This is a genomic window from Streptomyces sp. NPDC007856, from assembly GCF_042868225.1.
Taxonomy (GTDB): Bacteria; Actinomycetota; Actinomycetes; order Streptomycetales; family Streptomycetaceae; genus Streptomyces.
The window spans coordinates 670,793-727,769 of the sequence record NZ_JBIAEC010000002.1 but is presented as its reverse complement, the minus strand read 5'-3'; the positions used below and the strand labels follow the sequence as shown (position 1 = coordinate 727,769).

Annotated in this window: 51 protein-coding genes (2 of these 51 cut by a window edge); 39 read left to right on the top strand and 12 right to left on the bottom strand. The window is 71.8% G+C overall.

Going from position 1 to position 56,977, the window contains the following annotated elements; all coding sequences use genetic code 11:
• The 4 genes from ACFYOH_RS07805 to holA all read left to right on the top strand — a co-directional run.
• On the top strand, positions 1-1,033 hold the final stretch of the coding sequence (locus ACFYOH_RS07805; RefSeq protein WP_388622243.1) for a ComEC/Rec2 family competence protein. Its footprint begins 1,712 nt before the window's first position; only the last 1,033 of its 2,745 coding nucleotides appear in the window; the start codon falls outside the window, past its left edge; the stop codon is at positions 1,031-1,033.
• A 28-nt stretch (positions 1,034-1,061) separates the two neighbouring features.
• Entirely contained in the window at positions 1,062-1,904 is an 843-nt protein-coding gene (locus ACFYOH_RS07800) for an arylamine N-acetyltransferase (RefSeq protein WP_388622241.1), read from the top strand.
• Positions 1,905-2,024: 120 nt separating this feature from the next.
• Positions 2,025-2,270 (top strand): hypothetical protein, encoded by a 246-nt coding sequence (locus tag ACFYOH_RS07795; protein ID WP_388622239.1) that lies wholly within the window; start codon positions 2,025-2,027, stop codon positions 2,268-2,270.
• A gap of 87 nt (positions 2,271-2,357) precedes the next feature.
• Positions 2,358-3,347: a DNA polymerase III subunit delta gene (gene holA / locus ACFYOH_RS07790; protein WP_388622237.1), complete on the top strand. Its 990-nt coding sequence runs from the start codon at positions 2,358-2,360 to the stop codon at positions 3,345-3,347.
• A gap of 438 nt (positions 3,348-3,785) precedes the next feature.
• Here the strand turns inward: holA and rpsT are convergent, their stop codons facing one another.
• Positions 3,786-4,052 carry a 30S ribosomal protein S20 gene (rpsT, locus tag ACFYOH_RS07785; RefSeq protein ID WP_067006864.1) on the bottom strand — a complete coding sequence of 89 codons (267 nt, stop codon included), beginning with the start codon at positions 4,050-4,052 and terminating at the stop codon, positions 3,786-3,788.
• A gap of 226 nt (positions 4,053-4,278) precedes the next feature.
• On the opposite strand from rpsT, the gene lepA reads away from it, so the two are divergent.
• The 5 genes from lepA to ACFYOH_RS07760 all read left to right on the top strand — a co-directional run bounded on the left by lepA (position 4,279) and on the right by ACFYOH_RS07760 (position 12,254).
• A complete protein-coding gene (gene lepA, locus ACFYOH_RS07780; protein WP_388622234.1) occupies positions 4,279-6,153 on the top strand; it encodes a translation elongation factor 4 in 1,875 nt (624 codons plus the stop codon).
• A gap of 272 nt (positions 6,154-6,425) precedes the next feature.
• Positions 6,426-8,300 (top strand): AMP-dependent synthetase/ligase, encoded by a 1,875-nt coding sequence (locus ACFYOH_RS07775; protein WP_388622232.1) that lies wholly within the window; start codon positions 6,426-6,428, stop codon positions 8,298-8,300.
• A 181-nt stretch (positions 8,301-8,481) separates the two neighbouring features.
• Positions 8,482-10,299, top strand: a complete 1,818-nt coding sequence (locus ACFYOH_RS07770; RefSeq protein WP_388622343.1) for a SpoIIE family protein phosphatase — start codon at positions 8,482-8,484, stop codon at positions 10,297-10,299.
• A gap of 27 nt (positions 10,300-10,326) precedes the next feature.
• Positions 10,327-11,559 (top strand): radical SAM family heme chaperone HemW, encoded by a 1,233-nt coding sequence (gene hemW, locus ACFYOH_RS07765; protein ID WP_388622230.1) that lies wholly within the window; start codon positions 10,327-10,329, stop codon positions 11,557-11,559.
• A gap of 104 nt (positions 11,560-11,663) precedes the next feature.
• On the top strand, positions 11,664-12,254 hold the full coding sequence (locus ACFYOH_RS07760; RefSeq protein WP_388622228.1) for a Uma2 family endonuclease: 591 nt from the start codon (positions 11,664-11,666) through the stop codon (positions 12,252-12,254).
• Here the strand turns inward: ACFYOH_RS07760 and ACFYOH_RS07755 are convergent.
• Together ACFYOH_RS07755 and ACFYOH_RS07750 are read right to left on the bottom strand one after the other, a co-directional pair.
• Entirely contained in the window at positions 12,232-13,050 is an 819-nt protein-coding gene (locus ACFYOH_RS07755) for a DUF3097 domain-containing protein (protein ID WP_388622226.1), read from the bottom strand. The genes ACFYOH_RS07760 and ACFYOH_RS07755 overlap by 23 nt on opposite strands.
• Before the next feature lie 34 nt (positions 13,051-13,084).
• Complete coding sequence (locus ACFYOH_RS07750) at positions 13,085-13,807, bottom strand: MBL fold metallo-hydrolase (protein WP_388622224.1); 723 nt, start codon at positions 13,805-13,807, stop codon at positions 13,085-13,087.
• Between the two features lie 172 nt (positions 13,808-13,979).
• Between ACFYOH_RS07750 and hrcA the strand changes: the two genes are divergently transcribed.
• The 10 genes from hrcA to ACFYOH_RS07700 all read left to right on the top strand — a co-directional run bounded on the left by hrcA (position 13,980) and on the right by ACFYOH_RS07700 (position 25,185).
• Positions 13,980-14,996: a heat-inducible transcriptional repressor HrcA gene (gene hrcA / locus ACFYOH_RS07745; protein WP_388622222.1), complete on the top strand. Its 1,017-nt coding sequence runs from the start codon at positions 13,980-13,982 to the stop codon at positions 14,994-14,996.
• A complete protein-coding gene (gene dnaJ, locus ACFYOH_RS07740) occupies positions 14,997-16,133 on the top strand; it encodes a molecular chaperone DnaJ (RefSeq protein WP_388622220.1) in 1,137 nt (378 codons plus the stop codon). It begins immediately after the preceding gene.
• Positions 16,134-16,356: 223 nt separating this feature from the next.
• A complete protein-coding gene (locus tag ACFYOH_RS07735) occupies positions 16,357-17,475 on the top strand; it encodes a nitronate monooxygenase (RefSeq protein WP_388622218.1) in 1,119 nt (372 codons plus the stop codon).
• A complete protein-coding gene (locus tag ACFYOH_RS07730) occupies positions 17,472-18,224 on the top strand; it encodes a 16S rRNA (uracil(1498)-N(3))-methyltransferase (RefSeq protein WP_388622216.1) in 753 nt (250 codons plus the stop codon). The genes ACFYOH_RS07735 and ACFYOH_RS07730 overlap by 4 nt, the downstream gene beginning before the upstream one ends.
• A 15-nt stretch (positions 18,225-18,239) precedes the next feature.
• Entirely contained in the window at positions 18,240-18,632 is a 393-nt protein-coding gene (locus ACFYOH_RS07725) for a VOC family protein (RefSeq protein WP_388622214.1), read from the top strand.
• Positions 18,633-19,091: 459 nt separating this feature from the next.
• Positions 19,092-19,604: a hypothetical protein gene (locus ACFYOH_RS07720; protein ID WP_388622212.1), complete on the top strand. Its 513-nt coding sequence runs from the start codon at positions 19,092-19,094 to the stop codon at positions 19,602-19,604.
• 97 nt (positions 19,605-19,701) lie between these two features.
• Positions 19,702-22,845: a S41 family peptidase gene (locus ACFYOH_RS07715; RefSeq protein ID WP_388622210.1), complete on the top strand. Its 3,144-nt coding sequence runs from the start codon at positions 19,702-19,704 to the stop codon at positions 22,843-22,845.
• A 49-nt stretch (positions 22,846-22,894) separates the two neighbouring features.
• Positions 22,895-23,248, top strand: coding sequence for a histidine triad nucleotide-binding protein (locus ACFYOH_RS07710; RefSeq protein WP_388622208.1), 354 nt, complete (start codon positions 22,895-22,897; stop codon positions 23,246-23,248).
• A 6-nt stretch (positions 23,249-23,254) separates the two neighbouring features.
• Positions 23,255-24,160 carry a ribonuclease Z gene (locus ACFYOH_RS07705; protein WP_388622206.1) on the top strand — a complete coding sequence of 302 codons (906 nt, stop codon included), beginning with the start codon at positions 23,255-23,257 and terminating at the stop codon, positions 24,158-24,160.
• Positions 24,161-24,180: 20 nt separating this feature from the next.
• On the top strand, positions 24,181-25,185 hold the full coding sequence (locus ACFYOH_RS07700; protein WP_388622204.1) for an adenosine deaminase: 1,005 nt from the start codon (positions 24,181-24,183) through the stop codon (positions 25,183-25,185).
• Here ACFYOH_RS07700 and ACFYOH_RS07695 read toward each other — a convergent pair.
• Positions 25,137-26,399 carry an MFS transporter gene (locus ACFYOH_RS07695; RefSeq protein ID WP_388622202.1) on the bottom strand — a complete coding sequence of 421 codons (1,263 nt, stop codon included), beginning with the start codon at positions 26,397-26,399 and terminating at the stop codon, positions 25,137-25,139. The two genes, ACFYOH_RS07700 and ACFYOH_RS07695, sit on opposite strands and share 49 nt — an antisense overlap.
• Positions 26,400-26,614: 215 nt before the next feature.
• Between ACFYOH_RS07695 and ACFYOH_RS07690 the strand changes: the two genes are divergently transcribed.
• The 8 genes from ACFYOH_RS07690 (at position 26,615) to ACFYOH_RS07655 (ending at position 34,555) form a co-directional block, all read left to right on the top strand.
• Entirely contained in the window at positions 26,615-27,571 is a 957-nt protein-coding gene (locus ACFYOH_RS07690; protein WP_388622200.1) for a 5-dehydro-4-deoxyglucarate dehydratase, read from the top strand.
• Positions 27,568-28,857: a glucarate dehydratase family protein gene (locus ACFYOH_RS07685; protein WP_388622198.1), complete on the top strand. Its 1,290-nt coding sequence runs from the start codon at positions 27,568-27,570 to the stop codon at positions 28,855-28,857. Before ACFYOH_RS07690 ends, ACFYOH_RS07685 begins: the two co-directional genes overlap by 4 nt.
• Positions 28,858-28,921: 64 nt before the next feature.
• The gene (locus ACFYOH_RS07680) at positions 28,922-30,079 is read left to right on the top strand and encodes a carbohydrate kinase family protein (protein ID WP_388622196.1); all 1,158 of its coding nucleotides are present in this window, start codon (positions 28,922-28,924) and stop codon (positions 30,077-30,079) included.
• 139 nt (positions 30,080-30,218) lie between these two features.
• Entirely contained in the window at positions 30,219-31,301 is a 1,083-nt protein-coding gene (locus ACFYOH_RS07675; protein ID WP_388622194.1) for a PhoH family protein, read from the top strand.
• A 12-nt stretch (positions 31,302-31,313) separates the two neighbouring features.
• The gene (gene ybeY / locus ACFYOH_RS07670) at positions 31,314-31,811 is read left to right on the top strand and encodes an rRNA maturation RNase YbeY (RefSeq protein ID WP_388622192.1); all 498 of its coding nucleotides are present in this window, start codon (positions 31,314-31,316) and stop codon (positions 31,809-31,811) included.
• Positions 31,812-31,819: 8 nt separating this feature from the next.
• On the top strand, positions 31,820-33,121 hold the full coding sequence (locus tag ACFYOH_RS07665) for a hemolysin family protein (protein WP_388622190.1): 1,302 nt from the start codon (positions 31,820-31,822) through the stop codon (positions 33,119-33,121).
• On the top strand, positions 33,118-33,477 hold the full coding sequence (locus tag ACFYOH_RS07660) for an MmcQ/YjbR family DNA-binding protein (protein WP_388622188.1): 360 nt from the start codon (positions 33,118-33,120) through the stop codon (positions 33,475-33,477). Before ACFYOH_RS07665 ends, ACFYOH_RS07660 begins: the two co-directional genes overlap by 4 nt.
• A 52-nt stretch (positions 33,478-33,529) precedes the next feature.
• Complete coding sequence (locus ACFYOH_RS07655; RefSeq protein ID WP_388622186.1) at positions 33,530-34,555, top strand: S66 peptidase family protein; 1,026 nt, start codon at positions 33,530-33,532, stop codon at positions 34,553-34,555.
• Here ACFYOH_RS07655 and ACFYOH_RS07650 read toward each other — a convergent pair.
• Positions 34,540-35,982, bottom strand: coding sequence for an MFS transporter (locus ACFYOH_RS07650; RefSeq protein ID WP_388622184.1), 1,443 nt, complete (start codon positions 35,980-35,982; stop codon positions 34,540-34,542). The genes ACFYOH_RS07655 and ACFYOH_RS07650 overlap by 16 nt on opposite strands.
• A 109-nt stretch (positions 35,983-36,091) precedes the next feature.
• On the opposite strand from ACFYOH_RS07650, the gene ACFYOH_RS07645 reads away from it, so the two are divergent.
• The 5 genes from ACFYOH_RS07645 (at position 36,092) to ACFYOH_RS07625 (ending at position 40,590) form a co-directional block, all read left to right on the top strand.
• Positions 36,092-36,952: a helix-turn-helix transcriptional regulator gene (locus ACFYOH_RS07645; protein WP_388622341.1), complete on the top strand. Its 861-nt coding sequence runs from the start codon at positions 36,092-36,094 to the stop codon at positions 36,950-36,952.
• A 51-nt stretch (positions 36,953-37,003) separates the two neighbouring features.
• Positions 37,004-37,357, top strand: a complete 354-nt coding sequence (locus ACFYOH_RS07640) for a cytidine deaminase (RefSeq protein ID WP_388622182.1) — start codon at positions 37,004-37,006, stop codon at positions 37,355-37,357.
• A 163-nt stretch (positions 37,358-37,520) separates the two neighbouring features.
• On the top strand, positions 37,521-37,997 hold the full coding sequence (locus tag ACFYOH_RS07635) for a hypothetical protein (protein ID WP_388622180.1): 477 nt from the start codon (positions 37,521-37,523) through the stop codon (positions 37,995-37,997).
• 173 nt (positions 37,998-38,170) lie between these two features.
• The gene (locus tag ACFYOH_RS07630) at positions 38,171-39,508 is read left to right on the top strand and encodes a beta-xylosidase (RefSeq protein WP_388622178.1); all 1,338 of its coding nucleotides are present in this window, start codon (positions 38,171-38,173) and stop codon (positions 39,506-39,508) included.
• Positions 39,509-39,579: 71 nt separating this feature from the next.
• Positions 39,580-40,590: a WxL protein peptidoglycan domain-containing protein gene (locus ACFYOH_RS07625; RefSeq protein WP_388622176.1), complete on the top strand. Its 1,011-nt coding sequence runs from the start codon at positions 39,580-39,582 to the stop codon at positions 40,588-40,590.
• Here the strand turns inward: ACFYOH_RS07625 and ACFYOH_RS07620 are convergent.
• Together ACFYOH_RS07620 and ACFYOH_RS07615 are read right to left on the bottom strand one after the other, a co-directional pair.
• The gene (locus ACFYOH_RS07620; RefSeq protein ID WP_361244217.1) at positions 40,484-40,822 is read right to left on the bottom strand and encodes a P-II family nitrogen regulator; all 339 of its coding nucleotides are present in this window, start codon (positions 40,820-40,822) and stop codon (positions 40,484-40,486) included. The genes ACFYOH_RS07625 and ACFYOH_RS07620 overlap by 107 nt on opposite strands.
• Positions 40,819-42,135, bottom strand: coding sequence for an ammonium transporter (locus ACFYOH_RS07615; protein WP_388622173.1), 1,317 nt, complete (start codon positions 42,133-42,135; stop codon positions 40,819-40,821). Before ACFYOH_RS07615 ends, ACFYOH_RS07620 begins: the two co-directional genes overlap by 4 nt.
• Positions 42,136-42,286: 151 nt before the next feature.
• On the opposite strand from ACFYOH_RS07615, the gene era reads away from it, so the two are divergent.
• Positions 42,287-43,240, top strand: coding sequence for a GTPase Era (gene era, locus ACFYOH_RS07610; RefSeq protein WP_388622171.1), 954 nt, complete (start codon positions 42,287-42,289; stop codon positions 43,238-43,240).
• Here era and ACFYOH_RS07605 read toward each other — a convergent pair.
• On the bottom strand, positions 43,237-44,091 hold the full coding sequence (locus tag ACFYOH_RS07605; RefSeq protein WP_388622169.1) for a helix-turn-helix transcriptional regulator: 855 nt from the start codon (positions 44,089-44,091) through the stop codon (positions 43,237-43,239). The genes era and ACFYOH_RS07605 overlap by 4 nt on opposite strands.
• Before the next feature lie 123 nt (positions 44,092-44,214).
• On the opposite strand from ACFYOH_RS07605, the gene ACFYOH_RS07600 reads away from it, so the two are divergent.
• Complete coding sequence (locus ACFYOH_RS07600) at positions 44,215-45,069, top strand: NAD-dependent epimerase/dehydratase family protein (protein ID WP_388622167.1); 855 nt, start codon at positions 44,215-44,217, stop codon at positions 45,067-45,069.
• A 24-nt stretch (positions 45,070-45,093) separates the two neighbouring features.
• Here ACFYOH_RS07600 and ACFYOH_RS07595 read toward each other — a convergent pair whose 3' ends face one another.
• Positions 45,094-46,374 (bottom strand): MFS transporter, encoded by a 1,281-nt coding sequence (locus ACFYOH_RS07595; protein ID WP_388622165.1) that lies wholly within the window; start codon positions 46,372-46,374, stop codon positions 45,094-45,096.
• 9 nt (positions 46,375-46,383) lie between these two features.
• Entirely contained in the window at positions 46,384-47,697 is a 1,314-nt protein-coding gene (locus ACFYOH_RS07590) for a GH1 family beta-glucosidase (RefSeq protein WP_388622163.1), read from the bottom strand.
• Positions 47,698-47,962: 265 nt separating this feature from the next.
• Between ACFYOH_RS07590 and ACFYOH_RS07585 the strand changes: the two genes are divergently transcribed.
• The 4 genes from ACFYOH_RS07585 to ACFYOH_RS07570 all read left to right on the top strand — a co-directional run bounded on the left by ACFYOH_RS07585 (position 47,963) and on the right by ACFYOH_RS07570 (position 54,186).
• The gene (locus ACFYOH_RS07585; protein WP_388622161.1) at positions 47,963-49,285 is read left to right on the top strand and encodes a nucleotide sugar dehydrogenase; all 1,323 of its coding nucleotides are present in this window, start codon (positions 47,963-47,965) and stop codon (positions 49,283-49,285) included.
• On the top strand, positions 49,282-51,129 hold the full coding sequence (locus tag ACFYOH_RS07580; protein WP_388622159.1) for a glycosyltransferase: 1,848 nt from the start codon (positions 49,282-49,284) through the stop codon (positions 51,127-51,129). The genes ACFYOH_RS07585 and ACFYOH_RS07580 overlap by 4 nt, the downstream gene beginning before the upstream one ends.
• Before the next feature lie 103 nt (positions 51,130-51,232).
• A complete protein-coding gene (locus ACFYOH_RS07575) occupies positions 51,233-53,350 on the top strand; it encodes a polysaccharide deacetylase family protein (protein ID WP_388622157.1) in 2,118 nt (705 codons plus the stop codon).
• Positions 53,347-54,186: a hypothetical protein gene (locus tag ACFYOH_RS07570; protein ID WP_388622155.1), complete on the top strand. Its 840-nt coding sequence runs from the start codon at positions 53,347-53,349 to the stop codon at positions 54,184-54,186. The genes ACFYOH_RS07575 and ACFYOH_RS07570 overlap by 4 nt, the downstream gene beginning before the upstream one ends.
• On the opposite strand, the gene ACFYOH_RS07565 is transcribed toward ACFYOH_RS07570, so the two are convergent.
• Positions 54,183-54,449, bottom strand: a complete 267-nt coding sequence (locus ACFYOH_RS07565) for a protealysin inhibitor emfourin (RefSeq protein WP_388622153.1) — start codon at positions 54,447-54,449, stop codon at positions 54,183-54,185. The genes ACFYOH_RS07570 and ACFYOH_RS07565 overlap by 4 nt on opposite strands.
• 18 nt (positions 54,450-54,467) lie before the next feature.
• Positions 54,468-55,538 carry a M4 family metallopeptidase gene (locus ACFYOH_RS07560; protein WP_388622151.1) on the bottom strand — a complete coding sequence of 357 codons (1,071 nt, stop codon included), beginning with the start codon at positions 55,536-55,538 and terminating at the stop codon, positions 54,468-54,470.
• Between the two features lie 348 nt (positions 55,539-55,886).
• Here ACFYOH_RS07560 and leuA point away from each other — a divergent pair, with 348 nt between their 5' ends.
• On the top strand, positions 55,887-56,977 hold the 5' portion of the coding sequence (leuA, locus tag ACFYOH_RS07555; RefSeq protein WP_388622149.1) for a 2-isopropylmalate synthase. The gene runs 631 nt beyond the window's last position; 1,091 of the gene's 1,722 nt are visible here — the first part of the coding sequence; it begins with the start codon at positions 55,887-55,889; its stop codon lies beyond the right edge, outside the window.

Here is a 56,977-nt window from a genome sequence, read left to right as displayed (position 1 = left end):
TGTGGCCCGGACGGGGGCGGCGCTGCCCGGCGCGGGAGTGGACTGGCCGGGGAGCTGGGCGGGAGCGCTGCTGCTCGCGGCGGTCACTGTCGGCGTCGTCCTGGCCGGGCGGCGGCTCACGCGGCATCCGTGGTGGTGCGGGCTGCTCGGGGTGCTGCTCCTGCTGGCGGTGGTCCGGCCGGCGCCGCTGACCCGGGTGATCACGGGCTGGCCGCCGCCGGGCTGGCGGTTCGCGATGTGCGATGTAGGTCAGGGCGACGCGACCGTACTGGCGGCGGGCGAGGGCGCCGGGGTGGTAGTGGACGCCGGCCCCGATCCGGCGCTGGTCGACCGCTGTCTGCGGCACCTGGGCATCACGCGCATCCCGCTTCTCGTACTGACCCACTTCCATGCCGACCATGTGGCGGGACTGCCCGGGGTGCTGCGGGGCCGTTCGGTGGCCGCTGTCGAGACCACTGGTTTCGAGGAGCCCGCCGACGAGGCGGAGTTCGTCAGAAGGGAGGCGGCGGCGCGGCACATCCCGGTCACACGGGCCGTAGCGGGAGAGGAACGGCGTGCCGGAGCGCTGTCCTGGCGGGTCCTGTGGCCGCCACCGAGCACCCGGCCGCCCGGGGACACCCGGACCCCGGCCTGGCCGGGCCCGGTGCCCGAGCCGGACGGTCCGAACGACGCCAGCGTAGCGATGCTGGTGCGCTCGGGCGGTCTGCGGCTGCTGTTGCTGGGCGACCTCGAACCGCCGGCCCAACAGGCGTTGGTGCGGTCACCGGCGGCGGCCGAGCTGGCCGGTGTGGACGTCCTGAAGGTGGCCCATCATGGCTCGGCCTATCAGGACCCGGAGCTGATACGGCTCGCGGCTCCCCGGGTGGCGCTCATTTCATGCGGCGCCGACAACCCCTATGGCCATCCGGCACCGGCGACCGTGGCAGCGCTGCGGGAGGGCGGGGCGCTGGTGCTGCGCACCGACCGGGACGGGGAGCTCGCGGTCGGCGGGACGGGAGGGAAGGGTGGGGAGCTGAGGGTGGCCAGAGACTGAGGACCGGGTGTTCGCCCAGACTGGGGCCATGAACTCAAGCCAGGTCGAGGCCTATCTCCGCCGGATCCGGGCCGAGCACCCGCAGGAGCCCACCGGCCGGGCGCTGCGCGAGCTGCAACTGCGCCATCTGCTGACCGTCCCCTTCGAGAACCTGTCGATCCACCTCGGCGAGGAGATCGTGCTGGAGGAGGGGCGGCTGCTGGACAAAGTGATCGGACGCGGGCGGGGTGGCTTCTGCTACGAATTGAACGGCGCGTTCGGTGCATTGCTCGCCGCGCTCGGCTACGAGGTCGAACTGCTCGCGGCACGTGTGTACGGCGACGAGGGACGGCTCGGCATCCCGTACGACCATCTCGCCCTGCGGGTGCGGACGGTGGAGGGGGACACCTGGCTCGCGGACGTCGGGTTCGGCGCGCACAGTCACTACCCGCTGAGTTACGCGGAACGCGAGGAGCAGGTGGACCCGGGCGGCGTGTTCCGGGTGGTGGCGGCCGGGCCGGAAGCGGCCGGGGTGAGCGGCGGCGGCTCGGCCGGTCCCGGGGACCTGGACGTCATACGGGACGGCAGGCCGCAGTACCGGCTCGAGACGCGGCCCCGCGTGCTCCGGGACTTCGCGGCCGGGGCCTGGTGGCACAGCACCTCGCCGCTGTCGCACTTCACCCGGTCACTCGTCTGCTCACGGGTCACCGAGGACGGGGGGAGGGTCACGCTCAGCGGGCGGGAACTGAAGACGACCGCGGTCGACGGGACGCGTGGGACACGGGAGTTGGAGACGGACGAGGAGGTGCTGACCGCGTACCGGGAGCGGTTCGGGATCGAGCTGGGCTGTGTGCCGACGGTGCGAAACCGGAACGGGAACCAGAAACCGTGATCCGGGCCGGTTCCGGCGCTTGTGTCGGATTCCCGCGATGCGTGCCTGCCGCGCCGTAGGCCTGGCCTGGGCGTACGGGTGCCGCCCCGGGGCCTCCGCACGGTGCCGGAGAATGGGCCCGTGAGCGATGTGAGACACGTGCTGGTGCTGCCCGACCGGGATGCCGCCGAGGAGGTGGCCGAGGCGCTCGGGCAGCGGTTCGGGCTGGACGAGGAGCCTCGGCTCGTCCGGGAGGCGCTGGCCGGCGAGGACGACGCCGAGGACGCACAGTGGCTGGTGGTCCTGCGGGACGAGAACGAGCGGCTGGACCCGGCGGAGCTGGACGAGTTCGCCGCGGAGTGGGACGGCTGGCGCGAGGAGCCGTGACCCCGAGGCGGACTCCGGGTCCGCTCCGGGACCGGTCAGGGTGCCGGGGCCGGTTCGTTGTCAGTGCCGCGTGGGATGCTGTCAGTGATGGCCAGGAAGACTGCAAATGACGACCCTCTCGCCCCGGTGACGCTCGCCGTGGGCCAGGAGGACCTCCTGCTCGACCGTGCCGTGCGGGAGGTGGTGGCCGCCGCCAAGGCCGCCGACGCCGACACGGACGTACGCGACCTCACCCCGGACCAGTTGCAGCCCGGCACGCTCGTCGAGCTCACCAGTCCTTCGCTCTTCGCCGAGCGGAAAGTCGTGGTCGTACGCAATGCGCAGGACCTGTCCGCCGACACGGTCAAGGACGTGAAGGCATATCTCGGGGCGCCCGCCGAGGAGATCACGCTGGTGCTGCTGCACGCGGGCGGGGTCAAGGGCAAGGGGCTGCTCGATGCCGCGCGCAAGGCGGGAGCGCGGGAGGTGGCCTGCCCGAAGATGACCAAGCCCGCGGACCGGCTGGCCTTCGTGCGGGGGGAGTTCCGCTCCTTCGGGCGGTCGGCCACGCCCGAGGCGTGCCAGGCACTCTGCGACGCCATCGGCAGCGATCTGCGGGAGCTGGCCTCGGCGGTCTCCCAGCTGGTCGCCGACGTCGAGGGGACGATCGACGAGGCGCTCGTCGGGCGGTACTACACCGGCCGGGCCGAGGCCTCCAGCTTCACGGTCGCCGACCGGGCCGTGGAGGGGCGTACGGCGGAGGCGCTGGAGGCGCTCAGATGGTCGCTGGCGACGGGCGTGGCGCCGGTGCTGATCACCAGTGCGCTGGCCCAGGGCGTGCGGGCGATCGGGAAGCTGTCCTCGGCGCGCGGGGGGCGGCCGGCCGATCTGGCGCGGGAGCTGGGGATGCCGCCGTGGAAGATCGATCGGGTGCGGCAGCAGATGCGGGGGTGGACACCGGACGGGGTCGCGGTGGCGATGCGCGCCGTTGCCGAGGCCGACGCCGGGGTGAAGGGCGGGGGCGACGACCCCGAGTACGCCCTGGAGAAGGCGGTCGTGACCATCGCCCGAGCGGCACGATCGAGAGGCCGGGCCTGATCCGCCGCCCGCCAGGGCGCGCCCCGGCGCGGACCTGGGGCTGACCTACTGCCGACCCGGGCGGACCCGCCGACAATCCGGGCGACCCCGGCGCCGACCCGGGCCGGATCGAGCCGCGACCTGGGGCTGATCGGGCGCCGACCCGACCCGGATCGGGCGGCGGCTCAACGGCCGCGGCACCAACTCGGGCCGTCCCCGCACCGACCGGGGCAAATCCAGTCGTCCCCGAGCGACAGCCATGGCGAATCGTGGGCGTTCATGACGAAGGCCCCGGTGTCCGCCCTGGGGAAGGGAGAGCGCCGGGGCCTTCGGATCAAGCTGGTGGACTCGCACCCGCGTGGCGAACGCAGGCCGCGTGCGAATCCGGGAGTGCCGGGCGGGAGCGGATGAGAGAGGGCCCGCTCTGGGTCCTTCCGGCGGTCAGATCAAAAAGGAGGTTCAGCCCTTGAGGGACGTGACCTTGGAAGCAAGCGCCGACTTCTTGTTGGCGGCCTGGTTCTTGTGGATGACGCCCTTCGAGACGGCCTTGTCGAGCGCACGCGCGGCAGCGCGCTGCAGCTCGGTGGCCTTCTCGACGTCACCCGCGGCAGCGGCCTCGCGGGCCTTGCGGATCGCGGTCTTCAGGGAGGACTTGACGGCCTTGTTGCGCAGCCGAGCCTTCTCGTTGGTCTTGATCCGCTTGATCTGGGACTTGATGTTCGCCACGAAGGAGCCTTTTCAGGTTCTGGTGCGGGGCCGCGCGGGTCCCGTACCGGTGATCCAAAATTTCTCTGACGCGCCTCGCGCTGAGAGGGCACGAGGCACAGCCATCTACAGTACCAGTGGCCCTGCGAGCGGCCCAAAACGGTGCCCGGTCCCTCCGCGTGGGACCATGGAGACTACGTATCGATCCGACCCGAGGCATAAGGCGCCTCAAGAGACAGGACCCTGCGTGCCCGCGACCCCTAACCATGTGCCCGAGCCGAGCCGTACCGACCCGGCTCTGATCCGCAATTTCTGCATCATCGCGCACATCGACCACGGCAAGTCCACGCTCGCCGACCGGATGCTCCAGCTGACCGGTGTGGTCGAGCAGCGGCAGATGCGTGCTCAGTACCTCGACCGGATGGACATCGAGCGTGAGCGCGGAATCACGATCAAGTCCCAGGCGGTGCGTCTGCCCTGGGCCCCCACCGAGGGCCCCGATCAGGGCACGACCCACATCCTCAACATGATCGACACCCCGGGGCACGTCGACTTCACCTACGAGGTCTCGCGGTCGCTCGCCGCCTGTGAGGGGACCGTCCTCCTCGTCGACGCCGCCCAGGGCATCGAGGCGCAGACCCTCGCCAACCTCTACCTGGCGATGGAGAACGACCTCACGATCATCCCCGTACTGAACAAGATCGACCTGCCGGCCGCCCAGCCGGAGAAGTTCGCCGAGGAGCTCGCGAACCTGGTCGGCTGCGACCCGGAGGACGTCCTCAAGGTCTCCGCCAAGACCGGTCTCGGCGTCGACGCGCTGCTGAACAAGGTCGTCAAGGAGATCCCGGCGCCGGTCGGGGTCGCGGACGCGCCCGCCCGCGCGATGATCTTCGACTCGGTCTACGACTCCTACCGCGGTGTCGTGACGTATGTCCGTGTCATCGACGGCCAGCTCAACAAGCGTGAGCGCATCAGGATGATGTCGACCGGTGCCACGCACGAGCTGCTGGAGATCGGCGTCAACTCGCCCGAGATGCTGCCGGCCGACGGCCTCGGTGTCGGTGAGGTGGGCTATCTCATCACCGGTGTGAAGGACGTCCGGCAGTCCAAGGTCGGTGACACCGTCACCAGCCAGAGCAAGGGGGCGACGGAGGCGCTCGGCGGCTACAAGGACCCGAAGCCGATGGTCTTCTCGGGGCTGTATCCGCTGGACGGCTCCGACTACCCCGAGCTGCGCGAGGCCCTGGACAAGCTTCAGCTCAACGACGCCGCCCTGGTCTACGAGCCGGAGACCTCCGCCGCCCTCGGCTTCGGCTTCCGCGTCGGCTTCCTCGGCCTGCTGCACCTGGATGTGATCCGGGAGCGGCTGGAGCGCGAGTTCGGTCTCGACCTGATCGCCACCGCCCCCAACGTGGTCTACCGCGTGATCATGGAGGACGGCAGCGAGGTCACGGTCACCAACCCGAGCGAGTTCCCCGAGGGCAAGATCGACGAGGTCTTCGAACCGGTCGTACGGGCGACGATCCTCGCGCCGACCGAGTTCATCGGCGCGATCATGGAGCTGTGCCAGACCCGGCGCGGCACCCTGCTCGGCATGGACTACCTCTCCGAGGACCGCGTCGAGATCCGCTACACCCTTCCGCTCGCGGAGATCGTCTTCGACTTCTTCGACCAGCTGAAGTCCAAGACGCGCGGTTACGCCTCCCTCGACTACGAGCCGACGGGCGAGCAGAGCAGCTCCCTGGTCAAGGTCGACATCCTGCTGCACGGCGACAAGGTCGACGCCTTCTCGGCGATCACCCACAAGGATCAGGCGTACGCGTACGGCGTGCGGCTCGTCGCCAAGCTCAGGGAGCTGATCCCGCGGCAGAACTTCGAGGTGCCGGTGCAGGCCGCCATCGGCTCCCGGGTCATCGCCCGCGAGACCATCCGCGCCATCCGCAAGGACGTCCTCGCCAAGTGCTACGGCGGTGACATCTCCCGTAAGCGGAAGCTGCTGGAGAAGCAGAAGGAAGGCAAGAAGCGGATGAAGATGGTGGGTTCCGTGGAGGTTCCGCAGGAAGCCTTCATCGCTGTCCTGTCGAGCGATGACAGCGCGAGTTCGGCCAAGAGCAAGAAGTAACCATCGGTAACATCGGGCTGCATCCGTAAACCGGACACACAGGGGCCTGTCATGCGAAAGCGTGGCGGGCCCCTATGCGTGCGTAGCGTCGCTCTCCGTGGAAAGTGACAGGCCGATGCCCCTTACGCAGCGGGCGGTCGCGCCTTACTCTGATCCCTGCTCGAATAGTTACTCGCGAGTTAAACAACAGCGATACAACAGCTCGAACCCCCACCGTGAGTTAACCCAGCCGCACCGAGTACAGCCGCACCGTCGCGGGCCCGGAGGATGTCGTGAGCGACACACAGACCCTGATCGAGAACCGTCCGCCGTCCGTGGCGGCCCTCTTCCTGGAGCGCGTGGCGGCCACACCGGACGCCGAGGCCTACCGCTACCCGGTGGCCGCTGCGTCCGGCCAGGGCCCCGACGACTGGAAGTCGCTCAGCTGGGCGCAGGCGGCCGAGCGGGTGTTCGCGATCGCGGCCGGCCTCATCGAGCTGGGCGTGCAGCCCGAGCAGCGGGTGGCGCTCGCCTCCTCCACCCGGGTCGAGTGGATCCTCGCCGACCTCGGCATCCTGTGTGCCGGCGGCGCCACGACCACGGTCTACCCGCAGACCAACGCCGACGAGTCGTCCTTCATCCTCTCCGACTCCGAGAGCCGGGTGCTGATCGCCGAGGACGCGGCCCAGGTCGCCAAGGCGGTCGAGAAGCGCGCCGAACTGCCCGACCTGACCAAGGTCGTCGTCATCGACGCGGCCGGCGTCGAGACGGACGACTGGGTCATCACCCTCGCCGAGTTGGAGCGACGCGGCGCCGCCTACCTGGACCAGCACCCGGAGCTGATCAAGGAGCGGGTCGGCGCGATCACCCGGGACCAGCTCGCCACCCTCATCTACACCTCCGGCACCACCGGCCGCCCCAAGGGAGTCAGGCTCCCGCACGACAACTGGGCGTACATGGCGAAGGCGATCGCCGCGACCGGCCTGATCAGCGGCGAGGACGTGCAGTACCTGTGGCTGCCGCTCGCGCACGTCTTCGGCAAGGTGCTCACCTCCGGGCAGATCGAGGTCGGGCACGTCACCGCGGTCGACGGCCGCGTCGACAAGATCATCGAGAATCTTCCGGTGGTGCAGCCGACGTACATGGCGGCCGTGCCGCGCATCTTCGAGAAGGTCTACAACGGCGTCGCCGCCAAGGCCCGCGAGGGCGGCCCGGCCAAGTACAAGATCTTCCAGTGGGCCGCAGAGGTCGCCCGCGAATACGCCAAGGTCAGCCAGGACAACTTCCGGCGCACCGGCACCCACGCCGTGCCCTTCGGTCTCGCCGCCAAGCACAAGGTCGCCGACACCCTCGTCTACGGCAAGCTCCGCGAGGCCTTCGGCGGCCGGCTGCGCGCCTGTGTCTCCGGCGCCTCCGCGCTCGCGCCCGAGATCGGCTACTTCTTCGCCGGCGCCGGCATCCACATCCTGGAGGGCTACGGCCTCACCGAGTCCTCCGCGGCCTCCTTCGTCAACCCCGGCGAGGCCTACCGCACCGGCACGGTCGGCAAGCCGCTGCCCGGCACGGAGGTGCGCATCGCCGACGACGGCGAGATCCTGCTGCGCGGCCCCGGCATCATGGAGGGCTACCACGGGCTGCCCGAGAAGACCGCAGAGGTGCTGGAGTCCGACGGCTGGTTCCACACCGGTGACATCGGCGAGCTCTCACCCGACGGCTATCTGCGCATCACCGACCGCAAGAAGGACCTCATCAAGACCTCCGGCGGCAAGTACGTCGCCCCGGCCGAGGTCGAGGGCCAGTTCAAGGCGGTGTGCCCGTACGTCTCCAACATCCTGGTGCACGGCGCCGACCGGAACTACTGCACCGCCCTGATCGCCCTGGACGAGATCGCCATCCTGGACTGGGCGAAGGGGAACGGGCTGGACGGCAGGCCGTACGCCGACGTGGTGGCCGCGCCGCAGACCGTGGAGATGGTCGACGGCTATGTGCAGCAGCTCAACGCCGGGCTGCAGAAGTGGCAGACGATCAAGAAGTTCCGGCTGCTGCCGCGGGATCTCGACGTGGAGCACGGGGAGATCACGCCGAGCCTGAAGCTGAAGCGGCCCGTTGTCGAGCGGGAGTACAAGCACCTCATCGATGAGATGTACGCCGGGACCAGGGAGAAGTAGGTCGGTCCCACAGGGGTGGCCGGGGACTGCCGGCGGCTGCGGGTTGTCCGTGGTCGCGCGCGCGGTTCCCGCGCCCCTGGGTAAGTTGCGCCCGCGGGCGTTCGAAAGTGGCCGTCTTCTGCCCACTTCGGTGACTCAGCGCTTATAGCCGCCCCCGGTCTGTCACCCTGGCCGCATGGACATGGCGGCCATACCGACGCAGCGGGAGGGCGAGCCCCGGGCCTGGGAGGTGCGGGGGCGGGCCACGCTGCCCGGAAGCCCTCTCGCGCCCGGGGCGGCCCGTGCGCTGGTGCGGGCCGCGCTGGCCGAGGTGTCCCGGATACCGGCGCGGCTCGTCGACGACGCCCTGGCCGTCGTCAGCGAGCTGGTCACCAACGCCGTCGTGCACGCCGGCACGGACGTGGAGGTCGACTGGCTGCTGGAGGAGACCGGCGCGTTCGTGGTGGAGGTGGGCGACCGGCATCCCTCCCGCGCCCCGCGCGACCCGCTCGGCGGCGAGGCGCCCTACGACACCCCCGAGTGCGGGCGCGGCCTGCGCCTGGTCACCACGCTCGCCGAGTCCTGGGGCGTCACCTACCGCGCCGGCGCCAAGACCGTCTGGGCGCGGCTGCCCCCGGGCGGCGTCGAGGACCCGGACGCCCCCGCCCCGGACGCCCCCCTGGAGGTCGCGGAGGACCTGGCTCCGCAACCGCACCGCGTCCACGGCGACCGGGACTGGCTGGGCCGGGGCGCGCTGTCGTTCCTCGCCGAGGCCTCCGACCTGCTCGCCGGACAGCTCGACGAGAACCTGGTCACCGCCCTCGCCGGCCAGCTCATCGTGCCCCGGCTCGCCGACTGGTGCGCGGTGTGGCTGGAGGACGAGGCGACCCTGCGCGGCGGCGCCGCCGACGGCCCCGACCGGGTCTGGCACGCCAGCGAGAACCGCATCGAGGACCTGCGGTGCGCCCTGGAGAAGGAGCCGCCCTGCCCGCGCGAGGGGCTGCGCTCCGGTCCCGAGCCGTACCCGTGGCCCGGCCATGCGCTCGGACCGCAGGGCGCCGACGGCACGGCGCTGGCGTACCGGCTGATCGCGGGCGGCCGGCCGCTCGGCACGCTGGTCATCGGCCGCACAGGGCTCGCGCGCTTCCCCGACGAGGTCACCGGGCTCGTGGAGGACCTCGGCCGCCGCGTCGCCCTCGCGATCGGCGCCGCCCGCCAGTACGCCCGCCAAGCCACCATCAGCGCCGTCCTGCAGCGCGGCCTGCTGCCCGGCGCGGTCGCCCAGATCCCCGGCGTGAGCAGCGCGCTCGTCCACGAGCCGTGCGACAAGGGCGGCCCCAGCGGCGACTTCTACGACCTGTTCCCGGCCGGCGACGGCCGGTGGTGCTTCGCCGTCGGCGACGTCCAGGGCAAGGGGCCCGAGGCGGCGGTCGTGATCGGCCTCGCCCGCCCCTGGCTGCGCCTCCTCGCCCGCGAGGGCTACCGGGTCGCCGACGTCCTCGACCGCCTCAACCAGCTCCTCCTGGACGACGCCACCGAGGCCGCCGACGCCGCCGCCCGTGCCCTCGTCGCCGCTGGCGGCCGGCTGGCCACCGGGGACGGCCCGCAGACCCGCTTCCTGTCCCTGCTCTACGGCGAGCTGACCCCCTACGACGGCGGGGTCCGCTGCACCCTCGCCTCCGCCGGCCACCCGCTCCCGCTCGTCCTGAGTCCCGACGGCACCGTGCGCACCGCCGCCGGCCCGCAGACGCTGCTCGGCGTGGTCGAGGACGAGATGTACACCAGCGAGACCCTCGATCTGCGGCCCGGCGACAGCCTGCTGTGCGTCACCGACGGGGTGACCGAGCGGCGCTCGGGCTCGCGCCAGTTCGACGACGGCGACGGCCTCGCCCGCGCCCTGTCCGGCTGCGCCGGGCTCAGCGCCGAGCTGATCGCGGAAAGGATCCGCCGCCTGGTGGACGACTTCGGCGGGGGCCCGCTCGAGGACGACCTCGCCCTGCTGGTGCTCCAGGCGGAGTGACCGCCGCCGTACGGGACAATGGAGTACATGCCTTCCGCACTCCCCGACGGCGAGCCCGTCCCCGCCGACGGCGCGCTGCCCGCGCACGCGCTCGCCGGGGCGGCCGACCGCCCGCTCGGTTTCTACTTGCACGTCCCGTACTGCGCGACCCGCTGCGGCTACTGCGACTTCAACACGTACACCGCCACCGAGCTGCGCGGCACGGGAGGCGTGCTGGCGTCCCGCGACAACTACGCGGACACGCTGACGGAAGAGATCCGGCTCGCCCGGAAGGTGCTCGGTGACGACCCGCGCCAGGTCCGCACGGTGTTCGTCGGGGGCGGCACGCCCACGCTGCTGGCCGCGGACGACCTCGTACGGATGCTGGGGGCCATCCGCGACGAGTTCGGCCTGGCGCCGGACGCGGAGATCACGACGGAGGCGAACCCGGAGTCGGTCGATCCGGCGTACCTGACCACGCTCCGGGAGGGCGGCTTCAACCGGATCTCCTTCGGCATGCAGAGCGCGAGGCAGCACGTACTGCGCGTGCTCGACCGGACGCACACGCCGGGCCGCCCCGAGGCCTGCGTCGCGGAGGCCCGGGCGGCGGGCTTCGAGCACGTCAACCTCGACCTGATCTACGGCACCCCCGGCGAGAGCGACGACGACTGGCGGGCCTCGCTGGACGCGGCGATCGGGGCCGGACCGGACCACATCAGCGCGTACGCGCTCATCGTGGAGGAGGGCACGCAGCTGGCCCGCCGGATCCGCCGGGGCGAGGTCCCGATGACGGACGACGACGTGCACGCGGACCGGTACCTGATCGCGGAGGAGACCCTGAGCAAGGCGGGCTTCGACTGGTACGAGGTCTCCAACTGGGCCACCTCGGAGGCGGGCCGCTGCCTGCACAACGAGTTGTACTGGCGCGGCGCCGACTGGTGGGGCGCGGGTCCCGGGGCGCACTCGCACGTGGGCGGGGTGCGCTGGTGGAACGTCAAGCATCCGGGGGCGTACGCGGCGGCGCTCGCCTCCGGCCGCTCCCCGGGGGCGGGTCGGGAGCTGCTGTCCGACGAGGACCGGCGCGTGGAGCGGATCCTGCTGGAGCTGCGGCTGCGGGAAGGGGTGCCGCTGTCCTTGCTGAAGGCGGAGGGGCTCGCGGCGTCCCGGCGCGCGCTGGCGGAGGGGCTCCTCCAGGAAGGGCCGTACGAGGAGGGGCGGGCCGTGCTGACGCTGCGGGGGCGGTTGCTGGCGGACGCGGTGGTGCGGGATCTGGTGGACTGATCACTCCCGCGAGTGAATCCCTCCGGAACGCCGGTTCGGTCCCTAACCTGGTTCGTAGGCTGCCCCCGTAATTGCGCGGTGGCGGAAACCGGAGGGCTGCGGAGATGACCGCTGTGGACGACCGACCGATGACCACCGGCATGGTGAAGATCTTCGAGGAACTTGAGCCTCCTGAGGGCGTCAAGATGGAGCTTCTCCGGGGGGTAATCGTGATGATGGCCAGTCCTGACATCGTGCACAACATGATCGTTGCCGATGTACAGGACCAGATCCCGCGACAGCGCTGGTCTCGCCTTCAGACTCAGGACGTGGACATCCTGGACGAGGCCAGCGAGCCAGTACCGGACCTGGTGGTCGTGGCGCGAGACGCGCTACCCGACTCGGGCCGTCTGCTGCCCTCCAAGCTGGTCACGATGGTCATGGAGGTCGTCTCCAAGTCCAGCATTCATCAGGACTACGTGGTCAAGCGCTCGATCTACGCGGCCGGAAAGATCCCCGCCTACCTCATCCTCGACCCGATCATGGCGCACTGCGTCCTACTGACGAAGCCCACAGGCCAGGGTGAGGACGCGGACTACCTCAGCCAGGAGATCATCAAGTTCGGCGATCCGGTCCCGTTGGAGATTCTGGGACTCGAAGTGGACACCAGCGAATTCGGAACGTTCCCCGACGTCAGGCCCCACCGCTACCCGTGACGAAGTCGATCAGCTCCTCCACCCGCCCCAGCAGCTCCGGCTCCAGGTCCTTGTAGGACCCCACCCGCTTCAGGATCGCCTGCCACACCGCCCCGGTGTTCTCCGAGGGCCAGCCCAGCGCCCGGCACACCCCCGTCTTCCAGTCCTGCCCCTTCGGCACCGTCGGCCACGCCTCGATCCCCAGCGACGACGGCTTCACGGCCTCCCAGATGTCGATGTACGGGTGGCCGACCACCAGCGCGTGTTCACTCGTCACCGACTCCGCGATCCGCCACTCCTTCGTGCCCGGCACCAAGTGGTCCACCAGGACACCCAGGCGGGCGTCCGGGCCCGGGGCGAAGGACGACACGATCGACGGCAGGTCGTCCACGCCCTCCAGGTACTCCACGACCACGCCCTCGATGCGCAGGTCGTCGCCCCACACCTTCTCGACCAGCTCGGCGTCGTGCCGGCCCTCGACGTAGATACGGCCGGCGCGGGCCACGCGGGCGCGGGCGCCGGGGACGGCGACCGAACCGGAGGCCGTACGGGTGGGCCGTACCGGAGCCGGGGCCGAGGACGGCCGTACGAGCGTCACCACACGCCCCTCCAGCAGAAAGCCCCGCGGCTCCAGCGGGAACACCCGGTGCTTGCCGAAGCGGTCCTCCAGCGTCACCGTGCCCGCCTCGCAACGGATCACCGCCCCGCAGAACCCGGTGCCGGGCTCCTCCACCACCAGGCCCGGCTCCGCCGGTACCTCCGGCACCGGCTGCTGCTTCTTCCACGGCGGGGTCAGGTCGGCGGAGTACTGGCGCATTCGAGTGACGATAGGAGAAGCCGCGGACCCGCGCTCACGACACGCCGAAACGCGCCGCCAGCTCCTCGCGTTGCCGGCGTACGAACGCCGCGTCCACCACCGCTCCGTGACCGGGCACGTACAGTGCGTCCTCGCCGCCCAGGGACAGGAGCCGGTCCAGGGCGTCCGGCCAGCGGGACGGGATCGCGTCCGGGCCCGCCTGGGGCTCGCCGGACTCCTCGACCAGGTCGCCGCAGAAGACGACCTCCGGTGAACCGGGGATCAGTACGGCCAGATCGTGCGCCGTGTGACCCGGCCCCACGTTCGCCAGCAGGACCTGCCGGCCGCCCCCGAGGTCCAGCGTCCACTCGCCGGAGACCGGATGCCGGGGCGACACCAGCGCGTCCACCGCCGCGTCGGCGTCGGCGACCGGCAGTCCGTTGCGCACGGCGTCCAGGCGCAGCTCCTCGCGCTCGTGGGCGAACACCGCGTCGACGCCCACCGCCCCGTACACCTCCGCCCCCGCGAAGGCCGCCGCCCCGAGGACGTGGTCGAAGTGGGGATGGGTCAGCGCGAGATGGGTCACACGGCCGCCGGCCAGCTCCTCGGCCTGTGTCCGCAGCCGCGCGCCCTCGGCCAGGCCGGAGCCGGCGTCCACCATCAGCGCCGTACCCTCCCCGAGGACCAGCCCGGCCGTGCAGTCCCAGCCGGGCAGCCGGCACCGGCCGACCCCCGCGGCCAGCCGTTCCCACCCCAGCTCTTCCCAAGTCACCGTCATACCGTGACGCTAGCCGCATGAGCCGCCGGCGCCGCACCGACCTTGCCCCGGGTGTACCCGACAGCCGTACACTGGGCCGGGGAACGCTGGCACTCGCATGCGAAGAGTGCCAGGCGGACGAACCGCAGGACCGAGTGGAACCGAGGGGACGACGTGCTGGAGGTGCGCGCGGATGCTGAGTGAACGCAGGCTGCAGGTACTGCGCGCCATCGTCCAGGACTACGTCGGCACCGAGGAGCCGGTCGGGTCGAAGGCCCTGACCGAGCGGCACAGCCTCGGCGTGTCCCCGGCGACGGTCCGTAACGACATGGCGGCCCTGGAGGACGAGGGGTACATCGCGCAGCCGCACACCAGCGCGGGCCGCATCCCCACCGACAAGGGCTACCGGCTGTTCGTGGACAAGCTGGCGGGCGTCAAGCCGATGACCGCGCCCGAGCGGCGGGCGATCCAGAACTTCCTGGAGGGCGCCGTCGACCTCGACGACGTCGTGGCGCGGACGGTACGGCTGCTCGCGCAGCTCACCCGGCAGGTCGCCGTCGTGCAGTACCCGTCCCTGACCCGGTCCACCGTGCGGCACGTGGAGCTGCTCTCGCTCGCCCCCGCGCGGGTGATGCTCGTGCTGATCACGGACACCGGACGGGTCGAGCAGCGGATGGTCGACTGCCCGGCGCCCTTCGGCGAGACCTCCCTCGCCGATCTGCGCGCGCGGCTGAACAGCCGGGTCGCGGGCCGCCGGTTCACGGACGTGCCGACGCTGGTCGAGGACCTGCCGGAGGCCTTCGACCTCGAGGACCGCGGTACGGTCTCGACGGTGCTCTCCACTCTTCTGGAGACACTCGTCGAGGAGAACGAGGAGCGGCTGATGATCGGCGGTACCGCCAATCTCACCCGCTTCGGACATGACTTCCCCCTCACGATCCGGCCCGTCCTGGAGGCCCTGGAGGAGCAGGTCGTGCTCCTCAAGCTCCTCGGCGAGGCGAAGGATCCGGGCGTGACGGTGCGTATCGGGCACGAGAACGCCCACGAGGGACTCAACTCCACCTCCGTGGTGTCGGTCGGCTACGGTTCGGGCGGCGAGGCGGTTGCCAAGCTCGGCGTGGTCGGACCGACCCGCATGGACTATCCGGGAACGATGGGAGCGGTACGCGCAGTGGCACGGTACGTCGGACAGATCCTGGCGGAGTCGTAAGTGGCCACGGACTATTACGCCGTTCTCGGCGTGCGCCGCGACGCGTCGCAGGATGAGATCAAGAAGGCGTTCCGCCGGCTCGCGCGCGAGCTGCACCCGGACGTCAACCCCGATCCGAAGACGCAGGAGCGGTTCAAGGAGATCAACGCCGCTTACGAGGTGCTGTCGGACCCGCAGAAGAAGCAGGTCTACGACCTCGGCGGCGACCCGCTCTCGCAGTCCGGCGGCGCCGGCGCGGGCGGCTTCGGCGCCGGTGGCTTCGGCAACTTCTCCGACATCATGGACGCGTTCTTCGGCACGGCGTCGCAGCGCGGCCCGCGCTCGCGCACCCGGCGCGGCCAGGACGCGATGATCCGGATCGAGGTCGAGCTGCACGAGGCGGCCTTCGGGACGACCAAGGACATCCAGGTCGACACCGCGGTCGTCTGCAACACCTGCAACGGTGAGGGCGCTGCGCCCGGTACGACCGCTCAGACGTGTGACATGTGCCGGGGCCGCGGTGAGGTCTCGCAGGTCACCCGGTCCTTCCTGGGCCAGGTCATGACCTCCCGGCCGTGCCCGCAGTGCCAGGGCTTCGGCACGGTCGTGCCGACCCCGTGCCCGGAGTGCGCAGGCGACGGCCGCGTCCGCTCCCGCCGCACGCTCACCGTCAAGATCCCGGCCGGCGTCGACAACGGCACGCGGATCCAGCTCGCCGGTGAGGGCGAGGTCGGGCCGGGCGGCGGTCCGGCCGGTGACCTGTACGTCGAGATCCACGAGCTGCCGCACCAGACCTTCCAGCGCCGCGGCGACGACCTGCACTGCACGGTCACCATCCCGATGACCGCGGCGGCGCTCGGCACCAAGGTGCCGCTGGAGACGCTGGACGGCATGGAGGAGGTCGACATCCGGCCCGGCACCCAGTCCGGCCAGTCGATCCCGCTGCACAACCGGGGCGTCACGCATCTGCGCGGCGGCGGCCGGGGTGACCTGATCGTGCACGTCGAGGTGCAGACCCCGACCAAGCTGGACCCGGACCAGGAGCGCCTGCTGCGCGAGCTGGCCAAGCTGCGCGGCGAGGAACGGCCCCAGGGGCAGTTCCAGCCAGGACAGCAGGGGTTGTTCTCGCGGCTGAAGGATGCGTTCAACGGGCGCTGATGTGTGCTGCGGGGTGGGCTGGAGGTCCGGGGGTTGCCTCCCGGGCAGGCACGGTCAGCCAGGACGGCAGGGGTTGTTCTCGCGGCTGAAGGATGCGTTCAACGGGCGCTGAACCGTCGCCGGTGGAGGTGTGACGGGGTGCTTCGGCACCCCGTATGCCATTGGTTTATGCCATCGGTCGCCCGGATTCGGACTTGTTCAGAGGACGTGACAACATGCGGTCATGTCCTCCGCGCTGACCGATCTCTTCCCCCAGCCGATCGTGCAGGCCCCCATGGCGGGCGGTGTCTCCGTCCCGCAGCTCGCCGCCGCCGTCTCCGAGGCCGGTGGCCTCGGGTTTCTCGCCGCCGGGTACAAGACCGCCGATGGCATGTACCAGGACATCAAGCAACTGCGCGGGCTGACGAACCGCCCCTTCGGCGTAAACGTGTTCATGCCCCAGTCCGAGTACCCCGGTGCGAGCACCGGCTCCACCGGAGCGGCCAACGCCGCGCCCCCTTCCGGCGCCGTCGAGGTCTACGCCCATCAGCTGGCCGGCGAGGCCGCCTGGTACGAGACCGAGCTGGGCGACCCGGACAGCGGCCGGGACGACGGCTACGACGCCAAGCTCGCCGTACTCCTCGACAACCCGGTGCCGGTGGTCTCCTTCCACTTCGGAGTGCCGAGCCGGGAGGTGTTCGACGGCCTGCGCCGCGTCGGCACCTTCACCCTGGTCACCGCCACCACCGCCGAGGAGGCCCGCGCTGTCGAGCGGGCCGGGGCGGACGCGGTGATCGCGCAGGGCGTGGAGGCGGGCGGCCACCAGGGCACCCACCGGGACCTCCCCGAGAGCGACGGCGCCGGGATCGGGCTGCTCTCGCTGGTCGCGCAGATCCGCGAGGCCGTGAGCATCCCGGTCGTCGCCGCCGGCGGCATCATGCGCGGCAGCCAGATCGCCGCCGTCCTCGCGGCCGGCGCGAGCGCGGCCCAGCTGGGCACCGCCTTCCTCGCCACCCCCGAGTCCGGCGCCCAGGCAGTGCACAAGCAGGCGCTGACCAACCCGCTGTTCGCGCGCACCGAGTTGACCCGGGCCTTCTCCGGCCGCCCGGCGCGCGCACTGGTCAACCGCTTCCTGCGCGAGCACGGCCCGTACGCCCCCGCCGCCTACCCGGAGATCCACCACCTCACCTCGCCGCTGCGCAAGGCCGCCGCCAAGGCCGGGGACGCGCAGGGCATGGCGCTGTGGGCGGGGCAGGGGCACCGGCTGGCCCGCGAGCTGCCCGCCGGGGAGCTGGTGGAGGTGCTGGCCGCCGAACTCGACGCGGCCCGGACAGCGTTGTCGACCAAGGGAGGACTGCGATGACCGCGCCGGTGTTCGTCGTGGACTCGCTGGAGGGTGTGGGCCCCGGTTCGGTCGTCGATGTCGACGGCCCCGAGGGGCGGCACGCGGTCTCGGTACGGCGGCTGCAGCCCGGCGAGAACGTGGTGCTGACGGACGGCAAGGGACGGGGCGCGGCCGGGGTCGTCGTCAGCGTGTCGGGCAAGGACCACATGGTGGTCGAGCCCTTCGAGTTCCCGGTGGAGCCGGAGCCGAGCCCCCGGATCACCGTGGTCCAGGCCCTCCCGAAGGGCGACCGGGGCGAACTCGCCGTGGAGACGATGACGGAGACCGGGGTCGACGCGATCGTGCCCTGGCAGGCCGCCCGGTGCATCACCCTGTGGAAGGGCGACCGGGGTCAGAAGGCGCTGGCCAAGTGGCGGGCCACCGCGCGTGAGGCAGGCAAGCAGTCCCGTCGGCTGCGCTTCCCGGAGGTCGCGGACGCGGCAAGCACCAAGCAGGTTGCCGCACTTCTGGCCAAGGCCGACTTCGCCGCCGTGCTCCACTCCGACTTCGAGCACACGAGTGAGCGGCTGGCGACCGCCGAACTGCCCACCGAGGGCGAGATCGTGCTGGTCGTCGGCCCCGAAGGGGGCGTCGCGCGCGACGAGTTGGCGCTCTTCCAGGAGGCGGGTGCGAAGGCGTACGTCCTCGGTCCTACCGTGTTGCGTACATCAACCGCCGGCACCGCCGCCGTGGCCCTGCTGCTGGGCCGCACCGGCCGCTGGTCCTGACACCTGGGGGACACCGTGGAACTCGCCCAAGTCCGGCTCCTGGTCACCGACTTCGCCGCCTGCTACCGCTTCTACGCCGACGTTCTCGGCCTGAAGCCGCAGTCCGGGGCGACCGAGGGGCCGTACGAGAAGTTCAGCCCGCACGCCGGCTCTGCCGGGATCGCGTTGCAGGACCGGGCGATGATGGCCGAGGTGCTGGCGGAGCTGGGGGACACGGCCACCGGTCACCGCTCCCTGGTCGTCCTGCGCGTGGACGACCTGGACGCCTACTGCGCCGAGATCACCTCCCGCGGCGCCACCCTCCTCCACGGCCCGGCCCCCATGACCGACCGCATGCGAGTCGCCCACCTCAAGGACCCGGAGGGCAACCTGGTCGAACTCCAGGAGTGGCTGCTGCTGCGCGGCTGACGGCGACCGCGGACAGCAAGGCCCACCCGTCCACGTCACCGGAGGCCCGGCGCCGCCGGAGTACCTCCTCCGCGAAGGCTCGTACGACGCCGGGCTCGTGGAGATTGACGGTGTGACCGCGGCCATCGCCGACCAGGCCGGAGTGCCCGTAGGCGCCACCGGTACCCGGGAACACGATCCGGGTGCGGGACCCGGCCCGGTACAGCGTCAGCACCTCCGCGCAGGGGCCGTCGTCCCGGTGCCGGTGCCGCACGGTCCACCGGCAAACGGTTCCGTCCGGCAGGACGAGCCGCCTGAGCCTGCGTTCACTGCGCACCCGGCCAGATTACGAGACCCGCTCCCCGAACGGGTGAGTGGCCGTATGTGGCCTTCCGTGCCGTTCGTGCCGGTGGCACTCTGCCCTGCATGCGGGCATTGAGGCGGATTCGGTACGGGAGACGCGGGACGAGGGCGGTGGCCGTGGCAGGGCTCGTCGTGGTGGCCGGCGCGGCCATGGTGGCGTGTCAGCCGGACGACCTCAGTGTCGCGTCCGTCACCTACACCACCGACACCACCGCGACGGCCAGGCTCAAGCAGCAGCACATCGACGTCAGTTGGCTCACCTGCACCGGCGACTACGGCAACGGCGGCAAGACGGCGCACGGGACGACGCCCTCGCCGTCCGCGACCACCGTCGTCTCCGTCGACTGCCAGGGTGAGACCAAGGACGGGCGGAAGATCAGGGTCACCGGGAAGGTGACCAAGGCCGTCGACGGCGCCTGTGTGCGGGGGGATCTGACCGCCAAGGTCGGGGGCAGACAGGTGTTCCACGTCAGCGGGCTCGGCGACTGTGCCGCCACGTCCGGACCGACGTACCGGCCGCCCACCTACCGGCCGGGCGGCGGGAGGCCGACCGTGACCGTCACCGTCACCGTCACCCGCACCATCTGGTGCAAGGGCGACCCCACCTGCTGGCCCGTCGAGGGGAAGTGATCGGAATACCCGGCGAGGCACAGCCGTCGCTGCGTACAGTGACGGGGTGACTCAGGGTGCCGCCTATCTCCGATTTCCTCATGTACACGGCGACTTGGTGACCTTCGTCGCCGAGGACGACGTATGGCTCGCGCCCCTCGACGGCGGCAGGGCCTGGCGGGTCAGCGCCGACAACATGCCGGTGACCAAGCCCCGGATATCACCCGACGGACGTTTCCTCGCCTGGAGCTCCACCCGGGACGGCGCGCCCGAGGTGCATGTCGCCCCCGTCGACGGCGGCCCCGCCGACCGGCTGACCCACTGGGGCAACCGCCGTACCGAGGTGCTCGGCTGGACCGCCGACGGGCGGGTGCTCGCGCTCGGCGCACACGGCCGGCACAGCTTCCGGCACAGCTGGGCGCATGCCGTCCCGCTGGACGGCGGACCGGCCGAGACCCTGCCGTACGGCCCGGTCGGCGATGTGGCCCTCGGCCCGGCCACCGTGCTGCTCTCCGCGCCGATGGGCCGCGAGGCCGCCCACTGGAAGCGCTACCGGGGCGGTACGGCGGGCAAGCTGTGGATCGACGGCGCGGGGGACGGGGAGTTCGTCCGGCTGCACGAGGATGTCGACGGGAACATCGAGTGCCCGGTGTGGGTGGGGGAGAGGATCGCCTTCCTGTCCGACCACGAGGGCACCGGCGCGCTCTACTCCTCCCTCGCCGACGGCTCCGACCTGCGCCGCCACACCCCTCTCGACGGCTTCTACGCCCGGCACGCCTCCGGCGACGGCACCCGGGTCGTCTACAGCAGCGCCGGTGAACTGTGGCTGCTGGACGACCTGGAGGGCGCCGAGCCGCGCCGGCTCGACGTGCGCCTCGGCGGGCCCCGGATCGATCTGCGCCCCCGCCCGGTGAACGCCGCCCGCTGGTTCGGCGAGGCGGCCCCGGACCACACCGCGCGGGGCAGCGCCGTGTGCGTGCGCGGCGGGATCCACTGGGTCACCCACCGCTCCGGGCCCGCCCGCGCCCTCGCCGCCACCTCCGGGGTCCGCGCCCGGATGCCGCGCGCCTTCCGCGCCGAGGGCGAGGAGTGGGTGGTGTGGGTGACGGACGCGGAGGGCGACGACGCCCTGGAGTTCGCCCCGGCGACCGGCACCGTGCCCGGCGCGCCCCCGCGCCGGCTCGCCGCCGGACAGCTCGGCCGGGTCCTGGAACTGGCCATGGCCCCCGACGGCAGCCGGGCCGCCGTAGCCGCGCACGACGGCCGGCTGCTGCTCGTCGAGCGCGAGACCGGAGAGGTCCGCGAGGTCGACAGCAGCGACGACGGCGAGGTCTCCGGCCTCGCCTTCTCCCCCGACTCCGCGTGGCTGGCCTGGGCCCACCCCGGCCCCCGCCCGCTCTCCCAGCTGCGCATCGCCCACACCACCGACCTCTCGGTCACCGAGGCGACCCCGCTCCGCTTCCAGGACTACGCCCCCGCCTTCACCCTCGACGGCAAACACCTCGCCTTCCTCTCCAACCGCGCCTTCGACCCCGTCTACGACGAGCACGTCTTCGACCTCGCCTTCGTGGTCGGCGCCCGACCGCACCTGATCACCCTCGCCGCCACCACCCCCTCGCCCTTCGGCCCGCAGCGCCACGGCCGCCCCTTCGAGACCCCGGACAAGGACGAGACCCCCGACAGCGAGGGCACCCCCGCCACCCGCATCGACCTCGAAGGCCTCGCCGACCGGATCGTCCCCTTCCCGGTCGAGGCCGGCCGCTACTCCACCCTGCGCGCCGCCAAGGACGGCGTGCTCTGGCTGCGCCACCCCGTGCAGGGCGTCCTCGGCACCGCCCGCGCCCACCCCGAGGACCCCGACCCGCACACCGAGCTGCAGCGCTACGACCTCGCCCAGCGGCGCCTGGAGCACCTGGCCTCCGACGCCGACCACTTCGAGGTCAGCGGCGACGGCAAACGTGTGCTGCTGTGGACCGACGACCGGCTCCGGGTGGTCCCCAGCGACCGCCGTACCGGCACCGACGACGACGGCGACACCAGCGTCACCGTCGACCTGGCCCGCGTCCGGCAGACCCTCGACCCGGCCGCCGAGTGGCGGCAGATGTACGACGAGACCGGCCGGCTGATGCGCGACCACTTCTGGCGGCCCGACCTCGGTGGCGTCGACTGGACCGGCGTCCTCGCCCGCTACCGCCCCCTGCTGGCCCGCCTCGCCACCCACAGCGACCTCGTCGACCTGCTGTGGGAGCTGCACGGCGAGCTCGGCACCTCGCACGCCTACGTCATCCCCTCCGGCGGCCGGGGCGGCGGCCCCCGGCACGGACTGCTCGGCGCCGACATCTCCCGCCACCCGGACGGCAGTTGGCGCATCGACCGGATCCTCCCCTCGGAGACCTCCGACCCGGACGCCCGCTCCCCGCTCGCCGCGCCCGGCGTCGCCGTCCGCCCCGGAGACGCGATCATCGCGGTCGCCGGCCACTCGGTCGACCCGGTGACGGGCCCCGGCCCGCTCCTCGTCGGCACCGCGGGCCACCCGGTGGAGCTGACCGTCTCCCCGGCGGGCGGCGGCGAACCCCGGCACACGGTCGTCATCCCGATCGCCGACGAGGAACCCCTGCGCTACCACGCCTGGGTCGCCGACCGCCGCGCCCACGTGCACGCCGCCTCCGACGGCCGCCTCGGCTACCTCCACGTCCCCGACATGCAGGCACCCGGCTGGGCGCAGATCCACCGGGATCTGCGCGTGGAGGTGGCCCGCGAAGGGCTCGTGGTCGACGTCCGCGAGAACCGCGGCGGCCACACCTCCCAGCTGGTCGTGGAGAAACTGGCCCGCCGCATCATCGGCTGGGACCTCCCGCGCGGCATGCGCCCCACCAGCTATCCCCTCGACGCCCCGCGCGGCCCGGTCGTCGCCGTCGCCAACGAGTTCTCCGGCTCCGACGGCGACATCGTCAACGCGGCGATCAAGGCCCTCGGCATCGGCCCGGTCGTCGGCACCCGCACCTGGGGCGGCGTCATCGGCATCGACAGCCGCTACCACCTGGTCGACGGCACCCTGATCACCCAGCCGAAGTACGCGATGTGGCTGGAGGGGGTGGGGTGGGACGTGGAGAACCATGGCGTGGACCCGGACGTGGAGGTCGTACAGCGGCCGCAGGACTGGGCGGAGGGTCGTGACACCCAGCTCGACGAGGCGATCCGGCTCGCGCTGGCGGCGCTGGAGGAACGGCCCGCGAAAACTCCGCCGGGAATGCCGGCCTGATACGACTACGATGCACCGGTATTGATCACCAGCGTGAGGAGGCACACGCATGGCCGGAGCACCGCAGGACGACTGCCTGTTCTGCAAGATCGTCGCGGGCACCATCCCGGCGACGATCGTCCGCGAGACGGACACCACCGTCGCCTTCCGGGACATAAACCCCCAGGCCCCCACCCACATCCTGGTGATCCCCAAGGCCCACTACAAGAACGCCGCCGTCCTCGGCGCCGAGGCACCGCGACTCGCCGCCGACGTCCTCGCCGAGACCCAGGCCGTGGCCGACGAGGAGAAGCTCGACAGCTACCGCGTCGTCTTCAACACCGGCTCAGGCGCCGGCCAGACCGTCTGGCACGCCCACGCGCACGTCCTCGGCGGCCGTGGCCTGCAGTGGCCGCCCGGGTAACCAGCCGTGTCCGTACGTGAATTGGCGACCCTCGGCACCGCCAGCCAGGTCCCCACCCGGCACCGCAACCACAACGGCTACCTGCTGCGGTGGGACGGCGAGGGCATCCTGTTCGACCCCGGCGAGGGCACGCAGCGCCAGATGGTGCGCGCCGGGGTCGCCGCCCACGACCTGAACCGGATCTGCGTCACCCACTTCCACGGCGACCACTCCCTCGGCCTCGCCGGTGTCATCCAGCGGATCAACCTCGACCAGGTGCCGCACGAGGTCACCGCGCACTATCCGCGCTCCGGGCAGCGCTTCTTCGACCGCCTGCGGTACGCCACGGCCTACCGGGAGACGGTCGGCATCACCGAGGCGCCGGTCGCCGCCGACGGCATCCTCGCGGTGACCCCGTCGTACACCCTGGAGGCCCGCAGGCTGTCGCACCCGGTCGAGTCCTACGGCTACCGGCTGATCGAGCCCGACGGCCGCCGTATGCTGCCCGACCGGCTCGCCGCGCACGGGATCAAGGGCCCGGACGTCGGCCGGCTGCAGCGCGAGGGCCGGCTGGGGGAGGTCACGCTGGAGGACGTCAGCGAGGTGCGCCGCGGGCAGCGGTTCGCGTTCGTCATGGACACCCGGCTGTGCGACGGCGTGCACGCGCTCGCGGAGGGCTGCGACCTGCTCGTCATCGAGTCGACCTTCCTGGACGAGGACATCGAACTGGCCGTGGAGCACGGTCACCTGACCGCCGGGCAGGCCGCCGCCGTCGCCCGGCAGGCGGGGGTACGGCACCTCGTCCTCACCCACTTCAGCCAGCGCTACACGGAACCGGAGGAGTTCGAGCGGCAGGCGCGGGCGGCCGGTTTCGAGGGCGAGCTGACCGTGGCGCACGACCTGCAGCGGGTGGCTGTTCCGAAACGGCGGTAGAAGATCCGTACGATGCTTTGATGCCCCTCCCGAAAGCAGAACTGCACCTCCACATCGAAGGCACCCTGGAGCCTGAGCTGGCGTTCGAGCTGGCCGCCCGCAACGGCGTGACCCTGCCGTACGCGGACACGGACGAGCTTCGCAAGGCCTACCAGTTCGAGGACCTCCAGTCCTTTCTGAACCTCTACTACGAGCTGATGGCCGTCCTGCGCAGCGAGCAGGACTTCGCCGACCTGGCCGACGCCTATCTGGCCCGCGCCGCCGCGCAGGGCGTGCGGCACGCGGAGATCTTCTTCGACCCGCAGGCCCACCTCGCGCGGGGCGTACCCATGGTCACGGTCGTCGAGGGGCTGTGGCGGGCGCTGGGCCGCTCTGAGCAGAACCACGGCGTCTCCACCAGGCTCATCATGTGCTTCCTGCGCGACCTGTCCGCCGAGTCGGCCCTGCTGACCCTGGAGATGGCCGAGCCGTACCTGGACCGGATCACCGGTGTCGGCCTGGACTCCGCCGAGGTCGGGCATCCGCCGGTGAAGTTCCGGGAGGTGTACGAGGCCGCCGCCGCGCTCGGGCTGCGCCGCGTCGCGCACGCCGGTGAGGAGGGGCCGCCGGAGTACATCACCGAGGCCCTGGACGTGCTCGGTGTCGAGCGCGTCGACCACGGGCTGCGCTGCATGGAGGACCCGGCGCTGGTCCAGCGGCTGGTGCGGGAGAGGATCCCGCTCACCCTGTGCCCGCTGTCCAACGTCCGCCTGCGCACGGTCGACACGCTGGCCGGCCACCCGCTGCCGGCCATGCTCGACGCCGGCCTGCTGTGCACGGTCAACTCCGACGACCCGGCGTACTTCGGCGGATACGCCGGCGACAACTTCGCGGCCGTCCACCAGACCCTGGGCCTGACCGAGGACCGGCTGCGCGAGCTGGCCCGCAACTCCTTCCTCGCCTCCTTCCTGGAGGACGACGAGGAGCGGCGGGCCCGCTACATCGCCGAGGTCGACGCGTACGAGTTCGGCGACGCCGTGTCGTAGGCGCTCCGGGCGGGCACGGCGGGCGACTCCACCGGCACTTCCACCACCGGCAGGGGCCGCCTGCCTGCCCGCAGCGCCACCGCCGTCATCGGTACGGCGATCAGCAGCAGCCCGGCGCCGAGCACCTTGCCCATCACCGGGAAGCCCGTTCCTGCCGCCAGCGCACTCCCGGCCAGCGGTCCCGCCGCCGTCCCCAGTGACGCCGCCGAGCCGACCAGGACCGCCCAGCGGCCACGCGGGTCGAGGGAGGCGGCGAGGCCGATGACGTACGACAGGACGACCGGGTAGACCAGGTTCCAGGAGATCTCGCCCGCCGCGAAGGCCGTGAGGTCGGTCGCGGACGCGCTGAGCGCGATGCAGCCCGCGATCAGTGCCGTACCGGCGCCGATGGGTACCGCCCGGCCCAGCCGGGGGCCGAGCGCCCCCGCGCCGAGGACCCCGACGAGTCCGGCGCCGAGCGCGATCGCGAACACCGCGCCGACGGTGACCTCGCTGAGGTGGGCCTGGTCGAGCCCGATCCGGCCGCTGACGCCCCAGAGGGAGTTCTGGGCGAGGGACCAGCAGGGCATGGCGGCGGCCAGCAGCAGCCCGGCGCGGGGGCGGGGGAGCCGGCCGTACCCGGCGGTCGCACGGGCCGGTGCGGTACGACCGGGCAGGCGGCCGGTGAGCGGGAGGACCGCGAGCGCGGTGAGCGCGATGGCCGCGAGGGGCAGGCCATGGCCGGGGCCGAGGTGGGGGATCGTCAGATACAGGGCGCCGGCGAGGGCGGAGACGCCGAGCAGGCCGAGCGTGGTGACCCGGTGCGGATCGCTCCCCCACGTTCGAACATCCTCGCGCGGCGGGACCCCCATCGCGGCGATGCCGCTCGCGGCGACCGCCGTGACCGTGCCGGAGCCGAAGCCGCCGACGACCGCGCCCGCGACCACGGCCGGTACGAAGGCCGTGAGGGCGGCTCCGCCGTAGCCGAGGACGGCGAGCGCGAGGCCGAGCCGGGCGAGCGTGCGGGGGCCGATCCGGTCGACCCGGGAGGCCAGCAGGAAGCCCGCCGCCGCCGAACTCAGCAGCAGCGCACTGCCGATCGCCCCGGCCTGGGTGGGGTTGAGCGGAAGCGCGGAATCGAGCCGGCCGACGATGGTCGGCAGCAGATAGGGCGCGAGATACCCGGCCGTGAAAAGGGCGACGAGGGGCCAGGGCATGGAGCGGGGGGCGGGCACGGGCGTTCCAGGGCAGGCGAAAGGAGGGGCGTGCAGGGGGGAGGAGGGCGACGCCTGTCGACGGACAGGAACATCCGAGGAAGTTGTACCAAGCACGCGGTTTCCGGAAGAAGGGCCGGGGGTGCGATCTGCGTCACTTTTCGGTTTGTGCGGTAGGGGTCAGGGTAGGAGGCGCTAAGCTTGTTCGCATATGTAGACGCTATTCATAAGGGGAGATGATCCGGGTGGGCGGCGATCCGAGTCCCGAGGGTGTGGCGCGGCGACTGCGGGAGGGGATGGCGCGCGGGGTGCTGTCCTTCCCGCTCACCGCGTTCCACGACGACGGCTCCCTCGATCCCGGTGGCTTCCGCGCCCATGTCGCCGACCGGCTCGCCGCCGGGCCCGGCGGCGTCTTCCCGGCCTGCGGCACCGGGGAGTTCTTCTCGCTGGACGAGGAGGAGTACCGGACCGTCGTCGCCACCGCCGTCGAGGAAGCGGCAGGAAGGGTTCCGGTCGTGGCCGGGACCGGGTACGGCTGGGCGCAGGCCGCCCGGTTCGCACGGATCGCCGAGGAGGCCGGCGCCGACGCCCTGCTCGTGCTGCCGCACTACCTGGTCGACGCCCCGCAGCGCGGCCTCGCCGCCCAGCTGGAGCGGCTCGCCGAACGCACCCGGCTGCCGCTGATCGCCTACCAGCGCGGCCAAGTCGCCTATACGGCCGACTCCTTGCGGCGCATCGCGCGCATCCCGAACGTCATCGGCCTCAAGGACGGTCGCAGCGACCTAGACCGGCTCCAGCGCCTCACCCTCGCCGCCCCCGACGGCTTCCTCTTCTTCAACGGCGCCGCCACCGCCGAGATCCAGGCCCGCGCCTACGCCACCGTCGGCGTCCCCGCCTACTCCTCCGCCGTGCACGCCTTCGCCCCGGAGATCGCCGGCGCCTTCTTCGCGGCCCTGCGGGACGCCGACCACGGGACCGCCGACAAGCTGCTGCGGGACTTCTACGTGCCGTTCGTCGAACTCCGCGACCGCGCCCCCGGATACGCCGTGTCCCTCGTGAAGGCGGCGGCACGGCTGCGCGGACAGCGCGTCGGACCCGTGCGCGCCCCGCTCACCGACCCCGCGCCCGCCGACCTCACCGACCTCAAGGCCCTGCTCACCGCCGGACTCGACCTCGTAGGAGCCTCCCTGTGACCCGTGACCTGACCATCGCCGAGGTGCGGCTCACGCCGATCCTGGTCGCCGACCCGCCGCTGCTCAACACCCAGGGCGTGCACCAGCCGTACACCCCACGGCTGATCGTGGAGATCGTCACCGCCGACGGGATCACCGGGCTCGGCGAGACCTACGGCGACACCAAGTACCTGGAACCGGCCCGCTCCCTGGCTCAGCGGCTCACCGGCCGCTCGGTCACGGATGTGAACGGACTGTTCGAGATCGACCTCGGCGTGGACGAGTCCCGGGTCGAGGGACAGGTCGACGCCGGCGGGCTGCGCGGGGTGCAGAGCGCCGACAAGCTCCGGCTGTCGGTGCTGTCCGCCTTCGAGGTCGCCTGCCTGGACGCCCAGGGCAAGGCGCTCGGGCTGCCCGTGCACGCACTGCTCGGCGGCAAGGTGCGGGACGCCGTCGAGTACAGCGCCTACCTGTTCTACAAGTGGGCCGGCCATCCGGAGGGCGTGTCCTGCGAGCAGGACGACTGGGGGGCCGCTCTCGACCCGGCCGGAGTCGTGGCCCAGGCGCGGCTGTTCAAGGAGCGGCACGGCTTCACCTCGTTCAAGCTCAAGGGCGGCGTCTTCCCGCCCGACCAGGAGATCGCCGCGGTACGGGCCCTGGCCGAGGCCTTCCCCGGCCATCCGCTGCGCCTCGACCCCAACGGCGCCTGGTCGGTCGGGACCTCGCTGAAGGTGGCGAAGGAACTCGGGGACGTCCTGGAGTACCTGGAGGACCCGACGCTGGGCACTCCGGCGATGGCCGAGGTGTCGGCGGGGACGGATGTCCCGCTCGCCACGAACATGTGCGTGACCACCTTCGGGGAGATCAGGGAGGCCTTCACGCGCGATGCCGTGCAGGTGGTCCTCTCCGACCACCACTACTGGGGCGGGCTGCGCAACACCCAGCGGCTCGCCGCGATCTGCGCTGCCTTCGGGGTCGGGGTGTCGATGCACTCCAACACCCATCTCGGCATCAGCCTCGCGGCGATGACCCAGGTCGCGGCCACGGTCCCCGGGCTTCACCACGCGTGCGACTCCCACTATCCCTGGCAGTCCGAGGACGTCCTCACCGAGCGTCCGGCGTTCCGGGCCGGGAAGGCCGAGGTCTCCGACGCCCCCGGCCTCGGGGTCGAGCTCGACCGGGACGAGCTGGCCCGGCTGCACCGGCGCTGGGCCGAGGACGACGGCTCGCTGCGCGACCGCGACGACGCGGCCGCGATGCGGGTGGCCGAACCCGGCTGGCGGCAACCGGTGATGCCCCGCTGGTAACCCCCTGTGCGGCGGGGTGATTGGTGCACACTGGCCAGATCCGCACCACGCCAGGGAGCGCACCGTGACCCCGTCGCACACGATCACCGGAGAGGAACCGGAACACCTCACCCAAGCCGCGCGCTGTCAGGCCCAGGTCGACCCGCTCGCCGCGCTGCGCCGGCCCGGCGATCCGCCCTGGGACGTCTATCTGACGGGCACCGTCTTCCTCGACATCATCTTCACCGGCCTGGACTCGGCGCCCGTGCGCGGCACCGAGTCCTGGGCCCGGGGCATGGGCTCCAGCCCCGGCGGGGTCGCCAACATGGCCACGGCCCTGGCCCGGCTCGGTCTGAAGACCTCCCTGGCGGCGGCCTTCGGGGACGACCACTACGGCGAGTACTGCTGGGACGCGCTCGCACAGGGCGAGGGCATCGATCTGTCGGGATCACGGACCGTGCCCGGCTGGCACTCGCCGGTGACGGTGTCCATGGCGTACGAGGGCGAGCGGACCATGGTGTCCCACGGGCACCAGCCGCCCCCGGAGGCCGTGCTCCTCCAGGAGGGTGCCGCGCACTGCCCGCCCCGCGCGCGTGCCGCCGTGGCCTCACTGACGCCCGGTGCGCGCGCGCCGTGGATCGCCGAGGCCGCGCGGGAGGGGACCCGGATCTTCGCCGACGTCGGCTGGGACGACACCGGGGCGTGGGATCTCGCCGGGCTCGCCGATCTGGCGCACTGCGAGGCGTTCCTGCCGAACGCGGAGGAGGCGAAGCGGTACACCGGCTCCGACTGTCCGCGGGTCGCCGCGCACGCCCTGACCGACTATGTGCCGGTGGCCGTGGTGACGCTGGGGTCGGAGGGGGCTTACGCCGTGGACCGGCGGACGGGGGAGGCGGCGGAGGTGCCGGCGATCGCCGTGGAGGCGCTGGATCCGACAGGGGCGGGGGACGTCTTCGTCGCCGGGTTCGTGACGGGGTCGCTGGCGGGGTGGCCGCTGGCGGACCGGCTGGCCTTCGCCGGGCTCACGGCGGCCCTGTCGGTGCAGGAGTTCGGGGGGTCCCTGTCGGCGCCGGGGTGGTCGGAGGTCGGGGCGTGGTGGCGGCGGGTCCAGTCGGTGCCGGGGCAGGATCCCGCGGCGCTGCGCAGGTACGGCTTCCTTGACGCGCTCGTCCCGGAGGAACTGGACCGCCCGTGGCCGTTGCGCCGCGCCGTCCCGACCATCGGGTTCCGCCGGTCCGGCTGAGCGGCCCCCGTTGCCGGGCCGCCCCCCGTTCGAAAAGCCCTACGGGCTTGTCTGTGCACCGTCGTACCCTGGAATCGCGAGGCCGCCCTCAGCTACGCGGCCGTGACGAGGAGGAAGCGCAGGCCTTCAGCGCCGGCCCATGACACAGACACCCACAGCTCACACCACCCCCGCGCAGGAGCAGGCGAGAGCGCAGTTCACCGTCCCCGCCCAGCACCCCATGGTGACCGTGCTGGGTTCCGGCGACTCCCTCCTGCGTGTGATCGAGAGGGCCTTCCCGGGGGCCGACATACATGTCCGGGGCAATGAGATCAGCGCGGTCGGCGATCCCGCCGACGTCGCTCTCATTTCGCGCGTGTTCGACGAGATGATGCTGGTGCTCCGCACCGGGCAGCCGATGACGGAGGACGCAGTGGAACGCTCGATCGCCATGCTCAAGGCGAGCGAGAACGGGACGAGCGACGGCCCCGAGACCCCGGCTCAGGTGCTGACGCAGAACATCCTGTCCTCGCGGGGCCGCACCATCCGCCCCAAGACCCTCAACCAGAAGCGGTACGTCGACGCGATCGACAAGCACACGATCGTCTTCGGCATCGGACCCGCCGGTACCGGCAAGACCTACCTGGCCATGGCCAAGGCCGTACAGGCCCTGCAGTCCAAGCAGGTCAACCGGATCATCCTCACCCGGCCGGCGGTGGAGGCGGGAGAGCGGCTCGGGTTTCTGCCGGGCACGCTCTACGAGAAGATCGACCCCTACCTGCGCCCGCTGTACGACGCGCTGCACGACATGATCGACCCGGACTCCATTCCGCGGTTGATGGCAGCGGGGACGATCGAGGTCGCGCCGCTCGCGTACATGCGCGGCCGGACCCTCAACGACGCCTTCATCATCCTGGACGAGGCCCAGAACACGAGCCCCGAGCAGATGAAGATGTTCCTCACCCGCCTCGGCTTCGACTCGAAGATCGTGATCACGGGTGACGTGACCCAGGTCGACCTGCCGAACGGCACCAAGAGCGGTCTGCGGCAGGTGCAGGAGATCCTGGAGGGCGTCGAGGACGTCCACTTCTCCCGGCTGTCTTCCCACGATGTCGTACGGCACAAGCTGGTGGGCCGTATCGTCGACGCGTACGAGCAATACGACAGCAAGTACGGCACCGAGAACGGCACCCACAAGGGCGGCCGTGGCAAGCCCGGCGCCAAGGGCACCAAGGGGAAGTAGACCAGCACGACCATGTCGATCGACGTCAACAACGAGTCCGGCACCGAGGTCGACGAGCAGGCGATCCTCGACATCGCCCGCTACGCACTCGCGCGGATGCGCATCCACCCGCTCTCCGAGCTCTCGGTGATCGTCGTGGACGCCGACGCCATGGAGCAGCTGCACATCCAGTGGATGGACCTGCCGGGCCCCACCGATGTCATGTCGTTCCCGATGGACGAGCTGCGGCCGCCGTCCAAGGACGACGAAGAGCTGCCGCAGGGGCTGCTCGGCGACATCGTGCTGTGCCCGGAGGTCGCCGCCAAGCAGGGGGCGGAAGCCGAGACACAGCACTCCATGGACGAGGAGCTCCAGCTGCTCACCGTCCACGGCGTGCTGCATCTGCTCGGCTACGACCACGAGGAGCCGGACGAGAAGGCCGAGATGTTCGGGCTCCAGGCCGCCATCGTGGACGGATGGCGCGCCGAGCACGGGCTGACCGGGCCCTCCCCGGCGCCGACCGTCTCATAAGCACATCCATGAGTCCGCAGATCGTGATCGGCGCCATCGCGCTGGTCGTCGTCGCCTGGCTCGCCGCCTGCGCGGAGGCCGGCCTGGCCCGGATCTCCAGCTTCCGCGCCGAGGAGGCCGTCAAGTCCGGCCGTCGCGGCAGCGCGAAACTCGCCCAGGTCGCCGCCGACCCCACCCGCTATCTGAACGTGGCCCTGCTGGTCCGCGTCGCCTGCGAGATGGCGGCGGCGGCCCTGGTCACCTACGCCTGCCTGGAGGCGTTCAGCGCCACCTGGCAGGCGCTGCTGGTCGCCATCGGGGTCATGGTCCTGGTGTCGTACGTGGCCGTGGGGGTGTCGCCGCGCACCATCGGCCGCCAGCACCCCGTGAACACCGCGACGGCGGCGGCGTACGTGCTGCTGCCGCTGGCCGGGATCATGGGGCCGATCCCGTCGCTGCTCATCCTCATCGGCAACGCCCTCACCCCGGGCAAGGGCTTCCGGCGCGGGCCGTTCGCCTCCGAGGCCGAGCTGCGGGCGCTGGTCGACCTCGCCGAGAAGGAGTCGCTGATCGAGGACGAGGAGCGCCGCATGGTGCACTCGGTCTTCGAGCTCGGCGACACGCTCGTCCGCGAGGTCATGGTGCCGCGCACCGACCTGGTCACCATCGAGCGCTTCAAGACCATCCGGCAGGCCCTCACCCTCGCCCTGCGCTCCGGGTTCTCCCGGATCCCGGTCACCGGCGAGAGCGAGGACGACATCGTCGGGATCGTGTATCTGAAGGACCTGGTCCGCAAGACCCACATCAACCGGGAGGCGGAGGGCGACCTGGTCTCCACCGCCATGCGGCCCGCCGCCTTCGTGCCGGACACCAAGAACGCCGGTGACCTGCTGCGCGAGATGCAGAAGGAACGCAACCACGTCGCCGTCGTCATCGACGAGTACGGCGGCACCGCCGGCATCGTCACCATCGAGGACATCCTGGAGGAGATCGTCGGCGAGATCACCGACGAGTACGACCGGGAACTCCCGCCGGTCGAGGACCTCGGCGACGACCGCTTCCGGGTCACGGCCCGCCTGGACATCACCGACCTCGGCGAGCTGTACGGCCTGGAGGAGTACGACGACGAGGACGTGGAGACCGTCGGCGGGCTGCTCGCCAAGGCGCTCGGCCGGGTGCCCATCGCGGGCGCGTCCGCCGAGGTCGAGCTGCCCGACGCCCGCGTCCTGCGGCTGACGGCGGAGGCGGCGTCCGGCCGCCGGAACAAGATCGTGACGGTGCTGGTGGAGCCCGTGCCCGCACCCCCCGCTCAGGAGGAGAAGGCCGAGTGACCCCGCAAGAGCTGCGCGCCTTCTGCCTGTCCTTCAACGCGGCGGTGGAGGACTTCCCGTTCAGTCCGGAGACGTCCGTCTTCAAGGTCCGGGGCAAGCTGTTCGCCCTGACGCGGCTGGACGCGCGGCCCCTGACGGTCAACCTCAAGTGCGACCCGGAGGACGCGGTCCGGCTGCGCACCGAGCACGACGGGCTGATCGTCCCCGGGTATCACATGAACAAGCGGCACTGGAACACCGTGACGGTCGACGGCGGGCTGCCCGCGCGCCTGGTGAAAGAGCTGATCGAGGACTCGTACGACCTCGTCGTCGCCGGGCTGCCGCGGGCGGAGCGGCTGCGGCTGGACCGGCCGTAGGAGCCGTAAATCCGTTGCCGGAACCCGCTGACCCCCTGTCAGAATCCGGCGCATGACGACTCGATATCCACGCCCCCTGCGCCCCGGTGACCGTATAGGGGTGACCTCCCCGTCCAGCGGGGTGGCCGGGAAGATGCGCGCGCGCCTCGACCTCGCGGTGCGGGACCTGGAGGAGCGCGGATACGAGGTGGTCGTCGGCCGGTGCATGGACGGCTCGACGCACCTCAGCGCGCCGGCCGCCGAGCGCGCGGCCGAGCTGACCGGGATGCTGACCGACCCGACGATCCGGGCCGTGGTGCCTCCCTGGGGCGGGGAGACGGCGATCGATCTGCTGCCGCTGCTCGACTTCGAGGCGATCCGGCGGGCCGAGCCGACCTGGGTCGTCGGCTACTCGGACATGTCCACGATCATCACGCCGCTGACCCTGCTCACCGGGGTTGCGACCGTGCACGGCAACAACCTCATGGACACCCCCTACCGGACGCCCGGGGGGCTCAGGTCCTGGCTGGACATCGTGGCGGCACCGCAGGGGGAGCCGTTCGCGCAGACGCCGCCCGGCCGGTACCGGTCCGCCCGCTGGGACGACTGGGTCGGGCACCCGGAGATCCGCGACCTCACCCTGGACGCGGAGGGCACCTGGACGCGGCTCGACGGCGACGGCGACGGGGACGTGGAGGTCGAGGGCCGGCTGATCGGCGGCTGCATCGAGACCGTCGGTCACCTCGCCGGCACCCCGTACCTCGACGTCTCGCGGTTCGCCGGGGACGAGCCGCTGCTCGTCTATGTCGAGGCCTGCGAGGACAACGCGTTCACCATCTGCCGCCACCTGCACGGCCTGCGTCTCGCCGGCTTCTTCGACCGGGCCGCCGCCGTCCTCGTCGGCCGTACCCACGCCCCCGACAGCCCCACCCTCACCCAGCACGAGGCCGTGCTCGACGCGCTCGGTCCGCTCGGGGTGCCGATCGTCGCCGATGTCGAGTGCGGGCATGTCGCCCCCTACCTCCCCCTGGTCAACGGCGCGCGCGGCCGTGTGGTGCACACGGCCGCGCGGAGCGAGATCGTTCAGACCCTGGACTGACCCCCGCTCCGGCCCTGGCGCAGGCCCAGGCCGACCAGGACGGCGGCCGCGAGGACGATCGCCGCGTCCAGGGCGAGGACCGTGTGGACGCCCGACAGCAGGTCGTGGGACGTGGTGGCCAGGACGCCCAGCAGCGGGATGCCGACCGTGATGCCGACCTGCTGGGTGGAGGTCACCAGACCGGTGGCCAGGCCCTGCTCCTCGTCCGGGACACCGGAGGTGACGGTCAGGCCGTACGAGATGATCGCGCCCAGGTGGAACATGCTCGCCAGGGACACGGCGGCCGTGGCCGCCCACACCGACCAGGTGTGGGCGTTCAGCAGGAGCAGCGTCGCGATCAGCGCGCCCTGGCCGGCCAGTGAGCCGACCAGGGTGCGGCGGGCGCCGAAGCGGCCGATCACCTTCGGCGCGAGCGAGCCCGCGACCGCCGACAGCACGCCCTGCACACCGAAGACCAGACCCGTCTCGAACGCCGACAGGTGCAGGACCTCCTGGAGGTACAGGGTCAGCACGAAGATCACCGTCGACATCATCGAGAAGGTGACCAGGCCGCCGAGGTTGCCCCAGGCCACCGTGCGCCGGCGCAGCATCGGCAGCGAGACCAGCGGGGCCCGGGTGCGGGACTCGACCACCGTGAACGCGGTCAGCAGGAGCACGCCGGCGGTCAGCGCCGCGATGACGTCCGCGCGGCCGAAGCCGTGGTCGGCGGCGGTGGACAGGGCGTAGATCAGCGACAGCAGGCCCGCGGTGACCGTGATCGCGCCGGGCACGTCCAGCCGCGGGCGGTCCGGGGTGCGGGACTCGGGCAGCAGGGCGGGGGCCAGGGGCAGCACGATCAGCGCGGACACGGTGAGCAGGGCCATCGTGGAGCGCCAGCCGAGCGTGTCGGTCAGCATCCCGCCCGCGACCATGCCGACCGTGTAGCCCAGCGACATCACCGTGCCGGCGATACCGAGGGCGCGGTCGCGGGCCGGGCCCTCCGGGAAGGTGGTGGTCAGCAGGGACATGGCGGTCGGTACGATCGCCGCCGCACCGAGACCCTGCAGCGCGCGCCCGGCGAGGAACGCCGCCGGGTCCCAGGCCAGGGTCGCCAGCAGCGAGGCCGCGCCGAACAGGGCCAGGCCGGTCAGGAACAGCCTGCGGCGGCCGTACAGGTCGCCGATACGGCCGAAGAGGAGCAGGAAGCCGCCGGAGGGCAGCGCGAACGCGGTGACCGCCCACTGCAGCGCCGAGCGGCTCATACCGAGGTCGGTGCCGAGTTCGGGCAGGGCCACGTTCAGGACGGAGAAGTCCAGCGCGACCATGAACTGGGCCGCACACAGGACGAACAGCACGAGCTTGTCACGCGTCGACAACCGGGGCGGCCGGGGGGTGTCGAGCGCTGTGCCCGTGACGGTGGTGGTCTGAGTGGTGGTGTCGATCGCCATGGCAAGAGCTTCGGGCGTGCGGAATACCGGTGGGGAGTCGGAACTTATGGTGGTGGTGGCACCACCAGACACGACGGGGGAGGAGCGGTACGTGCCTGCTGCTGAGGCGATGCGCAGCCATCGGCGCGACGAGCTGCGGGAGTTCCTGATGAGCCGGCGTGCCCGGGTCAGTCCCGAGGAGGCCGGGCTGCCGGCGGGCGGGGGCCGGCGCCGTACGCCCGGACTGCGTCGGGAGGAGGTCGCCGTGCTCGCCGGGGTGGGGGCTTCCTGGTACCAGTGGCTGGAGCAGGGGCGGGAGATCTCCGTCTCGCCGTCGGTGCTGGACGCCGTGGCCCGGGTGCTGCGGCTGAGCGACGCCGAGCGCCGGCATCTGTATCTGCTGGCCGGGATGAACCCGCCGACGCCCGAAGTGGCCCCGGAGAAGCGGCACATGTGCGACGGGCTGCGGCGGCTGATCGACGCCTGGATGCCGTTTCCGGCGCACATCATGGACCTGTACTACAACTGCGTGATGTACAACGACGCGGCCGCGATCGTGCTGGGCATGCGGTCGGACATCACACAGAACTGCCTGGTCGACTTCTTCACCGACCCCATGTACCGGGCGCGCAGCCACAGCTGGGAGCGGAACGCGCGCACGGTCGTGGCGCAGTTCCGGGCGGCGTGTGCCGCGCGGCCGGACGACGAGGGGTTCCAGGCGGTGCTCGCCGAGGTGAGCGCGGCCAGCCCGGAGTTCGTGGCGCTGTGGGCCGAGCGGGACATCGAGGACCAGGGGCAGATCCGCAAGGAGCTGGAGCATCCGCTGGCCGGGCTGCTGGTGGTGGAGTCCACGGCGCTCAAGGTCCCGGTGCGGCCCGATCTGATGATCGTGCTGCACACTCCGCTGGACGAGGCGAACACCGCGGAGAAGCTGGAGTGGCTGGCCTCTCCGGAGGGGCGGCGGGGTGCGATGTATCCCGTGGCGGGGTGACGCGGCACCCCATGGCGGGGTGGGTGGGCCGTGGCTTCGTATGCTCTGGGCATGACCGAGAGCAACGCGCTTGACCCCGAGGACCGCAAGATCGTGACCCTGGCCCGTTCCGTGCGGGTCCGCAACGGTGTCCCGGAGGGGGCGGCCGTACGGGACGACACCGGGCGTACCTATGCCGCCGGGTCGGTCTCGCTGCCCTCGCTGAAACTGAGCGCGCTGCGTACGGCTGTTGCCATGGCCGTGGCCTCCGGGGCCACGTCGTTGGAGGCGGCGGCGGTCGTGAGTGAGGCGGAGTCCGTGGCCGACGAGGACCTGGCTGCCGTCGCCGACCTCGGGGGCGCGGAGACGCCGGTGTTGCTCGCCGGCCCTGACGGAGCTGTGCGGGTGACTGTTTCCGCCGGCTGACGGCACTGGTAACTGCCGAACGAAAGGTCGGCTGGAATTCAACCTTGTTGGGTTCCTTCCCTTGCGCATCAATGAAGCCATACATCCGACGGGTCGTCAGATCCGCACCCGCCCGTCGGTCCCCCCACACGGCACCCCCCACAGGGAAGGGAAGCGGATCCCCATGAGAGGCAAGCGCACGGCAATGGGTGCGGCACTGGCCGCCGGGGCCCTAGCGGTCACCGGTCTGGCCTTCGCACCCTCCGCGGCCGCCGTCACCCCACAGTCGGCGACCATCACCGCGAGCTGCGGCATCTTCGGCGGCGGCACGGCCGCGCTCACCGCCACCCAGAGCGGCACCTCGGCCACCATCACCCTCATCTCCTCCGCGATCACCGCGCCGGTCGCGGTCGCCCAGGACTCCATCTCCTCCACCCTCACCATGGCCAAGGCGGGCGGCGGATCGGTGGTGTTCAGCGGGACCAAGAACCCCGCCATGAACACCGGCGACGCCGTCAGCGTCGGCCCGCTCCCCGGCACCGTCGCCTCCGGTGACAGCCTCGACGCCTACGGCGGCTCGCTGAAGATGGTGATCTTCGGGGTCACCGTGACCTGCACGGCGAGCGGCCCGCAGTCGCCCGGCCCCTTCGTCTTCGATTGACCGAACTGAGCGATCTGTTCCGGTTCCGGCCGGAAGTCCCGTGGATGCCGCAGAAACTGATGATCCGTCAGGTTTCTGCGGCATCTCCATTGACTTCTCACCCCCGCTCCACATCAATGCCCCCTGTCGGCGCAGACGAGCCGCTGCGCCCGCGACCCTCAGGAGGGGGCCCCATGGGTTCGACACCCCCAAGACCACGAAGATCCCGACGGTGGCGCTGGGCGTCGCTGTTCGGGGCGACGGCGCTCGCGGTCACCGCGGGCGGTGCGCTGGCCGGTCCGGCCGGTGCCGCCGGTACGAACGTGGACTTCGCCACGCACTGCATCCCGCCCGCCGTCGCGGGCATCCCGCCGATCGACGGCACCACGACCGCGAACGTCTCGGTGGACAACACCAGCCCCAAGGTCGGCGACACCGTCACCGTGACCTACACCGTGGTCACCGCCGCCGCCAGCAACCCCACCGACCTGGCCCTGCCCGCCGACATCATGACCCCCACCGGGAAGGTGACCCTCGGCGGCGCCCAGACGGGGGACGTGACCGTCGCCGGGCCGAAGAAGAACCCGCCGGTGCCGGGGAAGGCCGCGTTCCCGTCCTTCTCCATGACCGGCACGTTCACCGTCACCAAGGCCGGGCAGATCACCCTCTCGCCCGGCGACTACAACATCCACACCAGCTACATCCTGGAGCTGGACACCCCGTGCACGGTCACCAATCCGCCCGCCCCCGTGTCGCAGACCGTCACGGCGACGGACGGCACTCCGGCCAACACCCGGGCCATCGCGCTGAGTTCGGCCTCCGGTGACCCAGGGGCCAGTGTGACCGTCACCGGCAGCAACTTCACGCCCGGCGCCACCGTCACCCTGGCCGGCCGGTCCGGCGGCACCCAGACCGCGGACACCGCCACCGCGACCGCGAACGCCCAGGGCTCCTTCAGCGGTTCCCTGGTCGTCAACGACAAGACGACGACCGGGATCGTGGCCTACGAGGGCGGCACCTGGAGCGCGGACAAGGGGGCCGGTCCCGCGGCCTACGTCGTCAACGACAACACCCCCGTCCCGCCCGGCAGCCAGAAGCTGACCACCACCGTCAAGGCGGGCACGCTGTCCATGTCCCAGGCCGGGGACTCCGTCGCGCTGTCGGCGGTCGACTTCGGCAAGGGCGGGGCCTCGACCGGCAAGCTCCGGACCGTGACCGTGCAGGACTTCCGCGGCGGGCCCGCGGGCTGGTCCCTGACCGGCAAGGTCACCGACTTCACTGGCCCCGGCGGCAAGATCGACGCGGGCAAGCTGAGCTGGAATCCCGCCTGCGCCACCAAACCCGGCAGCCCCAGCACCTGCAAGGCCGGCTCGGCGGGCACCGTGGGTGCCGCGGGAGCGACCCTGGCGTCGACCTCCAACGGCACGCTCACCGGCGGTGAGTTCACCGTCGACGCCGGACTCTCCCTGGACATACCGGCGTTCACGCCCCCCGGCGCGTACTCCGGCGTGCTCACGCTGACGCTCACCTGAGCGTGCGGGCGTCCGCACCCGCCCGTCCCCCTGTCTTCCGCCCTGTCTCCCGTCCGTGGGGGTCCGCACCCATGCGCAAGCTGTACGTCCTCCTCCTGGGCCTGATGCTGGCATGGCAGGCCACGCCCGCCCACGCCGCCGACAACGGCAGCTGGTCCGTCTACCCGGTCGCCTCGAAGATCGCCGCTAGGCCCTACTTCTACCTCTCCGCCGACCCCGGCCGGACCGTCACCGACAAGGTCGCCGTCCAGAACAGGACCGGCGGCCCGCTCACCTTCCGGCTCTACGCGGCCGACGCCTACAACACCGCCCGGGACGGCGGTTTCGCCGTGCGCACGCTGAAGGAGCGGATGAGCGGAGTGGGCGCGTGGGCGAAGCCCGCGAAGGACCGGGTCACCGTGCCCGGACACCGCACCGTCACCGTGCCGTTCACCCTCCGCGTCCCGCAGGGTGCCGAACCCGGCGACCACCCGGGCGCCATCGTCGCCCTGGACGAGCGTGTCGACGCGGGCAGCGGATCACTGGCTCTCGGCGTGCAGCGGGCCGTCGGCGCCCGCGTCTACCTCCGGGTCAGCGGACCCACACTGCCCGCGCTCTCCGTCGGGCAGCTGCACATCAGCCACCACCAGCCCCTCATCCCGGGCATCGGCACCGGCACGGCCACCGTCTCCTACACTCTGCGCAACACCGGGAACGTCACCCTCGACCCCAAGGTGGAGCTGAAGGCACGCGGGCTGTTCGGCCGTACGCTGCTCGACCGCGAGCTGACCCGGGTGCCGTCCGAGCTGCTGCCGGGACAGCGGGTCCGGCTCACCGAGACCTGGTCCGGAGCGCCCCAGCTCGACCGGGCGGACGTGACGCTGACCGCGAGCGCGCCGGGCACCCGGCAGTCCGCGAGCGCCTCCTTCCTCGCGCTGCCGTGGCTGGTCGTGGCGCTGGTGTTCGTCGCCGGCGTGGCGGTCGGGATGCTCCTGGTCAGAGCGCGTCGGGGCCGCGTTCGCCGGTCCGCACGCGGACGACCGTCTCCACGGGTACGGCCCACACCTTCCCGTCCCCGATCTTCCCCGTCTGCGCGGCCCTGACGATCGCGTCGATCACCGGGTCCGCGTCGGCGTCCTCGACCACGACCTCGATCCGCACCTTCGGCACCAGGTCGACCCGGTACTCGGCGCCCCGGTACACCTCGGTGTGGCCGCGCTGCCGGCCGTAGCCGCTCGCCTCGGTCACGGTCAGACCGTGCACACCCAGCTCCTGCAGGGCGGTCTTGACCTCGTCCAGACGGTACGGCTTGACGATCGCGGTGATGAGCTTCATGCCTGGGAGTCGACCTTCTGCGTGCTGATGCCGGTGAGGACGGAGTGGGAGACCGGGGCTCCATGGCCCAGGACCCCGTGATCGTAAGCCGTCTCGGCGTGCACCGTAAGGTCCAGGCCGGTCTGCTCCTGCTCCTCGCTCGCGCGCAGGCCCATCGCCTTGTCGAGCAGCTTGCCGAGGCCGTACGTCACCGCGAAGGCGTACGCCGCCACGACCACCACGGCCAGCGCTTGCTTGCCGAGCGGGGCGAGTCCGCCGCCGTAGAAGAGGCCCTCCTCGCCGCCGGTCATCGCTTTCTCGGCGAACAGGCCGATCAGCAGGGTGCCGATGACGCCGCCGACCAGGTGGACGCCCACGACGTCCAGGGAGTCGTCGTAGTTCAGCCGGAACTTCCAGCCGACCGCGTAGGAGCAGACGACTCCGGCGGCGAGGCCGACGACCAGCGCGCCGACCAGCGAGACCGTGCCGCAGGAGGGGGTGATCGCGACCAGACCGGCCACCGCGCCGGAGGCGGCGCCCAGGGTGGTGGGGTGGCCGTCGCGCTTCTGCTCGACGAAGAGCCAGCCGAGCAGGCCGGTGCAGCCGGCGGCCAGGGTGTTCAGGAAGGCGGCCGCGGCGAGGCCGTTCGCGCCGAGCGCGGACCCCGCGTTGAAGCCGAACCAGCCGAACCAGAGCAGACCGGCGCCCAGGATCACCATGGGCAGGTTGTGCGGCCGCATGGCGTCCTTCTTGAAGCCCAGACGCGGGCCGAGGACCAGGCACAGGGCGAGACCGGAGGCGCCGGAGGTGATCTCGACGGGCAGACCGCCCGCGAAGTCGAGCGCGCCGAGCCTGCCGGCGATCCAGCCGCCCGGACCCCACACCCAGTGGGTGATCGGAACGTATACGAGCAGGGTCCAGACCGGGACGAAGACCAGCCACGCCGAGAACTTCGTGCGGTCGGCGACCGCGCCGCTGATCAGGGCGGCGGTGATGATCGCGAAGGTGAGCTGGAAGGTGGCGAAGAGGAGGGTGGGGACGGTGCCGTGCACACTGCCGGGGCCCAGGCCGCTCATACCGGCGTGGTGGAGCCCGCCGATGAGCCCGCCGAACGCGTCGTCACCGAAGGCGAGGGAGTAGCCGGCCGCCAGCCAGACCACCGTGACCAGGGCGATCGAGACGAAGCTCATCATCAGCATGTTGAGGACGCTCTTCGTGCGGACCATGCCGCCGTAGAACAGGGCGAGTCCCGGGGTCATCAGCAGGACGAGGGCGGTCGCGGCGAGCAGCCAGGCGGTGTCGCCGGTGCTCACGTGCGCGGCGGCGAGGGTCACGGGCGTCTCCAACGAGTGGGCGGGCTCGTCAGAGCGTCACCGGTGAGCGTTACCGGTCGCGTACAGGTGTGTTTCCGTGACGTTTCGTTGCGCTGGGGTTACCGGAACCTCACGGTACGGCGGGGCCCGTGGATCAGGGACAATGAACGGCATGAGCGTTCGTACCCAGTCATCCGAGCAGTCGGCCGAGGCCGTCCACCGCGCCGGCTTCGCCTGCTTCGTGGGCCGTCCCAACGCGGGCAAGTCCACCCTCACGAACGCTCTGGTCGGGCAGAAGGTGGCGATCACCGCCAACCAGCCGCAGACGACGCGGCACACGGTGCGTGGGATCGTGCACCGGCCGGACGCACAGCTGATCCTTGTGGACACGCCGGGACTGCACAAGCCGCGCACGCTGCTCGGCGAGCGGCTCAACGACGTCGTACGCACGACGTGGGCCGAGGTCGACGTGATCGGCTTCTGCCTGCCGGCGAACGAGAAGATCGGGCCCGGCGACCGCTTCATCGCCAAGGAACTGGCCGGGATCCGCAAGACCCCGAAGGTCGCCATCGTCACCAAGACCGACCTGGTCGACTCCAAGGCCCTCGCCGAGCAGCTGATCGCGATCGACCAGCTCGGCAAGGACCTGGGCATCGAGTGGGCGGAGATCGTGCCGGTGTCGGCGGTCGGCGCCAAGCAGGTGGATCTGCTGGCGGACCTGCTGATCCCGCTGCTGCCGGAGGGCCCCGCGCTCTACCCCGAGGGCGATCTGACGGACGAGCCCGAGCAGGTCATGATCGCGGAGCTCATCCGCGAGGCCGCGCTGGAGGGCGTCCGCGACGAGCTGCCCCACTCCATCGCCGTGGTCGTGGAGGAGATGCTCCCGCGCGAGGACCGCCCCGCGGACCGTCCCCTGCTGGACATCCACGCCAACGTCTACATCGAGCGCCCCAGCCAGAAGGGCATCATCATCGGCCCCAAGGGCAAGCGTTTGAAGGAGGTCGGCATCAAGTCCCGCAAGCACATCGAGGCGCTGCTGGGCACGCCGGTCTTCCTGGACCTGCACGTCAAGGTCGCCAAGGACTGGCAGCGGGACCCGAAGCAGCTCCGCAGGCTCGGGTTCTAACCGACGGCACTGTGTGGGGTCATGTCCTGCAGCCCCACCACCCTCAGCAACTGGAGCCGCTCGTACGACTCCGTGCCCGGGCGGGCCGTGTGCAGGACGAGCCGGTGGCGGTGGTCGTCGGTCAGGAGGACCTCGCAGTCGAGTTCCAGGAGGCCCACCACCGGGTGTCGGAAGCGCTTTGTCGCGCTGCGCCGTACCGCCACCTCGTGTTCGTCCCAGAGGCGGGCGAACTCCGCGCTGGTGGCCCGGAGTTCGGCGACCAGCCCGGCCGGTTCGGGGTCGTCGGGGCGGGCCGCGGTCACCGCGCGCAGGTTCGCCACGTGCTGACGCGCGTGGTCCGGCACGTCCTCCGGCGGGAACAGCTCGCGTCCGGCCGGGTCCAGGAAGAAGCGGCGCACCAGGTTGCGTTCACGCGGCGGACGGGTCAGCGCGTCTCCTGAGAGAGCCCTGGACATCGCGTTCTGCGCCAGTACCTCCCCGCAGTCCGTCACCACGAGCGCCGGCGCGTCGTGCAGCCGGTCCAGGACCAGCAGCAGCCCGGGCCGAACGTGGCTGGAGGTCGTCTCCCGGCGTGGCGGCTCCTCGCCCGACAGGTGGAAGAGGTGGTCCCGTTCGTCGTCGGTCAGGCGCAGCGCCCGGGCCAGCGCCGTGAGCATCTGGCGGGACGGGCGCGGGCCCCGGCACTGTTCCAGCCGGGTGTAGTAGTCGACCGACATGCCGGCCAGCGACGCCACCTCCTCCCGCCGCAGGCCCGGGGTACGGCGGCGGGCGCCGGGCGTGAGGCCCACGTCGGTCGGGTCCAGCCGGGCACGGCCACGGCGCAGGAAGTCGGCGAGTTCGGCTCGGTTCACCTCTTCAGGGTGGGGCAGCGCGCCGGGGTTATCCAGGGAGTGTCGGTCCCCTGATCGGGAGGTCTCTCCCGGCCGGCGCGACACCGCCCGACAGTGGTGGCACCAGGTCGAGAGGAGCGGAAGATGCTGACATTGGTGACGGGCACCACGGGACAGGTCGGCCGGCGTTTCGTGCCGAGGCTGCTGGCCCAGCGGCGGCCGGGCGAGCAGGTACGGGTCCTGGTGCGGGACGCGGCGCGCGGCGAGGTCCTCGCCGAGCTGGGCGCCCAGGTCGCCGTCGGCGATCTGCGGGACGAGGAGACGCTCGGCAAGGCGCTCGCCGGGGTGGACGCGGTCGTGAACATCGCGGCGTCCTTCCGCGGGGTGCCGGACGAGGAGGCGTGGGCCGTGAACCGGGACGCGGCCGTGGCCCTGGGCCGCGCCGCACTGGCCTCGGGTGTGCGGCGCTTCGTGCAGGTCAGCACGGGTCTCGTGTACGGCGTCGGGCGGGGCCGCCCGCTGACCGAGGACGACGAGACCCGGCCCGGAGGCGCGATGTGGGGCGCCTATCCCGAGTCCAAGGCGGCGGCCGAACGGGAACTGCTCGCGCTGGAGGGCATGGAGGTGCGGATCGGCCGCCTGCCCTTCGTCTACGGCGACGGCGACCCGCACCTCGCCCAGTCCCTGCGCTGGGCCACGCACTGGGCGTCCACCCAGCGGCTGCACATGGGCCACCACGCCGACGTCGCCCAGGGGCTGCTGCGCCTGCTGTACGCACCGGCGGTCGGCGGCCCCGTCTACAACATCGCCGACGACGCCCCCGTCACGGCGGTCGAGCTGCACCGGCTGAACGGCGTCGAGGTGCCCGCCGACATGCACACCCGCACCGACCCCGACCCATGGCTGGGGGTCATGTCCACCGAGCGGATCCGCCGGGACCTCGGCTTCCGGCCCCTCTATCCGACCGTCTGGGCCGCCCGCGACGCCGGAGTCCTCTGAGCCGCCCAGGCCCTGTCCAGCCGACTAGTCGACCCCCCTGATCCGCCCCACCAGCACCGCCCCCGCCAGCCCGATCACCGCCGCCACCAGGTACAGCACCCGGTAGCCGCCCAGATAGGTCACGATCGGCGCCGCCAGAGCGGGGGCGGCCACCTGGGGCAGGGCGTTGGCCACGTTGATGACTCCGAGGTCCTTGCCCCGGTCCAGCGCCTTCGGCAGGACGTCGGTCATCAGCGCGAAGTCGACGGAGGTGAACACGCCGAAGCCGACGCCGAGGACGGCCGCCGCCACGAGCGCGCCGGGCCAGGTCTGCCAGCCGGCCAGGGCCGCCGTCGCCACCGCCATCAGCACGCCCGACCAGACGACGAACGGCTTGCGCCGGCCCACCCGGTCCGACCAGACGCCGCCCGCCACGACCGTCGCCATCAGCGTCAGGCTGTTGACGGCCGTCAGGATCAGCACGCCCTGGCCGGGGTCGGCGTAGTGCAGGCGGTCCCGCAGGTAGTAGAGGAGGTACAACAGCACCAGCGAGTTGCTGAGGTTGATCAGAAACCGGGTCAGCCAGGCCCAGCCGAGGTCGGGGTACCGGCGCGGGCTCAGCCAGAAGCCCGCGAGGAACCCGCGCCGGGACCACGGCGGGCGGTCCTCCGGCGGCAGCCGCAGGTCGGCGTAGCGCAGCACGTACGGCAGCACGCCCGCCGCCGTGAACACCGCGCACGCCGCATACCCGGCCCCCACTCCGCCCGCCACGGTCGCGAGTCCCGTGCCGCCGACCACGCCCAGGATCTGCGCCGCCCCCAGCCAGCCGCCCACCGCGCCCCGTTGGCGCCGGGGCACCCGGTCCGGCACGGCCGCCGTCACCGCCGCGAACGCCGCGTTCAGCGTGAGCTGCACCAGGCACCAGCCCACCGCCATGGACCACACCCCGCCCGCCCGAGCGAGCAGCAGCAGGGACAGCGCGCCGCCCGCCGACCCCGCCACGATCCACGGCGTACGGCGGCCGGGGCGGGCGGTCGTACGGTCGGACAGGGCGCCGAAGAGCGGGTTGGCGAACAGGGAGACCACCGCGCCGGCGCCGGTCACCCAGGCGAGCATGGTCTCCTTGGACATCCCGGAGCCGGGTGCGAAGTCTTTCGCCTGGGAGGCGAGCAGGATCTGCAGCGGGCCGAACCAGCCGACCCAGATCGCCCCGTTGGCCAGCGAGAGGGCCGCCGTCCAGCCCCGGCCGACCGGTTCGACGGGCTCGGCCAGCGCGGCCGGGGCACGGACCGTGGCCGCCTCCGTGCCGTCATCCTGCGCGGTCATCGCGGGCCGTCATCTCTGGGCCCGGAGCAGGTCCCGGAACCAGTGGTAGGAGGCCTTCGGGGTGCGCTTCAGCGTCTGGTAGTCCACGTGCACCAGGCCGAAGCGGCGCTGATAGCCCTCGGCCCACTCGAAGTTGTCCATCAGGGACCACACGAAGTAACCGCGCACGTCCACGCCGGCCGCCATGGCGGTGTGCAGGGCGCGGATGTGGGCGTCCAGGTAGGCGATGCGGTCCTGGTCGTCGAGGCCGTCGTAGGAGCAACCGTTCTCGGTGACGATGATCGGCGGGAGCCGGTCGCCGTAGGTCTCGCGGAAGCCGCACAGCAGCTCGGTGAGGCCTTCGGGGACGATCGGCCAGCCGAAGTCGGTGACCGCCCGTCCCTCGATCTGCCGTACCGAGAAGGGAAGTTCGGCGGGCAGCGCCAGACCGCCGTACTCGCTGTCGGTGCCGACGGGGGCACCGACCCGGGCCGGCGCGTAGTAGTTGATCCCGTACCAGTCGACGGGCTCGGCGATGACCTTCAGGTCCTCCTGCACGTCGCCAGGCATCAACTCGCCCATGCCTTCGGGATATTGACCGAGGATGACCGGCTCGGCGAACAGGCGGTTGAGCAGGACGTCGTAGAAGCCGGCCGCCTCCGTGTCCGCCGGGTCGGCGGAGGCGGGCCAGGTGGGGCCGTGGGAGTTGGCGATGCCGATGTCCGCCGCTCCGGCCGCGCGCAGGGCTCGTACCGCGAGGCCGTGGGCGAGGAGCTGGTGGTGGGCGACCGGGAGCGCGTCGAAGAGGAGCTGTCTGCCCGGGGCGTGGGCGCCGAGGGCGTGGCCGAGGAGGGTGTGCTCGGCGGGCTCGTTGAGGGTGATCCACTTGGTGACGCGGTCGCCGAGCCGCTCGGCCACCACGGAGACGTACTCGGCGAACCGGTCCGCCGTGTCCCGCCGGAGCCAGTCCAGGGAGGCGGGCAGGTCCCAGTGGAAGAGGGTGGGCACGGGCCGTACGCCCACCGCGCACAGCTCGTCCACCAGGCGGTCGTAGAAGTCCAGGCCGCCGGGGGAGTTGACCCGGGGCCAGGAGACGGAGAAGCGGTACGCGTCCACGCCGAGGCCGGCGAGGAGGGCCACGTCCTCCCGGTGGCGGTGGTAGTGGTCGCAGGCCACCGCCGCCGTCGAACCGTCCTTCACCCGCCCCGGTCCGGCCGTGAACACGTCCCACACGGACGCCTCGCGCTCGTCCGCCGCCCCCTCGATCTGATGGGCGGAGGTCGACACGCCCCACAGGAAGTCGGCCGGGAACCGAGGTATCGGATTGCCTGCGTCAGTCGCCATGGCCGGATCATCCTCAGCCGAGGTTACCGTGGGTAAGGATTCACAACTTCTCCACATCCCATTACATGTTCATCGCGACTTATTAATGATCTCCTCATAAGCGGAAGGGGTGACTGACGTCAAACCTGGCCAATCGGGCGGCCGTTGCGCGCATATACCGGGTAAATCGCCCAAGGCGTCACGTGTCTCACGATTGATCGAATGGCGGAGACGCAAGTACCTTCCGGGTCTTGTTTCACCGTCAACCAGTCGATCACGGGGAGCCATGGACCTTCTCTCACCGTCGCCCACGCGTCCGGCCTCCGAGGACAGCGCACCCGTTCCGGCCGAGCACGCCGCGGCCGCCGTGGCCGTCGTGGGCCTGGGCTATGTCGGGCTGCCCACCGCGCTCGCCCTGCTGGCGGCGGGCAACGAGGTCGTCGGCATCGATGTCAGCGAGGCCCGCCTCGCCGCCGTCCGCAGCGGCGACGTCGACCTGCTGCCGAGCGACCACGACCGGCTCACCGCCCACCGGGACGACCCGCGCTTCGCCCTGACCGCGGACCCCGCCGCCATCCAGCGGGCGCGCACCGTGGTCGTCTGCGTGCCGACCCCCGTCGACCGTCACCTCGTCCCCGACCTGAACGCCCTGTCCGCCGCCTGCGCCGCGGTGGTGGCCCACGCCGTGCCCGGCCAGCTGATCATGCTGACCTCCACGACCTACGTCGGCACCACCCGCGAACTGCTGGTCGAGCCGCTCACCGCGCGCGGATTCCGGGTGGGCACCGATGTGTTCGTGGCCTTCTCGCCCGAGCGCATCGACCCGGGCAACGCCCACCACGCCCAGGACAGGACGCCCCGGGTGGCCGGCGGCACCAACGACCTGACCAACCGCCTGACCGAGGCGGTCCTGCAGCGCACCGCGCCGGCCGTGCACCTGCTGCCCTCCGCCGAGCAGGCGGAGATGACCAAGCTGTGGGAGAACACCTTCCGCGCCGTCAACATCGCGCTGGCCAACGAGTTCGCCGAGGACTGCCGGGTCCTCGGCCTGGAGCCGATGCCGATCATCGAGGCGGCCGCCACCAAGCCGTACGGCTTCATGCCCTTCTACCCCGGCCCCGGCGTCGGCGGACACTGCATACCCTGCGATCCGCACTACCTGCTCTGGCAGTTGCGCGCCCGCCGGGTCTCCTCGCCGCTCGTCGACACCGCCATGACCGCGATCGCCGGCCGCCCGCGCCGGGTCGTGCAGCGCGCCCGTGACCTGCTCGCCGAGCACGGCAGGTCCGTCTCCGGCGCCCGCGTCCTGGTCGTCGGGGTCGCCTACAAGCCCGGTGTCGCCGACCTGCGCGAGTCCCCGGCCCTGGAGATCCTGGAGGAACTGGCGGCCGACGGCGCCAAGGTCGAGTTCTTCGACCCGCTGGTGACCTCGCTGCGCCTCGGCGCCGCCGTGCACACCAGCGTCCCGGAACCGGCCGGCCAGGAGTGGGACCTCGTGCTGGTGCACACCCTGCACCCCGGCGTCGGCCTCGACTGGCTCACCGGGCAACCGCTGGTGCTGGACGCCACCTACCGGCTCGACTCCGTCACCGCCAAGGCGGTCGTGTGAGCAACGGAGCACACCGCTCGCCGGGCGGCGAGTGGCGGTACGAGGAGATGGCCGACACCCCCGGCGAACAGCACGGCTGGGCCGGGGAGGACGCCATGGCGTACGTCGACGAGGCCTTCGGCGGACGGCGCGGCACCACCGCGCGGGAAACGACGCCGTACGGTCCCGGCGGCGCCGTGCCGTACGACCCCGAGGCCGCGACGGCGTACCACCCCGCACCCACGACGCGGTACGCAGCCCCGCCCGCCCCCGCGACGCCGTTCGAAGCCGCACCCGAGTTCGCGTACAGCACCGCGTCCGCCCCGGCCCGCGCCCACACCGGCACCCGCGAGGCGACGTCGGCCCGCCCGGCCGCCGTACCCGCACGGCCTGGCCGCCCCACCGCGGCCCCCGTCCCGCTGCCCCGGCTGCGCTCGGCCCGCCGCCACCAGCCCGGCTTCATACGCCGGCGGCTGGACCGGCAGGACCCGGCGATCCGGCACGCGGCCCGGCGCGTCCTGACGCTGCTGTGCCTGCTGCCGCTGCTGCTGATCCTCGCCCGCGAGGCGCCCCGGCTGGCCCAGAGCCCGCTGGTGCTCGGCTACGGCTTCACCGTGCTGGTCGGCACCATCGCCATGCTCTACATCGCCTACAGCCGCTACGACGACCCGTCCGAGCGGCAGCTCAGGCGCCGGCCCCGCGCCAAGGACCTCGCCTCCTTCCCCGCCCTGCCCTCCGTGCCCCGGGTCTCCTTCCTGCTCGCGGTGAAGGACGAGGAGGAGTGCATCGAGGCCTGTGTGCGCTCCATGGCCGGCAGCGAGTACCCGGACCTGCAGATCATCGTGGTCGACGACCTCTCCGAGGACGGCACCCGCGACGTACTGCGCCGCCTGGAGGCCGAACTCGGCATCACCGTCATCTACCTGGAGAAGAACCTCGGCAAGAAGCACGCCCTGGTGCGGGCCTGCGAGATCGCCGACGGCGACGTCATCGCGTTCACCGACTCCGACTGCATCCTCGCCCCGGACGCCCTGGCCCGCTGTGTCCGCGCCCTGGTGACCCACCCCGAGCTGGGCGCCGTCAGCGGTCACGCCCGCGCGCTGAACGCGGCCGACACCTTCTTCACCAAGGCCCAGGACGTCTGGTACGAGGGCCAGTTCCGGGTCGCCAAGGCCGCCGAGGCCACCTTCGGCTCGGTGACCTGCGTCTCCGGTCCGCTGGCCGTGTTCCGCCGGGACGCCATCTACAACTACCTGCCCGCCTGGGCCGGCGACCGCTTCCTCGGCGCGCCCTTCCGCTTCGCCACCGACCGCCAGCTCACCGGCTATGTGCTGGGCCAGCGCTGGCGCGGCAAGGCCCTCAAGCGGCGCCACGCCGACTCCCCGTTCGTCACCGCCCAGGACTACCCCGAGCGCACCTGGCGGATCGGGTACGTGCAGTCGGCGAAGGTGTGGACGAACGTGCCGGCGCGCTTCAAGCCGTTCATGAAGCAGCAGATCCGCTGGAAGAAGAGCTTCATCCGGAACCTGTTCTTCACCGGCTCGTTCATGTGGCGCCGCGGCTTCGGCCCGGCCGCCCTCTACTACGGGCACGCCCTGTGGGTGGTCGCGGCGCCGGTCATGGCGTTCCGGCACCTGCTGTGGGCCCCGCTGCACGGCGCGGCCTTCCTCACCCTGCTGTACATCTGCGGGGTGATCCTCAAGGGCTGTGTCTGGGGACTCGCCTTCAAGATCGACAACCCGGGTGACGGCCGCTGGCGGTACCGCCCGCTGATGAGCCTGCTGTCCGCGCTGATCCTGGCCTGGCTGCTGCCGTACTCCTTCGCCACCATCCGGCGCGGAGTGTGGGCGCGGGGGGCGAACTGATGAAGCGCCCACCCCTCGTGCTGCGGCTCCTCGCCGCCCTGCTGACCTCCGCCGTGGTGTGCGGCGTGTACCTGATCGTGCTGACGAGAGGAAGCATCCTGCCGTGACCAGCGACGAGTTCTTCACGGCGCCGGCCACGACACGCCGCAAGCAGCGCCGCGGCCCGGGGCACTACGCCGCCCGCGCCGGTCTGGTGCTGCTCGCGCTGGCGGTGCTCGCCCTGCCGTTCTACGCCGCGACCCAGTACTACCTGTACCAGAAGTACGTCAGCACCCAGGTGGACACCGCCTCGGCGCAGCTGACCGCCGCCCACACCGGCGGCTGGAACGCGCAGATCAAGAGTCTGCCCGCGACCTCGGCACCGGTCGTGCTGGCCTACCACGACATCGGCTACAACAAGAGCGACTACGTCGTCTCCCCGAAGGCCTTCGAGGCCCAGATGGCCGCCCTGGAGCAGGCCGGGTACCGCAGCCTGACCACCGACGAGTTCGTCGACTACCTCAAAGGCGGCCCGGCACCGCCGCGTTCGGTGTACATCACCTTCGACGACGGCCCCAACGGCCTGTGGGTGTACGGCGACCGGATCCTCGCCCGGCACCACATGCACGGCACCGTCTTCCTGATCACCGGCCGGGCCGACCAGCGCCCGTACTACCTGTCCTGGCAGGAGATCCGGCGCATGGCCGACTCGGGCCGCTGGGACTTCCAGGACCACACCCACGACCTGCACCGGCGGGGTGTCGTGGACGCCGCCGGGCACACCGCCTCCATGCTGGCCAACCGGCTGTGGCTCAAGGAGGAGAACCGGCTGGAGACACCGCAGGAGTACGAGGACCGGGTCACCGCCGACCTCAAGCGGTCCTTCGCGGACTTCGCCGGCAACGGGCTGCCCAGGCCGAAGGTGTTCGCCTTCCCGTTCTCGGAAGCGACCGAGAAGGTCAACCTCCCCATGCCGGGACTGACGCTGCAGCAGGTGATGAACCGCTACTTCGCGGCGACGCTGACCAACGACTCGCCCCGGCCGCTCACGGCCAGCCGACGTGCCGCCTCGGCGCGCGTGGTGCAGCGACTGGAAGTGGTCAACTCGAGTAGGCTGGACGGCCTGATGTCCGACATCGCCCACTGGACACAGGTGGCCCCCGCCGACAGTGCCCCGCTGTCGCACCCGGCGCAGTGGAAGCGCGACGACAGCACCGGCCAGACGGGTATCGGCGCGCTCACCGGCGACGCGCCCCGGCCCTCCGGCAGCGCACACTACGTGGCCGCGGACTACCGGGACATGAGCAGCGCCGACTGGACCGGCTACCAGGTCGACGCCACGGTCTCCGGCCTCGGTGACGGCACCAACCAGGGCGGCGTCCAGGTCCGGCACGGCAGCCTGGAACCGGTGGACGTCAGCGTCAGCCAGGGTTCCCTCGTGCTCTCCGTGAACGGCAAGCACGTGGGCGAGGCCAGGCTCATCGCGTCCACCTCCCACCGCCTGCGCGTGACGGTCAGGGGGCAGACCACCACCGTCCAGGTCGACGGCACGGCCACCCTGCACCACACCTCCCGCCTCGCCGCGGCCGACATCACCGGCGGCATCGGCATCCGGGTCGGCATCAACCGGACCCGAGCCACCTGGCCGAAGTTCACGGCCCTGTCCGTCAAGGAGCTCGCCGGCGCCTTCGGCGGTTCCGGCGGCGCGCAGCAGAGCGTCGCCGGGGCCGACCTGATGAACCCCGCCACCCAGTGGCTCAGTGCCCCCGGCGTCAAGGCGCCGTTCCGCATCTCCCGCACCGCGATCGAGCCCACCGGCCGCACCCTCTCCGCGTACGGCGCCTACCAGCCTGAGCGGACCCAGGGCTGGACCGGCTACACCGTCACCGGCACCGTCCAGCGGCTGTCCGGCGCCGGGGTGAGCGGCGCGATCTGGGTGCGGGTGGGCAGCCCGCTGGCCATCAGCGTGCAGGTGGGCCGCGACCAGCTGCACGTCTACTCCGGCGACGCGGACAACCAGCGGCTCGTCGGAGCCAGGCCGCTCACCGCGGCGGACTCCCACCGGCTCTCGGTGACCGTGACCGGCGCCTCGACGGTCATCAGCGTGGACGGCTCCCCGCGCATGACCCTCATGGCCAGGTCGGAGACCGGAGGCGTGGCCTACTCCGCCTACCGGGACATGACCCGGCACTCCTGGCCCGCCGTCGCCGACCTCAAGGTGACCCCACGGGTGAGCTCGTGACGGACGGTCCGGACCCCGGTCGCCCCCGGGCGGCCGGCGGTCCGCGGGTTTCCCGGCGCGCCCTGCTGGCCGGCGCCCTCGCCGCCGGTGCCACGGCCGCCACGGCCGGGGCGGTCGCCGTGGTGCGCGGATCCGGGCGGCACGCGGTGGCCGCCTTCGCGCCGGAGTTCACCGGCGGAGGGCTGGTGACGAACGAGTACGCCTACCGGCACCCGCACGCCGCCGGCGCGCGCCGCTCGAAGGACTGGGTGGTCACCAGCGGTTCGCTGTTCGCCACGCGCGGCGCGGGCTGGACCGGGGTGCCGGACACGGGCTTCACCGGCCCGGACTCCGCCGAGACCACCGACTCCGCCGTCTTCCGCCTGGTCACGAGGCGCCGGGATTTCGACGCGGTCGAGGTGACCACCCGGGTCCGGCTGAGGCCGCCCGTGACCACGCCCCGCACCCCCGCCCAGGACTGGGACGGCGGCCACGTCTGGCTGCGCTATCACAGCCCGCAGGAGCTGTACGCGCTCAGCTTCCGGCGCCGCGACGGCACCGTGGTGATCAAGCGCAAGGTCCCCGCCGCCGATGCCTCGGCCGTCGAGGGCGGCGACTACGCGACCCTGGCCGAGGCCCGCCACGCCGTCCCCTACGGCAGCTGGCACCAGGTCACCGCGTCCGCCGTGAACCATCTCGGCGGGGTCCGGCTGGAGCTGGCGATCGACGGCACGACCGTGCTGAGGGCCGACGACCGCACCCCCGGCGGGCTGTGGACACCGGGCGGGGTGGGCATCCGGGCGGACAACTCGGAGCTGTTCTTCCGCGGCTTCCGCGCGAGCGGCGACGTGCGCTAGGCGCCCTCCTTCAGCACCTTCGTGATCAACTCCCGCTGTTCCCCGGTGAGTCGGGGATCGGCCGCGTACACCGTGCGGCCGTCCACCGTGATCTCGTACCGGAAGCCGTCCGGGACGCCGGCCGGCGGGGTGCCCCGGCCGGACGCGAGGACGCGTTCGGCCAGGGCGTGCCACGCGGGGGCGTCGGGCCGGGCCGAGGTGTCCACCTCGGCCCGGCGCTCGATGCCCGCGAACCCGCCCGTGCGCCTCACCTGAATCCGCATGGGCTCAGTGTCGCAGCACTACAGCGTCCGCACCCCGACCTGTTCCCACGCCTTCTGCACGGCCTGGAGCTCGTCCCCGGTGCCGTACCGTGCCCGCGCCGCCTTCACCGTCAGCGTGGCGAAGTCGGTGAACTGCGCGCCGCTCTTGAGGTCGCCGCCGGTGAGCACGTCGTACCAGATCTGTCCGGCCCGCTCCCAGGCGTTGCCGCCGATGGCCGTGGCGACCAGGTAGAAGGCGTGGTTGGGGATGCCCGAGTTGATGTGCACGCCGCCGTTGTCGCGGCCGGTGCGGACGTAGTGGTCCATGGTCGCCGGCTGCGGATCCTTGCCCAGGTTCGGGTCGTCGTACGCCGTGCCCGGGGCCTTCATCGAGCGCAGCGCGGTGCCGTGGACGTGCGGAGCGAGCAGGCCCGCGCCGATCAGCCAGTCGGCCTCGGCGGCGGTCTGGCCGAGGGTGTACTGCTTGATCAGCGAGCCGAAGACATCCGAGACCGACTCGTTGAGCGCGCCGGACTGGCCGAAGTACTCCAGGTTCGCGGTGTGCTGGGTGACGCCGTGGGTCAGCTCGTGGCCGATGACGTCGACGGGGATGGTGAAGTCGAGGAAGATCTCGCCGTCGCCGTCGCCGAACACCATCTGCTCGCCGTTCCAGAAGGCGTTGTCGTAGTTCTGGTCGTAGTGGACGGTGGCGTCCAGCGGCAGCCCGTTGTCGTCGATGGAGTGCCGGCCGTATGCCTTCAGATACAGCTCGAAGGTGGCGCCGAGGCCCGCGTAGGCGCGGTTGACGGTGGCGTCCGAGACCGGGTCGGAGCCCTCCGCGCGGATCTGCGTGCCGGGCAGGTCCTGGGTGTGGTGGGCGTCGTAGATCGTGCGGTGCGGCTGGTCGGCGGCGGTGCCCGCGGGCGCGGCGACGGAGGGCGCACCGATGACCGTGGTCAGGCGGCGCTTGGTGCGCTGGTAGGCGTCGTGCTCCAGGGACCGGCGGGCCGGGCCGGAGAGCGCGGGGTCCTCGGCCTGGGCGAGCCTGTCGAGGACGTGCGGCGGCACGATCGTGCAGAAGACGGGCTCGAAGCCCCCGTTGGTCGTCATGCCCCGCACCATCGCACTGCGTGACACTGATGTCACTACTGGCCACCATGATTGGTGAAAAACCGGGACAGGGGACGCCACGCTCCGTGACAATGTGGTACGGCGCACTTTTTGTCCCTTTTGCCGCCCGGGTCCCGCATACTGAAACGCGTCCCCGAGTCCGGGGCGGCTCGGATAGGCTGCGACGCATCATGCGTTTCGGGCTGCTTCTTCTTAGCTGCCGCGGCGAGGGCCTGTAGTCACAAGGCCGACTCCCTCCCCGCGGAGCTCTGGCGTTGCGTCGTCGGCCGTCCACCCCGGACATCCGGATCCTGCGAACATCCGGACACCCTGAGGAGCCCACGCATCATGGCCAACCGCCAGCAGCCCAGTTCCATGCCGATCCACAAGTACGGCCGCTACGAACAGGTGGACATCCCGGACCGCACCTGGCCCGAGCAGCGGATCACCGCCGCCCCCCGCTGGCTCTCCACCGACCTGCGCGACGGCAACCAGGCCCTGATCGACCCCATGTCGCCCGAGCGCAAGCGCCGGATGTTCGACCAGCTGGTGAAGATGGGCTACAAGGAGATCGAGGTCGGCTTCCCCGCCTCCGGCCAGACCGACTTCGACTTCGTGCGCTCCATCATCGAGGAAGAGGGCGCGATCCCGGACGACGTCACGATCTCCGTACTGACCCAGGCCCGCGAGGACCTGATCGAGCGGACCGTGGAGTCCCTGAAGGGCGCCAAGCGGGCCACCGTCCACCTGTACAACGCGACGGCTCCCGTGTTCCGCCGGGTGGTCTTCCGCGGCTCCAAGGACGACATCAAGCAGATCGCGGTGGACGGCACCCGTCTCGTCATGGAGTACGCCGAGAAGCTGCTGGGCCCGGAGACCGAGTTCGGCTACCAGTACAGCCCGGAGATCTTCACCGACACCGAGCTGGACTTCGCGCTGGAGGTCTGCGAGGCGGTCATGGACGTCTGGCAGCCCGGTCCCGGCCGCGAGATCATCCTCAACCTGCCCGCCACCGTGGAGCGTTCGACCCCGTCCACGCACGCGGACCGCTTCGAGTGGATGCACCGCAACCTCTCCCGCCGCGAGCACATCTGCCTGTCCGTCCACCCGCACAACGACCGCGGTACGGCGGTGGCGGCGGCCGAGCTGGCCCTGATGGCCGGCGCCGACCGCGTCGAGGGCTGCCTGTTCGGGCAGGGCGAGCGCACCGGCAACGTCGACCTGGTCACCCTGGGCATGAACCTGTTCTCCCAGGGCGTCGACCCGCAGATCGACTTCTCCGACATCGACGAGATCCGTCGTACGTGGGAGTACTGCAACCAGATGGAGGTCCACCCGCGCCACCCGTACGTGGGCGACCTGGTCTACACGTCCTTCTCCGGCTCCCACCAGGACGCCATCAAGAAGGGCTTCGACGCCATGGAGGCCGACGCGGCGGC

What these genes read in the sequence shown, in the direction of transcription:
- ACFYOH_RS07800 (WP_388622241.1), top strand. Translation starts at nt 1,062, where the DNA reads ATGAACTCAAGCCAGGTCGAGGCCTATCTCCGCCGGATCCGGGCCGAG.
- holA (WP_388622237.1), top strand. Translation starts at nt 2,358, where the DNA reads ATGGCCAGGAAGACTGCAAATGACGACCCTCTCGCCCCGGTGACGCTC.
- ACFYOH_RS07770 (WP_388622343.1), top strand. Translation starts at nt 8,482, where the DNA reads ATGGCGGCCATACCGACGCAGCGGGAGGGCGAGCCCCGGGCCTGGGAG.
- hemW (WP_388622230.1), top strand. Translation starts at nt 10,327, where the DNA reads ATGCCTTCCGCACTCCCCGACGGCGAGCCCGTCCCCGCCGACGGCGCG.
- ACFYOH_RS07760 (WP_388622228.1), top strand. Translation starts at nt 11,664, where the DNA reads ATGACCGCTGTGGACGACCGACCGATGACCACCGGCATGGTGAAGATC.
- ACFYOH_RS07755 (WP_388622226.1), bottom strand. Translation starts at nt 13,050, where the DNA reads ATGCGCCAGTACTCCGCCGACCTGACCCCGCCGTGGAAGAAGCAGCAG.
- ACFYOH_RS07750 (WP_388622224.1), bottom strand. Translation starts at nt 13,807, where the DNA reads ATGACGGTGACTTGGGAAGAGCTGGGGTGGGAACGGCTGGCCGCGGGG.
- hrcA (WP_388622222.1), top strand. Translation starts at nt 13,980, where the DNA reads ATGCTGAGTGAACGCAGGCTGCAGGTACTGCGCGCCATCGTCCAGGAC.
- ACFYOH_RS07735 (WP_388622218.1), top strand. Translation starts at nt 16,357, where the DNA reads ATGTCCTCCGCGCTGACCGATCTCTTCCCCCAGCCGATCGTGCAGGCC.
- ACFYOH_RS07730 (WP_388622216.1), top strand. Translation starts at nt 17,472, where the DNA reads ATGACCGCGCCGGTGTTCGTCGTGGACTCGCTGGAGGGTGTGGGCCCC.
- ACFYOH_RS07710 (WP_388622208.1), top strand. Translation starts at nt 22,895, where the DNA reads ATGGCCGGAGCACCGCAGGACGACTGCCTGTTCTGCAAGATCGTCGCG.
- ACFYOH_RS07700 (WP_388622204.1), top strand. Translation starts at nt 24,181, where the DNA reads ATGCCCCTCCCGAAAGCAGAACTGCACCTCCACATCGAAGGCACCCTG.
- ACFYOH_RS07690 (WP_388622200.1), top strand. Translation starts at nt 26,615, where the DNA reads ATGATCCGGGTGGGCGGCGATCCGAGTCCCGAGGGTGTGGCGCGGCGA.
- ACFYOH_RS07675 (WP_388622194.1), top strand. Translation starts at nt 30,219, where the DNA reads ATGACACAGACACCCACAGCTCACACCACCCCCGCGCAGGAGCAGGCG.
- ybeY (WP_388622192.1), top strand. Translation starts at nt 31,314, where the DNA reads ATGTCGATCGACGTCAACAACGAGTCCGGCACCGAGGTCGACGAGCAG.
- ACFYOH_RS07665 (WP_388622190.1), top strand. Translation starts at nt 31,820, where the DNA reads ATGAGTCCGCAGATCGTGATCGGCGCCATCGCGCTGGTCGTCGTCGCC.
- ACFYOH_RS07655 (WP_388622186.1), top strand. Translation starts at nt 33,530, where the DNA reads ATGACGACTCGATATCCACGCCCCCTGCGCCCCGGTGACCGTATAGGG.
- ACFYOH_RS07650 (WP_388622184.1), bottom strand. Translation starts at nt 35,982, where the DNA reads ATGGCGATCGACACCACCACTCAGACCACCACCGTCACGGGCACAGCG.
- ACFYOH_RS07645 (WP_388622341.1), top strand. Translation starts at nt 36,092, where the DNA reads ATGCGCAGCCATCGGCGCGACGAGCTGCGGGAGTTCCTGATGAGCCGG.
- ACFYOH_RS07640 (WP_388622182.1), top strand. Translation starts at nt 37,004, where the DNA reads ATGACCGAGAGCAACGCGCTTGACCCCGAGGACCGCAAGATCGTGACC.
- ACFYOH_RS07635 (WP_388622180.1), top strand. Translation starts at nt 37,521, where the DNA reads ATGAGAGGCAAGCGCACGGCAATGGGTGCGGCACTGGCCGCCGGGGCC.
- ACFYOH_RS07630 (WP_388622178.1), top strand. Translation starts at nt 38,171, where the DNA reads ATGGGTTCGACACCCCCAAGACCACGAAGATCCCGACGGTGGCGCTGG.
- ACFYOH_RS07625 (WP_388622176.1), top strand. Translation starts at nt 39,580, where the DNA reads ATGCGCAAGCTGTACGTCCTCCTCCTGGGCCTGATGCTGGCATGGCAG.
- ACFYOH_RS07620 (WP_361244217.1), bottom strand. Translation starts at nt 40,822, where the DNA reads ATGAAGCTCATCACCGCGATCGTCAAGCCGTACCGTCTGGACGAGGTC.
- era (WP_388622171.1), top strand. Translation starts at nt 42,287, where the DNA reads ATGAGCGTTCGTACCCAGTCATCCGAGCAGTCGGCCGAGGCCGTCCAC.
- ACFYOH_RS07600 (WP_388622167.1), top strand. Translation starts at nt 44,215, where the DNA reads ATGCTGACATTGGTGACGGGCACCACGGGACAGGTCGGCCGGCGTTTC.
- ACFYOH_RS07595 (WP_388622165.1), bottom strand. Translation starts at nt 46,374, where the DNA reads ATGACCGCGCAGGATGACGGCACGGAGGCGGCCACGGTCCGTGCCCCG.
- ACFYOH_RS07590 (WP_388622163.1), bottom strand. Translation starts at nt 47,697, where the DNA reads ATGGCGACTGACGCAGGCAATCCGATACCTCGGTTCCCGGCCGACTTC.
- ACFYOH_RS07585 (WP_388622161.1), top strand. Translation starts at nt 47,963, where the DNA reads ATGGACCTTCTCTCACCGTCGCCCACGCGTCCGGCCTCCGAGGACAGC.
- ACFYOH_RS07565 (WP_388622153.1), bottom strand. Translation starts at nt 54,449, where the DNA reads ATGCGGATTCAGGTGAGGCGCACGGGCGGGTTCGCGGGCATCGAGCGC.
- ACFYOH_RS07560 (WP_388622151.1), bottom strand. Translation starts at nt 55,538, where the DNA reads ATGACGACCAACGGGGGCTTCGAGCCCGTCTTCTGCACGATCGTGCCG.